Below are 57,671 nucleotides of genomic sequence, written 5' to 3'. Positions count from 1 at the left end.
CCCTCCTGTCCGGCTCGGTCGCGGAGATCGCCGCCCGCCTGCACGCCCACCGCGCACGCTACGGTTTCAGCTACTTCACGATCCTGGAGCCGTACATGGAGGAGTTCGCCCCGGTGCTGGAGCACCTGCGCGCCTGACCGGCCGGACACCCCCCTGTCTCCGCGCGGGTGATGACAAACCTCACTTCCGCCCGCGCGTACAGCGCGGGATGCTCGGAAGCGTGGAAGCCCGGGCGGCCTCCGGCCCGGCCCCGGCTCCCCACGGATCCCACCCGCGTGCCACAGGAAAGGGGAAGCCCTGTGCCGGAAGCGTCCGGGAAGCCCGGCATCCACCGCCCGTCGAAAACCGACACCGCGCGGACCCTCGCCACCTCGCTCGTCCGCTGGGCGACGCGGCGACCGCTCCCGGAACAGGCCGAGGACGCACGCCGGTTCGCCCACTCGTCGGACGCGCGCCAGACCGTGACGCTGCTCGTCGTGCTGGAGACGGTCACGGCCCTCTGCACGTCCGCGATGCTGCCCCCGGCGTTCAGGGCCTGCCACGCGGCCTTCGAGGCCCTGCTCGTCCTCGCCGGCTTCGGGGCCGTCGCCGCGATGGCACGGAGCCCGCACCTCGTCTCCCCGTCCCGGCTGGTCCTGCGCACGGGCTGCTTCGGCAGCCTGACGGTGCCCGGCGCTTCGGTCGCGTCCGTCACGCGTGTCACCCGGACCGTCACCGGCCTGGGCGTACGCCGGGTCCCCGGCGAACCCAGGGCCGTCGCCTGCTCGGCCGGCGGCGCGGTGGACCTGTGCCTCCGACTCGACCCGCCGGCCGCCCTCGACCTCGGCAAGTCGGGGGTGACGACGGAGGTGGACACCGTCTACATCTCGGCGGACGCTCCGCGCGCCTTCGCCCAAGCCGTACGGGAGGCCGCCGCCCTCCGGCACTGAACGCGGGCGCAGCATCCGGATTCCGTCCGCCGCCTGCGCACCACGGCGTCAGAACGACGTCCGGCCGTTGATTCAATGTCGTGGGTAGCTGGGTGCGGTGTGCCGAACGCGGGCGGTCCGGCGCACCCGTCCTGACGGCTCGGCCTGCGGGGGAGACCCGACGGCGAGCCGCAGGGCTGCGTTCCGGCGTACAGGACTTCATTCCGGCGCATAGGACCTGAGTATGACATCACATCTGGCGCCCAGGTCCGACGACGGCGAGCCGTGTGGGGCGGGAGAGTGGGGACATCAGCCGAACGAGGGTGAGGAGCCCGACCGATGTCCGCGATCCGCCGTACCGTCCGTACCACCGCCCGCGCCTTCCTGGCGCTCCCGGCCGGGTGGGCGGCGGTGGCCCTGACCCTGGCCGGCCGCCCGCGTCAGGCGGCCCGGCTGTACGGCCGGATCGCCGGCGGCGAAGGGTGGACCGGCGGCCGGGTGGTGGGCCGGGCCGTCCTCGGACTGCCCCTGGACCTGGCGGCCTTCGGCCTGATCGGCTTCGCGCTGTTCAACTCCGTACGGAACTTCGGCTACCCGGTCTGGTACCTGGACACCGACTACCACCACGCCTGGGGCGGCCCGACCCTCGCGGGCGTCTGGGCCGTCCATGCGGGCGGATGGCTGCTGTGCCTGGCGCTGCTCCTGCACTGGCCCGTGCGGTGGCTCGCGAACGGGCAGCGGGCGGTGGCCCGCCGGGTGGCGGGCGGCCGGACGCCGTCGGCGCCGGAGCCGGCCGTGGCGCGGTGCGCGTAGCGGGCGTTGCCGGAGCGGGTCGCGGCGCGGTGCGCGTAGCGGGCGCCCGCCGGGGCTCAGCGCGTGCCGTGGGCGGTCCGGGCCGTGCCGGGCGGCCGGCGTGACGTGCTGTGGAAGGCCCGGCGGTAGGCGCTGGGAGTGGTGCCCAGGGCGCTGAGGAAGCGCCTGCGGAGGTTGGTCGCGGAGGAGAGTCCGGTACGGCGGGCGACGGCGTCCACCGCCAGGTCGGAGGTCTCCAGCAGCTCGCGGGCCGCGGCGATCCGCCGGGCGAGCAGCCACTGCCCCGGGCTGACGCCGAGCTGCTCGGTGAAGCGGCGGGCCAGGGTACGCGTGGAGCAGCCGGCCCGGGCCGCCAGCCGGTCGAGCGTCAGCGGCTCGTGGAGCCGGCCGGCGGCCCAGTCCAGCAGCGGCGCGAGCGAGCTGTCGATCTGCGCGGGGCGGGGCGGGGCCGCGTACTGCAACTGCCCGCCCTCCCGGTGCGGCGGCATCACCATGTTCCGGGCGACCCGCGCGGCGTAACCGGCGCCGTGGTCGGAACGCACCAGGTGCAGGCACAGGTCGATCCCGGCCCCTGAGCCCGCGCTGGTCGCGATGTCGCCGTGGTCCACGTACAGCACGTCCGGTTCGAGGCGCACGGCCGGGAACAGCGCGGCGAACTGCTCGGCCTGCGCCCAGTGGGTGGTCGCCGAGCGGCCGTCCAGGAGTCCCGCGTACGCCAGGGTGAAGGCGCCGGAACAGATGCTGACCACCCGCGCGCCCCGCGCGTGCGCCCGGCGCAGCGCCCGTACGACGGCGTCCGAAGGGGGCTCGGCGATGGGCAGCCAGCCGGGGACGACCACGGTGTCGGCCCGGTCGAGGGCGTCGAGCCCTTCGGTGACGACCATGTCGTACCCGGCGAGCGTGGCGACCGCACCGGGCCGCTCGGCGCAGACGGTGAAGCGGTAGCGAGCGGGCAGGCCGCGCCGTGTGACGCCGAACACGTCGGCCGCGCAGGCGAGTTCGAAGGTCGACTGAGGTGCGTGGACGAGTGCCGCTACACGGTGCATGGCAGGAAAGTACCTCAGGACGTCAAACAAGACACTGGGCGGGGTGCCGGAGACCGGCGAGGCTTGCCCCATGACGAACACGACACCCCAGACCACGGACGGCACACCCACCACAGCGTCGACGGGCGGTCAGGTGCCCGGCTACGTATGGGCCGCCGCACAGGACGTTCCGGCCCGCACCCTCTTCCCCGGCATCCGGCTGCGCTCGCTGTGGAGCGGCGAGAACGGCGCGACGGCGCACGTGCTGGAGATGGACCCCGGCGCGCACTGGGAGGGCATCGACGTCCACGAACCGGGCCCGGAGGAGGTGTTCGTGGTCTCCGGCGTCTTCAACGACGGCGAACGCGACTACCCCGCGGGCACCTTCCTCCACGCCCCCGCCGGCTCCTCCCACATCCCGCAGACGACGACGGGCTGCACCCTCTTCGTCTTCTACCCGGAAGGCTGAGACACCCGGCCGGGCACCGGCTCAGGGGGCACCGGCTCGGGAGCACTGGCTCAGGAGCGCCGATTCGGGAGCGCCGGCTCAGGAGGACCGGCTCAGGAGGGCCCGTCCTCCGCCTCCCGGTGGACCGCTCCCCGCAACTCCTGCGAGAGGTCGATCAGTTCGCCCGCGAACAGGTCCACGGCGCGGTTCCGGAACTCCTCCGGCGTCAGCCGCACCGGCACGTCCCCGCCGACCCGGCCGACGATGACCCCGGCCGGCGACTCCGCCTTCGCCTCGTCCTCCGCGTCGGTGCCGTCGAGAGCGCGCGCGAGCGCGCCGGCGACCGAGGACCGGGCCGACTTGGCCACGCTCAGGTCGTCCAGGGCGAGGCCGATATAGGCGGCGATCAGGGCACCGGACTCGTCGACGACGCGGATGCCCTTCGGGATCGCGTTGCCCCCGCGCGCCGTGAGCGTGGCGACGCCCGACGCGGCCCCGGACAGGGACAACTCGGCCCGTGTCGTCCGGGGGTTGGCGAACCGGTCGTCGGGCTCCTTCCCCGCGAGGCGCTCCGCCTCCAGCCGGCCCTCGGCCGAACCCTCCGCCCGCCGCCGCTCCTCCTCCGCGTCGTGGCCTCCGGCAGACCGCTCGTTCACCGCCATGGCGACCCCTCCCCGCCCGCTCGCCGGTGTCCTCTTCCCACCGTCTTCCCCTCGCACCGGCCGGCGATGCGTACGGGCGGGGGGCGGTCGGCGCGGGCCGGAGGGCGATCGGCGCGGGTAGGGGGGGGGCGGGCGGCGCGGCCCGCCGTCATGGGCCGCGGACCCGTGACGGTAGCCTCACGCGAGGAACGGCGGGCGCACGGGCACCCGCACGAACGAACCACCCCAGGAGGACCAGCGATGGCGCTCGAGCACGACCGGGCCGCCCAGCGCGGCGAGGAGATCCTCGCCGTTTTCGACACCGCGTTCGCACAGCTGCTGGCGGCCGACCCGGCCGCCTTCCGGGTCAAGTTCCGGAAGATGGCCGCCTCCGCCTTCGCCTTCTACCGGGGCACGGCCTGCCTCTTCTACCACGACCTGGCCCACGAACGGGACGCCGGCCCCTACCTGGACGACCGCACGTCCCGGGTGTGGATCCACGGCGACCTGCACGCCGAGAACTTCGGCACCTACATGGACGCGGGCGGCCGGCTCGTCTTCAACGTCAACGACTTCGACGAGGCGTACGTCGGCCCCTTCCTCTGGGACCTCAAGCGCTTCGCCGCCTCCGTCGCCCTCCTCGGCCACGCCAAGGCGCTCAGCGACGACACCATCACCGAGCTGGTGCGGATCTACGCCGCCGCCTACCGGGAGCGCATCCACGCCCTCGCCGCGGGCGCGGAGGACGGTACGCCCGGCGGTCTCCCGCCCTTCACCCTCGACACCGCCCAGGGCCCGCTCCTCGACGCCCTGCGCGAGGCCCGCGCCCGCACCCGGTTCGGCCTCCTCTCGACCATGACCGAGATCCGCGGGCACGACCGGCGCTTCCTCGACGGCGGCGGCTCGATACCGCTGGACGCCCCCACGCGCGCCAAGGTCCTCGAAGCCTTCGACGGCTACCTGAAGACCCTCCCCGACAGCAGCCGCGTCCGCCCCGACTCCCACCGCGTCAAGGACGTCGTCGGCCGCCGCGGCATCGGCATCGGCAGCGCCGGCCTGCCCTCGTACAACATCCTCCTGGAGGGCAACAGCGACGCCCTGGAGAACGACGTCGTCATCTACATGAAGCAGGCGCAGACCCCCGCGGTCTCCCGGCACGTCACCGACCCGGCCGTCCGCGCCTACTTCACCCACGAGGGCCACCGCACGGTGATCTCCCAGCGCGCCCTCCAGGCGCACGCCGACCCGTGGCTGGGCTGGACCGAACTCGACGGCGCCGGGCAGCTGGTCGCGGAGGTCTCGCCGTACGCCGTCGACCTCGACTGGTCCGACATCGACGACCCCGGGCAGATCGCCGCCGTCGTCGCCGACCTCGGCCGCGCCACCGCCACCATGCACGCCGCCGCCGACGACACCAGCGGCCACTCCCTGGTGCCGTTCTCCACCGAGCACGCCATCGACGCCGCGATCGCCGCCGACGAGACCGGCTTCGCCGAGCTGCTCACCGACTTCGCCCACACCTACGGCGCCCGGGCCCGCGAGGACCACCAGATCTTCGTCGACCTCTTCCGCAACGGCCGGATCCCGGGCCTGTAGCCGGGCGTGTAGCCGCAGCGCCGCCCGCCCCCGCCCCCGCTCCGGTGGTATCGACGCCCCGGAGCGTCAGTGTCCTGCGGCGGCCGCCGTCCAGCAGAGGCGGCGCCGGTGGGCCCGCCGCGGGCTACGGGGGACACGACGGCGGTCCGGGGGCCCGACAGTCCCGGGCCGACCGCACGGCATGAGCCCGGTCGCCTGGCGCGGCCGGGCCGGCGGTGGTCCGGAACCGTCGCGACGGCGAGCGGTCACCGCGCAAGACCCCGGGCGCGCCCCGTCGCGTCCGGCCTCCGGCCGGCCCGCGCCAGCCGGCCGCGGAGAGCCGGCCGGAGAGCGGCGCCGTCTCCCTTGCCGGCACGTCCGGTTGGCGGGTTCCCGCCCGTCGGTGATCGGTGTCGTTGACCGGGCGGACCGCCGCCGGTTGGCTCTCCCTGGCCGAAGAGACGGCGCCGGAGACGGGCCGGCCCGACCACAGGGGAGGACGGATCACCATGAGACGGACGAACAGTGGCAGGGCGAGACGGCCGCTGGCGCGTGGGGGCCTGGTCCTCGCGGCCGCGGCCCTGATGGCGGGGGCGGCGCTTCCCGCCCACGCGGGCCCGCGAGCGGGGGACACCGTCCAAGTGGACATCGGACTCGACGGCGCCCAGCCCGACAACTGGTCGGAAGCGCGCGGGATGAGCGCGGACGGCCGGTACGCCGTCTTCACCTCCATGGCGTCGAACCTCGTCCAGGGCGACACCAACCGCCTGTACGACATCTTCGTCCGAGACCTGCGCGCCGGGCGGACCGAGCGGGTCAGCCTCGCCGACGACGGCGGGCAGCTGAACGGGTCCACCAGCCAGGCGGCCATCAGCGGCGACGGCCGGTACGTGGCGTTCGCGTCCGACGCGGCCGACGTCCTGCCCGGGCTGCCGGCGAACGGCGGCTACCGGGTCTTCGTCCGGGACCGCCGGACCGGGCACACCGAGCTCGTCAGCGTCGACGGGAGCGCCGAGAGCCCCGCCATCAGCGCGGACGGCCGGTACGTCGCGTACACCCTCAACGGGCGCGACATCCACGTCACCGACCGCTGGAAGGGAACCACCCGGCTGGTCACGGCCGGCGCGGACGGCTCCCGGGCCGACAACTCCTCCGCCGACCCGGTGATCAGCGCGGACGGCGCCACCATCGGCTTCCGCTCCCGGGCCACCAACCTGCTGCCCCGTGACCGGAGCGGCGCCACCGCCGCCCCCACCGGTTCCAAGCCGCCACGGCCGCGCCCCACGTTCCCGTTCTACGTGTACGACGCGCGCACCGGCCGCATCCAGGGCGCCTCCGTCGACCCGGCGGGCGTGCTGCGCGACGCGCACCCGTACGCCAACCTGAGCCCCGACGGGCGGTACGCCACGTTCCGCGTCTTCGAGGCCAACGGGACGGACGAGGAGGGTTCGCACGTCGAGCTGTACGTCCGCGACCTGCGGCACGGCACCACCACGAAGGCCGCCCCACCGCTGCCCGGCACCCGGACCGTGCACGACGCCTACCGCGGCAGCGTGACGGCCGACGGCCGTCGGCTGATCTTCGCCTCGGGCGCCGACAACCTGGTGCCCGGTGACACCAACCAGTCTGTGGACGTCTTCCGGCGCGACCTGCGGACCGGCGAGATCGAGCGGATCAGCACGACCGGCGGCGCCACGGACATCTCCTGGGCGCCCAACTCCCTCTCCCTGGACGGCGCCGGCACCACCGCCCTCCTCGACGGTGGCGGCAAGGCGTACGCGCGCCGACTCCCGTCCGCCTGACCTGGCGGAACGCAGACGGCCGTGGCGGAGCGGGCCGGGGCGGGAAGGGCGCGGTGCCGGTACGGCCGCAACCCTTCCCGCCCCCCGGCCGGCCTGTTCGCGCCCGCGAGCCGACGCCGACCGCGCCCCAATGCTTGCCTGCTGGTTGGCTGGCTGGCTGGCTGGCTGGCTGGCACCGGCACCGGCACCGGCGGTACGGGACGGTCAGACGCCGTTGCGTCACGGCATCAACTGCCGCACGATGTCAGGCCACCGCCCACCCTGCCGCGCCACGCGACCCCTTTCATGCCACACGCGCGACGTGGAGCCGGCACCGACCGCGCCCCCATGTCTGCCGGCCGGCACCGGCGGTATGCGACGGTCAGGCGCCGCCGCCATCACGGCATCCGCTGCCGAACGAATCGCGGGCCACCGCCAACCCCGCCGCGCCATGCGACCGGCTCATGCCGCACGGACGGCGCGGGAGTGTCGGGCACCGCCGTCCCGGCGCGTAACTCCCGGACGGTTCCGGGCTACCGCCAGCCCACGCCAGACCCTCCGCGACCCCTCTCACGTCTCACGCCACACGTGCGACGTGGCGGCATGCCGGGGAGCCCCGGCCGTTCTGCCGCAGGCAAGGGCGATGCGGCAGAACGGCGCTCCGCCACGCCGCTCCGCTGCCCCGCTGTGTCGCCGGTCGGAGCGCCCCCCGTCCCGTCCGGGCCGTATCAGGTGACGTGAAGTCGGCCTCGCTTCCCGGTCCTGGCCCCGGCGGCTCAGTGCTCCGTGAAGGGCGGGGCCGCCCGGCCGAGTTCCCGCTCCGACGCCGCCGGGCCGTGCCGTACGGTCCCGAGAAGGCCGTTCCGTCCATAGGCCGGCCCGGGCTCGGCTGCCGCACGTCGATATGCCGCCACCGCCCGCCGCAGGGTCTGCTTTCGGCCCCCCGGGGCGCCGAGCGGCGCCGACCGCTCCGGCCGGCGCTTCTTCCTGATCAACCGCCGGTAACGCCCGGCCCTTCCACCCTCTTGACACACCGGCCCCACCTGTCTCGCTGCCTCTCAAGACGACTCAAAACATCAGTTTGTAGGGCAATAGGCACGGGGAGTTATGCGTTCGCTTCCAAGATCCTTCACGGGGGAGCCGCCCGTGAAACGGCGCTTTCCCGCCCACACCGCAGAGGAGCCCTCATGCTGCCCGCCATGCCGCACGACGCCCGTGAACAATTCCTCGCAGCCCCGCACATCGGCATCCTGGGCGTCACCGACCCCCGGGACGGTGACCGAGCGCCCCTGGTGGTGCCCGTCTGGTACGCGTACGAGCCGGGCGGCGAAGTCGTCGTCGAGACGGGCCGGGAGACGGTCAAGGCCCGACTGCTGCGCGCCGCCGGGCGGTTCAGCCTCTGCGTGCAGGACGAGCGGCGGCCGTACCGCTACGTCAGCGTCGAGGGGCCCGTCACCGCGGTGGAGGACCCCATCGACCCGGCCGTGCGCGAGGCCCTCGCCCACCGCTACCTCGACCCCGACGAGGCCCGCGACTACCTGGCGGCCACGGCGGCGCAGCTGACGGACGACGTCGTCTTCCGCATGCGCCCGCAGCGCTGGCGCACCGCCGACTTCGCCGCTTTCGCGGCCGACTTCGCCGGCGCTTCGGAGGACGAGTCGGCCGCCGCCGGCTGACCACCGCCGCGCACGCGGAACGCCGCACCCGGGAGCGCGAACCCGGGAGCACGAGTCCGGGAGCACGGACCCCGAACCGCGCGAGCGACCACGGAAATCACGCACCGCACAGAGCCGACGCACCGCGCTCCTGTGCGCCGCAACCGACCCACCGCACACCCGCACATCGCACACCGCACACACCCGAGCCGGAAGGACACCCCACCCGCACATGACCGACACAGACGTCTCCTTACGCCCCCACGCGCAGCCCCGGCCCACCGCGGACACTTCGAACACCTCGGACTCCGCACCCCCGGCCGGCTACCCGCGGGACCGGCTCGTAGCCGAGCTGTTCGCGGCGCAGGCGGCCGCCCGCCCGGACGCCCTCGCGGCCCGGCACGGGGAGCGCACCCTGACCTACGGCCGGCTCGACGCCCGCTCCGACGCCCTGGCGGCGCGCCTGCGCTCGCGCGGCGTCGAACCGGGCGACCTGGTGGGCGTGTGCGGCAGCCGTTCCCTCGAAGCGCTGGTGGCGCTGCTCGGCATCCTCAAGGCCGGCTGCGCGTACGTCCCGCTGGACGAGGACCTGCCGCCGGCCCGGCTGCGGGCCATGGCGGAGGACGCGGGGCTGCGCGCCGCGGTCACCCTGCCCGGCGGTGAACGCCCGGTGCGCGGCTTACGCGTGAGCATCGGCCTCGACGATGTCGAGGAGACGACCGCGGCCACCCCGGAAAGCCCCACCCGTACCGCGTCCCCGACCGACCCCGCCTACGTGGCCTTCACCTCCGGCACCACCGGCCGCCCCAAACCGGTGGCGATACCGCACCGCGGCGTCGTCCGCCTCGTGCTCTCCGACCCCGAACTGCCGCCGCCCGGACCGGGCGACCGGGTCCTGCACGCCTACGGGCTCTCCTCCGACGCCTCGACGATAGAGATCTGGAGCGCGCTGCTCACGGGGGCGTGCCTGGTCATCGCCGACCGCGCCGAACTCCTCTCGCCCGCCGCCCTGGAGGACCTGCTGCGCACCCGGCGGGTCACGGTCGCGTACCTGACGACGAGCGTGTTCCACCTCCTCGCCCGGACCCGGCCGGAGGCCCTGTCGGGGCTGCGGTTCGTGTCGGCCGGCGGCGAGGCGATGGACCCGCGCCTGGCCAACGCCGTCCTGGCGGCCTGCCCCGGCACCACCGTCGTCAACTTCTACGGCCCGACCGAGAACGCGGTCGTCTCCACCGCCCATGTGCTGCGCCCGCTGCCCGACGACGCCGGGCACGTGCCCCTCGGCCGCCCCTTCGGCGCCTCCACCTGCCACGTCCTGCGCCCGGACGGCACGCCGGCGGCGCCCGGCGAGGAGGGCGAGCTGTACGTCGGCGGGGACGGGCTGGCCCTCGGCTACCTCGGCGACGCGGCGCTGACCGCCGAGCGGTTCGTCACCCTGCCCGCCGTGGAGCCGGACGGGCCGCTGTACCGGACCGGCGACCGGGCGGTCCTGACGGCCGACGGCCTGCTGGAGTACCACGGCCGGCTGGACCGGCAGGTGAAGCTGCGCGGCGTACGGGTCGAACTCGACGAGGTCGAGGCCCGGTTGCGGGCCCATCCGGCGGTAGGCGAGGCCGCCGTCGAGGCCGAGGAGGGCGCGCTGACCGCGTACGTCACCCCCGCCGAGGCCGGCCGGCCCCTGTTCGTACCGGATCTGCGCGCGTACTGCGCGCGGTGGCTGCCCGCGCAGGCCGTTCCGGCGCTCGTGCCGCTGGACCGGTTCCCGGTGACCAGCGGCGGCAAGGTGGACCGCGCCCGGCTGAAAGCCGCGGCCCCCGCCCCTGCCCCGGAGCCGGCGGGGGCGGCCCGTCCTACGGAGGGCAGTCATACGGAGGGCAGTCCGACGGAGGGCCGTCCGGCGCAGGACCTCCCGGCCGAGGACGGCCTGCTCGGCGTCCTCGCGGAGGTGTGGCAGCAGGTCCTGCGCGTCCGGCCCGCTGCCCAGGACCGGTTCTTCGACCTCGGCGGCGACTCCCTGCTCGCCTCCGAGACCGTCACCCGCACGCTCGCCGTCCTGGGCCTGGACGCCGCCCACGGTTCGGGCCTCGTCCGGGCGCTGCTGGCCGCCCCCACCCTGGAGGGGTTCGCCGCGGCCGTCCGCGAGGCGCGCCACGGCACCGCCGGAACGGCCGCGCCGCCCGCCGACTTCGTCAAGGAGACCGAGCTCGGCTTCGACCTGCCGCCCGCCGCCGGCCCCGCCCCGCGCCCCCACGATCCGCGGCACGTGCTGCTCACCGGCGCCTCCGGGTACGTCGGCGCCTTCCTCCTCGACCGGCTGCTGCGCTCCACGCGGGCGCGCGTCCACTGCCCGGTACGGGCGACGTCTCCGGCGCACGCCGAACGGCGGGTGCGCACCGCGCTCGCCCGCTACGGGCTGCACCCGGACGAGGCCGCGTGGCAGCGCGTCGCGTGCTTCCCCGGCGACCTGACCGAGCCCGCCCTCGGCCTGCCCGACGCGCACACGGCCGACCTCTCCCGCACCCTGGACCTCGTCGTCCACAACGGCGCCCACGTCAACTTCCTCTACCCATACGAGGAGTTGCGCGCCGCGAACGTCGACGGCACCCGGGAGATCGTCCGCCTCGCCGCGCCCCGCCGCGTCCCCGTGCACTTCGTCTCCACCGTCGCCGTCGTCGCCGGTTTCGGCGCGGCCGGGGTGCGCGAGGTGGACGAGGACCTGCCGCTGGACCACGCCGACGCCCTGACCATGGGCTACGCCGAGAGCAAATGGGTCGCCGAGGGCGTGCTGCGGCAGGCCGCCGAACAGGGCCTGCCGGTGGCCGTCCACCGGCCGTACGAGGTGACGGGCGACACGGCGCACGGCGTGTGCAACACCGAGACGGCCATCTGCTCGCTGCTGAAGATGATCGCCGACACGGGACTGGCCCCGGACATCGCGCTGCCCATGGACTTCGTCCCGGTGGACCACCTCGCCGCGGCCCTCGTCCACATCGCCACCCACGAGCCGGCCGACGGCCGCGTCTACCACCTCACCAACCCGCGCCCGGCGATGCTCTCGGACGTCCTGGACCGGATGCGCGCCGCCGGCCACACCCTGCGGACGCTGCCCTACGAGGAGTGGGTCGCCGCCCTCGTCCGCCATGTCGCCGCGCATCCCACGGCCGCCACGGCCCCGTTCGTGTCGCTGTGCGTCGACCGCGGCCGCACGACGGACCGGTCCGTCAAGGAGATGTACCTCCAGGACACCTTCCCCGTGCTGGGGCGGCGCAACGCCGAGGCGGCCCTGGCCGGCAGCGGGCTCGACTGCCCGCCGGTCGACGCCACCCTGCTCGACCGCTACCTGGAGTACTTCCACACCTCCGGCTACCTCACCCGCCCCGCGACCAGCCCTTCGGAGGGGACCGCATGAGCGACACCGAAGCCGTGGACACCGTCGAGACCGTCATCAAGGTTCCCGCCCCCGAGCCCGGCAGCGCCGGATCGCCGTGCGCCTACGCCCGGCTGCGCGCCGAACAACCCGTCGTCAAGGCCGAGTTGCCCAACGGCGAGACGGGCTGGCTCCTCAGCCGCTACGAGGACGTGCGCGCCGCCTTCGCCGACCCCCGGCTCGTCCGGCCGCTGCTGTCGGCCTGGCCGCCCCGCGAGGGCGCCGACGCCCCACCGCCGTGCCTGCCCACCTTCCTGGAGATGACCGGCGAGCACCACGAGCGCGTCCGCCGCACCGTCCTCCCGCTGTTCGGGCGCCGCAGGCTGGAGTTCATGGTCCCGCGGGTCCGGGCCATCGCAGCGGAGCTCCTCGACGCGATGCTGGCCGGGGCGCCGGACGGTACGGCGGACCTCGTCCCCGCGTACGTCGAACCGCTCCCGCTGCGGGTGCTGTGCGAGACCGTCGGACTGCCGTACGAGGACCGCGACGTCTTCCTGCCGCACACCCTCGCCCTGCTCGGCGCCTCCGGGCTGACGATGGAGGAGGTGCTGGCCGCGCTGTACGCGCTCCAGGACTACGCGTCCGACCTCATCGCACGCAGGGAGCGGGCGGGGGAGGGTGAGGACTACCTCGGGATACTGCTGGCGGAGAGCCGCCGGGCGGGCGGCACCCTGACGCGCGACGACGTCGTCAGCTTCGTCGTCACCATGCTCATGGCCGGCTACAAGACCAACATCCAGCACACCGGCAATGCCCTCCTCGTGCTGCTCGGCCACCCCGACGAGCTGCGGAGGCTGCGGGAGGAGCCCGCGCGGATCCCCGCCGCCGTGGAGGAACTGCTGCGCTACGTACCGCTGATGAACGCGATCAACATCCTCGTCGCCCGGGAGGACTTCACCCTGCACGGGCAGCGCATCCGGGCGGGCGACGCGGTCGTGCCCGTCCCGGCGTCGGCCAACCGCGACCCCGCGGCGTTCACCGACCCCGACCGCTTCGACCCGGCCCGCTCGCCCAACGCGCACGTGGCGTTCGGGCACGGCCCGCACGCCTGCACCGGCGGCCACCTCACCCGGCTCCAGCTCGCCACCGCCGTCGAGGTGCTGCTGGAGCGGCTCCCCGGCATCGAACTGGCCGAGCCGGCCGCCTCGCTCCCCTGGGACGAGACGACCCCGCTGCGCGCACCGGCCCGGCTGCCGGTGCGCTGGTGACGCCCGTACCGCCCCCACGCCGACGAGAGAGGCCCCCACCCCCGTGACCACACCGCACACCGACCTCAGCGGACCGCGCGAAGAGCCGCTGCCGCGCTACCCGTTCAGCACCAAGGGCGACCGCCTCGCCCCCGAGCTCACCGAACTGCGCGGCCGCTGCCCGGTGGCCCGCGTCGGCACCAACTCCGGCGGCGAGGCGTGGCTCGTCACCGGCTACGACCTCACCCGCCACGTGCTGCGCGACCGGGCCTTCGCCCGCTCCGTCCTCGGCGAGGCCGACAGCCCGGCCCAGGACGCCCCCATCCTGGCGCCCGAACTGCTGGACGCCATGAACCACCTCCGGAACGCCGGGCTGCGCGACGAGGTGCTCAAGGCCCTCGGCCGCGACCAGCCCGACCTGCCCGACGTGTGGGTCGCCGAGGCCACCCGCGAGGGCCTGGACGCCATGGTGCGCGAGGGCGCGCCGGGCGACCTCCAGCAGCACTTCGCCGAACGGGTCGCCGCCCGCTGCATGCTGCGCCTGCTCGGGCTGTCCTTCGAGGACCGCGCGTACCTGGCCCCCCGCGCCGACGTCGACCTGACGATGGTCACGTACTCGGACGAGGAACTCGCCGGCAACTGGGAGGAGATCCGCCGGCACATGCACGCGCACATGGCCGCCCGCCGCCCGGGCGAGCCACGCGGCCTGGCGGACCGCCTCGCCGACCTCAACGCCCGCCACCAGGGCCTGACCGACCGGCAGTTGTCGAACATCGTCGCCGTCCTCTTCGTCAGCGGCTACGAGGACTTCGCCAGCTTCCTGGGCGTGGCGGTATTCAACCTCCTCCAGAGGCCCGAAGCGCTCAGGACGCTGAGGGAGCACCCGGAGACGGCACCCCAGTGCGTGGAGGAACTGCTGCGCTACAGCGTCGTGCTGGGCAACGCGATCCCGCGCTACGTCACCCGGGACACCGAACTCGGCGCGGCGTCCCTCAAACAAGGCGACCTCGTCCTGCTCTCCCTGGACGCCGTCAACTACGACCCGGCCGCCTTCCCCGCCCCGGAGACCTTCGACCCGTCCCGCTCGCCCAACCCGCACCTCCGCTTCGGCTACGGCCGCCACCACTGCCCCGGCGCCCACCTGGTCCGCCGCCACTCCGCCACGGCGTTCCGCGTCCTCGTCGACCACCTCCCGGACCTCCGCCCGGCGGTCCCGGCCGCCGAGGTGCCCTGGCACCCCCACCGCATGGCGATCATGCCGGCGGAGATCCTCGTCACCTGGTAGGGAGCGGCGCCGGGCCCCCGGACGCCCGCTGTCCGCCCGTCGAAACCGGTTCCGGCGGGCGGACAGCGGGTCAGCCCAGGTCGAACACGTTGGGCCGGCCGGCCTCGTACCGGGCCCGGTCCTGCCGGTGGAACGGTTCCAGCTCCGGGGGGCGGTACAGCGGCCAGACGCGGCAGGGCGGCGCCGGGGAGCCGTCCGCCTCCAGCAGGGCGTTGACCGCGCGGCGCGCCGACTCGTTCGCGCCCTCCATCGTGGCCAGGTCGACGTCCGTGGCCACGTAGTCGCCGGCCAGGAAGAAGTTCGGCACCGCCGTCCGGCTCGGCGGGCGGTCGAACCAGGTGCCCACCGGGTGGATGAAGAGCTGCTCGCGGTTGACCGGCGAGGGGCCGCCCAGACCGGTGACGGCCGGGTCGATGAACCAGGTGTGGACGTCCGCGTCGTCCAGGACCCGCCGGCCGGTGTCGTTCAGACCGGACTTGAGCTGCGCCCACACCTCGCGCGCGACCTCCTCGCGGGTGCAGCGGATCGCCGGCTTCCCGTACAGGATCCCCGGCTTGCGCCACTCCGAGACGCACACGGACAGGCAGTCGGCCACCCGGCCGTCGCCGTAGTCGGCGCGGAAGTCGCGGCCGGGCCAGAACTGGGCCTGGCTGATGGTCGTGAGGGCCCAGGGCGAGTCGATGTGGTCGGTGTGCCCGTGGACGATGGGCGTACGGGTGCGCAGGAAGTACTGCACACCGACCATCCAGTCCGTTTGGAGCCGGTCGCAGCGCGCGAGCCGCCCGTCCGCCGCGCGCAACTCCCGTCCCCAGGTGGCGCGGGCGTGCTCGACGGGCATAGCGCTGAGGTAGTGGTCGGCGGTGACGCGGCGGTCGGCGCCGCCGAGCGGGGAGCCCAGCCGGACACCGGTGACCCGCCCGTCCCCGTACAGCACCTCCCGGACCTCACCGCCCAGGACGAATCGGACGCCGAGGGAGCGCAGATGGCGCACCCACGGGGTGATCCACGCCTCGTCGGTCGGCGCGTTGAGGACGCGGTCGGGCTCCCCGTCGTTGCCCCGGGACACGATGTCGCAGAGGAACGCCTGGATGATGCGGGCCACGGTCCGGGTGCTGGCCACCTCGGCCTTGATGGCGACGAGATTGCGGGTCATGCCGGTGCCGAGGAGATGGCGGTAGTCCCGCGACATCCGGTCGGCCCGGATGAAGTCCCACCAGGGCACCCGCTCCCACTGCCCGAAGCGGCGCTGGTCACAGCTGGTGAGGTGGACCAGCAGCCGGTTGGCGAAGTAGGCGACCTCCGTGGGCGGCAGGTGCAGGACGGTGTCCAGCGACGCGGTCAGATTGCGCAGCAGCGCGTCCGGCAGCAGCGTCGCCGGGTCCGGCGGGGCGAGGAGGGTACGGAAGGGGACCGTCAGGTCGGGGCGGCCTCCCGTGCGCACCACCAGGCCGTCGGTCGCGTTCATCAGGTTGTCGTGGACCGATCCGCCGCCGTCCGGCAGCGGGATGCGCCGCATGGTGTCGGGGAGGTTGCGGTAGAAGCCGGGGAAGAAGCGGAAGCCGTGCTCGCCCGGGAGCGGGCGGCGGCCTCCGGTGCCGCTCCCCGGTACGTACTTGCTGCGTGCCTTGCCGCCCAGCGCGGTCTCGCGTTCGTAGACGGTGACCAGGTAGCCGCGTTCGGCGAGTTCCTGAGCCGCGCTGAGCCCGGCGACGCCGCCGCCGAGGACGGCCACGCTGCGGCCGGGACCCGCCCGGCCGCCGGCGCCGGCCCGGCCCGCCCCCACGAGCACCGCCCCGCCCGCCCCGGCCGCCGCGCCCAGGAACTCCCGCCGCGTCCGTCTTCCCGCTTCCGCCGCGTTCCCCGTGCGCCCCGCCAAAGCGTGCCCCGCCGCCATGCGCCCCGCCGACATGTGCCCCATCGAACGCTCCCCACCGATGCTCCCCGCCGAACGGCCCATGCCCGGGACAACGACGGGGCCGCCCGCAGGTCATGGGGGCGGGAGGACGACGGACCGGCGGACGGGCCTCAGGGTTCCGTCGGGGCCGCCAGGACGAGCGCCCGCCGGGCCAGCCAGAGATCGTGGCGGGCGGTCGGCGGACGGAGGAGCGAGCGCTGCAGGACCGCTTCGGCGCGTACCAGGCGCTTGCGGACGGCGGTGACCGACAGGGACAGGGCCGCGGCCGTGGCGTCGACGCGGGCGTCGTGGTCGAGCCACGTCTCCAGCGTCCGGACCAGTTCGCCCGACGGGTCCCCGGCGGTGAGCGGCCGGAGCTGGACACGGGCCCAGCGGGTGACGGCGGGGTGAGCGAGCAGGTCGTCGAGCCGGTCGTCCAGCCGGTGGACCGCCGTCTCGCCTCGCGGTGCCGGACCGGGCGCCGTACTACCGGGCGCCGTACCGGCCGGGTGGGCCGTGGTGAGGACGCGCAGGGCGAGAGCGAGAGCGGACTGGTCGGCCAGCCGGTCGAGGTCCGTGTCCAGCCGCCGTGCGATGTGCTTGAGCCGCGCCGACAGGGTGTTGCGGTGGATCTTGAGGTGTTCCGTCGCCCGCGACGAGAAGCGGAGCCACGACGCGGCGGTGGCGAGCAGTTCGGCGCTCCCGGGATCCTGCGGCCGCCGGGCGCCGTGTTCCCGCAGCGGGGCGAGGAACCGCTCGGCCCAGGCGGTCGCGGCGGGGCCGAGGGCCAGCGGCAGGTCCGGGCCGCACGCGAAGGACGCGCGGCGGTCGGCGCGGTGGCGGGCGGCGGCCAGCGCGTGGAACGCCTGCGCGTACCCCGTGACCGTGTCCGCGAGCGGTACGGCGTCGCTCATCCCCGCCCAGCAGGGGCCCAGCGCCGACCGGAGGTACGCCGGGGGATGCTCCGGGGGCTGGACGCCCGCGGCGGTGGCGCCGTCGGCCGCCGGGGCGAGGACGATCAGATGGGCTTCGTACACCGGGCAGGGCACGATCCACGCCTCGGGGGCGCTGCCCCTCAGGTGGGCGGCGATCTCACCGCGCGCGGCGGGCGGGCCTTCGACGACGCAGACCCGGATCGTGTCGGGCAGCCCGGGCCCGAGGGCCCCCGCGACCTGGCGGGCGGCCACGACATGACCGTTCATCAGCAGGTGCAGCACGACTTCCCGCGTGCGATGGTCGGCGGCTTCGAGCCGGGAGCGCAGCCCCTCGGTGCGCTCGGCCCTCCAGCACAGGCCCAGGATCGTCGCGGCGTCCGCGAGCAGCGGTGCCGCCCCGCCGGCGTCCGGACGCGGCGCGACCGCCGCGAGCACGGGCGCGGCGGGATCACCCTGGCCGTCCAGGGGATACAGGAAGACGGTGTGCCCCGGTACGTCGATGGCCATGGACCGCGCCCGTCTTCGGGCGAGTTCGCCCACTCCGCACCGGATCGCCCGCCAGACCGCTTCGCCTGCCGCGTGGCGTGGCGGCCGGCCCGAGGACAGCAGCGCCCCGGAGGGGCCCACCAACAGCACGTCCGCGCGGCTGCGTTCGGCGAGCCGGCCGAGTACCGCCCGGGACCCCCCCTTTCGGGCCGCCCGCTGCAGGGCCAGAACGTCGTCGGCCCTTTGCGCCGGCCCCCCTGCGCCCGTCGTGTCCGCCGCCCGGCCGGTGACGACACCGGGCACCCCCGTCCCGCTGGCCATCCTCGAACCCCCAGATGAAAGAAGAGCTCGCCCGGGGCCCCGCCACCCCCGGGCGGCCGCACCGCTCCGGCCGGGCTCGCGTACACGTACCGGGTCAGCGTACTGATCCGGCCGTAGGGAGATCACTCGCGAGTTTCGCACCCGTCTCCCCGGCGACGACGCGGCCCGCTGTGCACGGCGGCACCGGAACCCCGCCCTCACCGTGCGGGACGACACCCGGCGCCGGGAGGCCCTGGGCTACTTTTTCGCCCGGCGCGACCCGCGAGCGGGCGGCATTCCGGCACCCGGGAAAACCCGTCCCGGAGTGCGGGACGGCACCCGTCGCCGGCCCCGCGGCGCACAACCCCGAGAGGAAGAGAACCATGTCCAAGTCACGTGCGGCCAGATCCGTGTTCCTGGCGGCCGCCATACCCATGGCCCTGCTCGCCGCGTCCGGCGCGGCGTCGGCGCAGGACGCCGACGTCACCTGGAGGAACCAGGGCACCTACGACTGCCTGCGCTTCAGCACCTCCCGCAACGCGGTGTGGACCAACCCGCAGGGCAAGGACTACGCCTGCCGGACGCTGGGCGGGGGCCTGGGGGAGATCCAGTGGCATGACGACAACAGCAACCTGGAGAACCCCGACGGAGCCTGGGCCGAGAAGACCCCGGGATCCGACGGCAAGTGCCTGACGGCCTACGAGCGGTCGGTCTACCTGGAGCCCTGCTCCGGCCCGGTCAACTACTACGAGCAGTGGTACGAGGAGTGGGACGGCAACTACAAGGCGTTCCGCCTGAAGAACCGCCAGTCCCGGCTGTACCTCACCGCCGACAACGACGGCAACGTCAGCATGACGGGCTGGGCCAACGACCGGCACCAGCTCTGGAAGTAGCCGCCGGTACACGGTGACCGGCGCCCGGACGAGGGCGCGGACCCGGCTGGGGCCACGGCGGCCGCCCCAGCCGGGCCGCTCTCGCTTCCCCGGGAGGCGGGGGGCTGGGTATTCCCATGCCCCCGCAGCGCCATGTCCGGATGTGACAGAACCACGTCATTGCGGCCACGGTGCCGGAGCCCGGACGATGGGGACATGCACCAGACGCACCACCGCGTGGTCATCGCGGTCTTCCCCGATGTCGACCTCCTCGACGTCACCGGCCCGGCCGAGGTGTTCGCCCTGGCCAACCGGGAGAGCCGCGGCCGCGCCGGATACGAGGTACGGCTGGCCGGCCCCGGCCCGGCCGGGGAGGCCGTGGCGACGTCGGCGGGGGTGCGCCTGGTGACCGACCTGGGCATGGGCGAGGTCGGGGCGGCGGTGGACACCCTGCTCGTCCCCGGAGCGGTCGACCCCGGCCCCGAGGGCCCGCGGGCCAGGATCGACGACGGCCTCGTGGAATGGATCAAGGCCACCGCACCCCACGCGCGGCGCGTCGCCTCAGTGTGCGTGGGCGCGCACCTGCTGGCCGCGGCGGGGATGCTGGACGGCCGGAGAGCGACCACACACTGGTCGACCGCCGCGCAACTCGCCGCGGACCACCCGCGGGTGGACGTCGACGCGGACCCGATCTTCGTCCGCTCGGGGCGGGTCTGGACCGGGGCGGGCATCAGCGCCTGCCTCGACCTGGCCCTCGCCCTGGTCGCCGAGGACCACGGCGAGGACCTGGCGCTGGCCGTGGCCCGCCAGCTGGTCGTCTACCTCAAACGCCCCGGCGGCCAGAGCCAGTTCAGCGTGCCGATCAGCCGCCCGGCGTCGTCCCGCAGGGACGTCGACGAGCTGCGCCGGTACATCGGCGAACACCTCGACGAGGACCTTTCGGCGGCCGCCCTGGCGGCACGGATGTGCCTGAGCGAACGGCACTTCTCCCGTGTGTTCGCCCAGGAGACCGGTGCCACTCCGGCCGGCTACGTCGAAGCCGCCCGGGTGGAGGCCGCCCGGCGTCTGCTGGAGACCACCGACCGACCCCTGGAGGACGTCGCCCGGGCCTGCGGCCTGCGGTCGCTGGAGACCCTGCACCGGGCGTTCCGCCGGCAGATCGGCACCACCCCGGCCGCGTACCGCCGCCGCTTCCGCACCGCCTGACCCCTTCACTCCCAGGTCACCACACGGCCCCCGCGCACCCAACTACGCCCTTTTCGCAACGCCTTGAGAGGAAGTATTCCCATGTCTACTTCGACGACCCTGCGTGACGTCATCGGCCTGGACGACCGGCTGCCGCAGCTGAAGGACACCACGGTGGTCATGATCGACTTCCAGAACACCTACCGCACCGGCGTCATGGCCCTCGACGGCGCCGAGGCCGCCTTGGCCGCCGGCGCCCGCCTGCTGACCGCCGCCCGCTCCGCGGGCGCCCCGGTGGTGCACGTCGTCAACGACGGCGGCGCCGGCACCGCGTACGACATCCGGGCCGACATCGGCGCGATCAGCGACGAGGTCGCCCCCCTGGAAGGGGAACCGGTGGTCGTCAAGCAGTTCCCCGACGCCTTCCACGCCACCGGCCTGGAGGCGGCCCTGCGCACCCTGGACGCCGGACCCGACCTGGTGCTGGCCGGCTTTATGACCCACATGTGCGTCAGCCACACCGCACAGGGCGCCTTCGCCCTCGGCTACCGCCCCACCGTCGTCGCCGAGGCCACCGCCACCCGCTCCCTGACGGCCCCCGACGGCACCACCGTCCCGGCCGCCACCCTCCACACCGCGGCCCTGACGGCCATCCGGGACCTCTTCGGCCCCGTCGCCCTCCGGGTGGAGGACCTCACGCCCTGAGGCAGGAGCGGCCCGCGCCCCGGCGAACGTGCGGGCGCGGCCCGCCGCATGCCGCATGCCGCACGCCGTACGGCGGCCGGACGAAGGGCGCTCCGCCGTACGGGGGAGCGGTCCCGTCCCGTGGCATGACGAGCCGCCGGGCCGGGCGGGCCAGAGTCGTGTCCATGCCTGATCACTCCGAACGCCGAGCCCGCCGGCGCCGGCTCCTCGCCCGGTTCGCCGTCGCCGCCTGCCTGCCGTATCTGACACTGAAGCTGCTGTGGGTCGCCGGGGCCGACGCCGGGGTACGGGACCTCGGCAGCCTCTCGCGGGGACAGTGGATCGCCGCCAACGCCGTGACGTTCGGGATGGACGCGATCGCGGCGCTGATCGCCCACGTCCTGACCCGGCCCGGCGGGCGGCACGTCCGCGCGTGGCTGATCCTCTTCCCGATGTGGGTCGCGACGGGCATGCTCGTCTCGCTGATGATCGCCCTGCCGGTCGGCCAGGGCGTCATCGCGGCGACCGGCGCGAAGAACCCGGCCATGTCCAACGACATGCTCAGCCCCTGGGTGTTCGGCGTCGTCTACGGCGGGCTCTGCGCCGAAGGGCTGGTCCTGCTCGCGGCGTTCACGCTGTACGTCGACGAGCGCTGGGGCGTCCTCCTGCGCACCCGCGTCCGGGACCTGACCGATCCGGCCGGCACCCAGGGCACGCAGCGCGTGCTCACCGGGCTCGCCCTCGGGTTCCTCGTCTGCTCGGGAGTGCTCCGCCTGCTGTGGGGACTGGGATCGGACGCCGGCATGAACGCGGAGTGGATCGCCCGCCGGAACGCCATCGGCCGCACCCGCGACCTGGTGCACGGCCTGGGGGCACTGGCCGGGGCGGCCGGCCTGTACGCACTGGTGTTCCGCCGGTGGCGACGGGCACGGGTGGGCGTGCCGCTGGCGATGGCCTGGGCGGGGGTCGGTGTCGCCTTCGCGGCCGGCGACTGGATGGACGTCGGGCGTTCGCCGGCCACCTCGGCCCTGCTGGGCGTGAGCGACACCGCCGACCTGATCGCCGGCCTGCTCACCCTGTGCGTCGGCTGCTTCGCACTGACCGAACTGACGTCCGGCGAGGGCGGGTTGACCCTCTCGCCCGCCACTCCCGACGCCCGGCACCTCGCCGCCACCGGGTCCCACCCGGCTCCCGGCCCGAACCGGTGAGCACCCGCGGGCCGGCGCTGCCGGCCCGGCCTCCCTTTGCCCGGCCCCGCGCGGCCCCTCGCCGCGAGTGACGTGGCTCCTGACGTTCCTCTCGGCAACGGCGGCCCGTCCTGCCCCCGCCCTCGCCCCCCGTGCCCGACGCCCACCGCCTCGCCGCCACCGGGTACGGTCCGGCTCCCCGTCCGCACCGGCGAGCGCCCGTCGGCCGATGACGCCGGCCTCCCGCCACTCCCTCCAGCCCGCGCGCCCCGGCCCGTTCTCTTCCCGCCCCCGGGGAACGGGGCGGCGTAGGCGGTGCAGGCTCGGACCGGCGACCGGCGACCGGCGACCGGCGACCGGCGACCAGAGCCGGGTCACGACCGCGCGGTCAGGCGGCGTCGTCCACACCCGGCGCGTCGCGGGACACGGGTCAAGCCGTCGGCCCTCGGCCGGGCCGCGCGTCAGCGGCCCAGCGCCTCCAGATGGCGCAGAACGGCCACGACCCGCCGGTCCACTTCCTCGTCCGGCGGCAGACCGAGCTTCGCGAAGATCTTCCGGATGTGCTTCTGCACGGCGTTGTCGCTGACGCCGAGGCGGCGGGCGAGGGCCGTGTTGCCCAGCCCCTGTGCCATGAGGGCCAGGACCTCGCGTTCGCGTGCGGTCAGGCCCGCGACGGCGTCCACGGCCTGCCGGCGCGCGAGCAGCCGGGAGACCACCTCCGGGTCGATGGCGGTGCCGCCGTCGGCCACGCGGCGCAGCGCGTCGACGAACTCCCGCACCCGGCCGACCCGTTCCTTCAGCAGGTAGCCGATCCCCGCCGCGCCGGCCGCCAGCAGTTCGGTGGCGAAGGACTGCTCGGCGTGCGCGGAGAGGATGAGCACAGCGGGCGGGTGCGCGAACCGCCGGACGCGGACGGCGGCGCGGATGCCCTCGTCGGTGTGCGTGGGCGGCATCCGGACGTCGACGACGGCGACGTCGGGCCGGTGGGCGGCCACCGCGGCCGCCAGGTCGTCCGGGTGCGCCACCGCTGCCGCGACGTCGCAGCCCTCGGCCGTCAGCAGCGCGGCCAGCCCCTCCCGGATCAGGGTGTCGTCGTCGGCGATCACCACGCGCACGGCAGTTCCACCTCCACGACCGTCGGCCCGCCGGCCGGGCTGGTGAGCACCAGTCTCCCGTCCAGGACCTCGACACGGTGCCGCACCCCCGCCAGGCCGGTGCCACCCGCCCGTCCCGTTCCCTCGGGCGCCCGCTCCCGGGCGCCGCCGCGGCCGTCGTCGCCGACCCGGACGCGCAGGAGGTCACCCGTGCGCCGGATCGTCACCTCCGCCCTGGTGGCCCCGCTGTGCCGGGCGACGTTGGCCAGCGCCTCGGCGACGACGTGGTACGCCGTCGCCGAGGCGGAGGCGGACGGCTGCCCGAGCGGGCCGACGTCGACCCGGCAGGGCACCGCGCACTCGGCCGCCAGTCCGGTGACGGCCCCCTCCAGCCCCCGCTCCTCCAGGACGGAGGGGTAGACGCCGCGCCCGACCGCGCGCAGTTCGGCCAGCGCCTCCTCGACGGCCGTCTGGGCGCGTTCCAGCTGTCCGTCCGCCCGGGCGGTGTCCTGGAGGCCGGCCCGCCGGGCGGTCCCGATCAACAGGGCCGCTCCCACCAGCCGGTTCTGCACCGTGTCGTGCAACGCCCGCTCGATTCGGCGGAGTTCGGCGGCGTGTGCGCGCAGGGCGGCGGCCCTGCTCGCGGTGACCTCGGCGATCCGCCGCGTCAGGTCGACGCTCGGATGGGGACCGAGCAGCCGGGCCGCCGTCCGCTCCTGCGACCGGGCGAGCCGGGGCAGCAGCAGGGCCGTCACGACGCACCAGCCGAGCCCCTCCACGCCCACGGCCACCGCCACCGGCCAGCCCTCGGCCCGGAACCCGAGCCCGGACGCCGCCATGGACCGGGGCAGCAGCGACCAGTAGAGCGGGTAGGCGGTCTCCCGCACGATCAGGATCGGCAGCAGCAGGCCGAGGAGGCCGGCCGGCAGCCCCGACGCGCCGTGCCGCAGCGCCCACCGGGCGTCCCGGCCCGTCGCGGGATCCGCCAGCACGGCCCGGAACCGGGCTACCGGGCCGAGCCCCGGCGCGGGCGTCGCGTACGGGTCGATGATCGTCCGCCCCCGCCGGGTCAGCCGCCGGCGCTCGCGCCCGGCGGCGGCGCGCAGCGCGCGCGGCACGGTCGGCAGCAGCGCCACCCCCACGCCGACGGGACAGAGGAGGACGACCAGCATCGCCCAGGACAGGGCGGCGAGCGCGCCCAGCGCGGTCCCCAGGCCACCCGCGAGCCGGCCGATCACGGCGGCTGCCGCCGCGGTCCCGTCGCGTATCCCGTCGAACGCCAAAGGCCGCCCGAACCAAGCCGATTGACTGATCATCCGTGCACTGTAGGTCCGGACGGCCCATCGCCGACAGGGCGGGGGAGGCGTGGTGCGCCGGAGGCACCGCCGAGCCGTGCGGCGCGGCCGCACCCGGTACCGCTGGCGGTACCCGGTACCCGGGTGGCCGCCCGAGCGCGCCCGAGTGCTCCCGCGGCACAGACTGCCGGGACGAACGTTCCCCCGGGTGCGCGGAGAAGACCGTTCGTACGGTCACGCGCGCCCACGACGAAAGGACCAGCCATGTCTTGTGACGGTGATCCGGATCCCCGCCGGATGCCACGAACCCGGACGCCGCAGACCGGGGCGCCACGGACCGGGATGTCATGGACCCGGACGCCACGGACCCGGAGGGCGCTGTGGGCCGCCGGCGTCCTGGGCACGGTGGCACTCACACTGGCCGGAGGGCTGCCCGCGGGCGCCGTCCCCACCGTGAACACGGGCGGTCGGCACACCGCGCCGGCCTGGCGGGACTGCGGGACCAAGGACGGGATGCCGGCCCAGTGCGCCGAACTCCCCGTACCCGTCGACCACGCCCGGCCGGACGGCCCGCGCATCCAGCTGAGACTGGAGAAGATCCCCGCCGCCCGCCCGTCGGCCCGGCGGGAACCCCCGATCCTCCTCATCCCCGGCGGCCCCGGCCTGGGCATCGCGTACCTGCGGGAGATCGGCCCGCTGATGAAGCTGCAGCGGTGGCGGGAGAACCGCGACGTGGTGCTGTTCGACCCGCGCGGGGTCGGCGGCAGCAGCGCGATGCGCTGCGACCGGCCCGCGCCGGACCGGCCGGCGGTGATCACGTCCCAGGAGCGGCTCGACGCGACCGCCGCCGCCAACCGCGCGTTCGGCGAGAGCTGCCTGCGCCGGACCGGCGACCTGGCGAGGCACCTGTCCGCCGACGACACCGCCCAGGACGTCGAGGCCGTCCGCACGGCCATCGGACAGCGGGACGGCCTCGTGGCCTACGCCGGGTCCTACGGCACCGTCTACGCCGCCGCCTACCTCGACCGCTACCGGCAGCGCCCGCCGCGGGCGCTGGTCCTCGACGGCCTGGTCGACCACTCGGTGGACCTCCCGGAGTTCGCCGCCCGCAACGCGGCCGGCGTGGAGAACGCCTTCACCCGGTTCACCCGCTGGTGCGCGGAGGACAGTGCCTGCGCCCTGCACGGCCGGGACGCCGGAGCCGTCTTCGACCGGCTGGCCGCCGCCCCCTCCCTGCCCGCCCCCGGGGCCGGCCGGCGGGTCACCGGCGACGAGGTGAGGAAGGCGGCGGCGCGCCACATGAGCGGCGGACGGCTGGAGGAGTACGGCTGGCCCCGCCTCGCCCGCTCGCTGCGCGCCGCGGCCGACGGCGACGCCTCGGACTTCGCGCACCCGCTCGGCGGGGAGAAGGACGCGGGGACGGAAGGGCTGACTAGGGCCGTCCTGTGCTCGGACTTCCCCATGCCGTCCCGGTACAGCGCCCTGACCGGGCACACCGACCGCCTGCGCCACACGGCGCCCCGCTTCGGCGCCACGGTGTTCTGGGACATCGCCGGGAACTGCGCCGGACACCCCACACCCGTCACCGACCCGCCGCGCGTACCCCGGGTCTCCCCGCGCGCCGGAATCCTCCTCGCCAGCAACCTCCACGACCCGGCCACCCCGCTGACCAACGCCCTCGCCGTCCTGCGCCGGCTCCCGGCCACGACCCGGGTCCTGCTCGCCGACGCCGACGGCCACGGCGCCGCGTACACCTCACGGTGCGCGAGCGAGGCGTTCCGGCACTACCTGGACGACCCGGCCGGGCAGCCGCCGTACACCCTGTGCTCCACGTCGGGGTGACGGGGAACGGGGAACAGGGGAACGGGGAACAGGGGAACGGAGGGACGGCCCGGCCAGGTACCCGACGGCCGCCCCTCCCGCGCCTCCCTACGGGGTCACTCCTCGCCGAGCGGCCGGACGAACTCCAGGGTCCAGGTCTCCTGGAACTCCGGCTTCGGCGGCGTGAGTTCGAGCTGCGCGCCGCGGTGGCCGGCGCGCAAAGCGAGGCCCTTGTCGGAGAGGATCTTCACGCCGCCGATGACGCGCTCGAACGTGAACTTCGCCCATTCCGGGCGGGGAACGGAGTTCACCCACAGCTTGTCCTCGTGGATCACGAGGCCGGCCGCCTCGTGGTACGCGAGGTGGATCACATAGGGTGCGCCCGGCACCGGCTCGGCGGGCTCGACGGCCCACTCCTGCTCGATCGGGAGCGGGTTCAGCCGGTCGGTGATGACGGGAGCGCCGTGCTTGACGGCGTACTCGGTGGCGGTCAGCAGGGACGTCGGGCCGATGATGTGGGCGTGGACCTTGTAGATTCCGGGCTTCACCGGGATGGGAGCCATGGCGGGGTTCCTCTCTCGCGGTCCGTGCGCCGGCGGCCGGTCGCCGCCGGGCGCGTTCCCTCCATCTCAGAGGGTCCGCGCGGCCGGCACAGGACCGGATGCGGCCAAGCCGAAAACGCACGAAACCGATCGATCACCCTTGCGAACGCCGCCCCCGCGAGCCCGGACCGCGGACGGAAGGGTGCCCGTATCCGTCACCCGGTGGCCGACACGCTGTCGACGACCGCTCGACGACCGACAGCACCGACGGCGTGGGCACCACCGGGACAGACGCGGACCGGCCGCTTCGAAGAGCGCCCGGAAGTCCACCTCCCCCGTGCGTTCCCTGCCCCCGTCAGCGGGGCCGTCATCCCGTACGCTCGCCCCCATGCCGCGCCACCCGAACAAACCGCGCCGACTGGTCGTCGACGGGCGGGCGTACCTCTGGACGCTCCGCCACAGCCACCGCACGCAGGAAGGCGGCCGGCCGGTGGGCCGCTGCCAGACCCTCACGCTGTACCCGCAGCCGGCCGGTACCGGCGGTGTGCTGCGGGTCGTCTTCGGCGAGGGGCCGGGCCGGTACGTCCCGGGCGGTTTCCCGCTGGGCTCAGGGGACGTGGGGTACGTCCGGGGCGCCTCCCTGAACCTGCACGAACCGGGCGCCGTGCGGGCCCTGTTGGACGTGGCGGCGGCCCGCGGGTGGCGGCCGGAGGAGCGGCGGGCGGCGGAGGCCGACGGCTGGTCGCTGCTGGACGCGGCGGTCGCCGGGCGGGGAGCGGGGAACGGGTTGTCAGTGGCGACGAGTACGGTGGGTGGTGCCATAGAGATCACCTCACCAGGGGGGAGCCATGACCGCGGAACCGAACGTGCCGTCCCCGGGAACCACGGGCGGTGAAGCGCCCGTCCGTACGCCCGCCGAGGACCCGGCCGCGATCCTCGCGGAGCAGCGGGCGCTCCAGGCCGAGGCCGACGAGGTCGTCGCCGACCTGGAGTTGGCCGGACCGCTGGCGGAGCGCGGCGAGGCCGTGCGCGTGGGCAGTTCGGCGCTGGGGCTGATGGTGCGCCGGGACATCGACATCACCGTGGTCTGCCCGGACCTGGGGGACGGCGTCAAGAAGGCCGTCGCGGACATAGGCGCCGCCCTGGCGGTGCACGACCGGGTCCGGCAGGTCCGCTTCCGCGACGACACCGGGCACTGGAACACCGACCCGATGTACCCGGACGGCCTCTACCTGGGGGTGGAGTACCGCTCGGAGGCCGGACGGGAGTGGACGCTCGACATCTGGTTCGTCGACGAGCCCGACCGCCAGCCCGACCTCGCGCACGTGCGCGCCCTGCCGCCACGGCTGACCGACGCGCACCGCGTCCGCATCCTCCGGATCAAGCGGGCGCTCGCCGCGCGGCCCGACGACAGCACCCCCGGTTACGACGTCTACCGCGCGGTGCTCGACCACGGGGCCACGACGCCCGAGGAGTTCGACGTCTGGCGCGCCGGTTCGGGGGAGTGACGCGCCGGTACGCAGGAGTGACGCGCCGGTACGGGCGGGTGAACGGCGTGGAGGCGAACGGCGGGAGGAGGCGTACGGGCCCACGCCCCCTCCCGCGCGCTCACGCCGAGGCGCCGGGCCGGGTCAGACGGCGGGGGCGACCGGCGTGTAGTCCAGGCGCGGGAAGTAGTCCTCCCGCCCGCCCTCCCGGTGCACGTCCCAGGTCGCGCAGTGCAGCGACCCGCCGTACTCGAAGACGTCCCGGAACGGCACCGGCAGCACCTCGAAGCCCAGCTTGTCCAGCAGATCGTGCAGCGGCTTCTCCCGCTCCTCGCAGATGACCGTGCTCGGGGAGACGCTGAGCACGTTCATCGACAGCCACTTGGAGGACTGGCAGTAGCGCGGCATCTCGTCGTTCGCGGACGTCGGCTGCGGCGCCTCGATCAGCTCCCATCCGTTGTCGTGGAACATCCGCTCCTCGCCCTCCCGCAGCGGCCGCTCCGGATTGGTGAGCACCAGCCCCGGACGCAGCGGCACGAAGGTGCAGTCGATGTGGGAGGGGAAGAAGTCGAGGGGGAAGTGCACCGGGTGCACCCGGAAGCCCCGCGGCTCCAGATGGCGCTTGAGCCAGTGGATGCCGGCCCGGTTGGTGGTCATCGACTCCTGCACCAGGATGTCGCGGCCGAAGCGGCTCATGTCGGCCGCGTCGAAGACCACTTCGTCCTGGGTGACGCAGAACTCCGAGTTGTGCATCTCGGCGTGGCGCTTCTCCAGCGGCCACTCCCAGAAGTCCTCCCGGTACATGGCGTCGGCCATGGACGGCTTGGGCGCGACGGTCCACGTGACGCGGGGATCGGCGTTCCAGTAGGAGTAGACCAGCTTCCGGTACGCCTGGTACTCGAAGTAGCGGGCCCGCCGCGACATGGTGGCCTCGACGATCTCGTTGCCCAACGTGATCATCACGTCGCGCGGGCATACCACGCAGTACTGGTTGGCCACTTCGAACGTCGGCGTCTTCACGGAGCGCGTGAGGTCGACGGCGTCCGGGCGGCGCACCGTGACGCCCTGCGCCTGGAGCACCCGCACCAGGCCGTCCAGCTGCTCGTTGGCCCGGTCGACCATCTCGGCCGGCTTCGGGCCGGTCGGGAAGGGCTCGTCCGAGTCGCGCAGGGCCGGCCGGTAGCCGGGTTCGGACGGCTCGAAGCAGGCGCTGTCGGCGACACCGACGATGATCTCCCGCAACGGGTCCCATTCGTTCCACGAGTTGACCAGGGGAGTGGAGTGGTTCATGCCGTACACCTTTCGTCGTTCGGTTCACACGGCGGGGGAGTGAGAGGGGAGGGAAGCCCGAGGGGGAAGGCGCGCAGGCCCGGTTCGCCCAGGCGGGCCGCCGCACGCGCGCACGCCGGCCCGGCCCGGTGGTCCGGGCCGACGGGCGCGGCCTCGACGCGCGCCGCGCCCACCGCCAGGGACGCCGACGGCGCGGCCGCCACCAACTCCCGCACCAGCCGCTCCAGATCGGCACAGGTGACCGTGTCGAAACCCGGCAGGCGCTCCTGCGCCGCCCGGTGGTAGAGGTAGAGCGGAAAGTCCGGCAGGGCGGCCCGCAGCCCGAGGCCCGACGCGTGCCGGGGATTGAGCTCGGTGGCCGTGAAGCCGTCCGGGGTGAGCAGCCCGTCCACGCTGAACAGACCCCGGTAACCGGTGGTCCGGACGAGCTCCGCGCCCGCGCGGCGCGCCGCCCCCCGGATGTCGTCCTCGGCCGCCGCGCCCGGCCGCCAGAACGTGGAAGAGCCGCAGAACAGCAGCCGCCCGGTGGCCGGGTCGCCGAGGGTGACGATCTCGATGGGCGAGAACACCGCCACCCCGTCCGCCAGAGCCATGCCCAGCACACTGCACGGCACACCGTCCTCGAAACGGGCGACGCGCACCCGCTCCGCGCGGCCGGCGAACTCCCGGACGGCGGCCGGGAGGCGGCCCGGATCGGGCACCCAGCGCAGCCCGAGCGCGTCCCCGACGTGGCCACGCGAGGAATCGGCCGCCACCACGGCCCCGGCGGGCCCGGCGACCCGGCCCAGACCGGCCGGAGACCGCGACAACTCGTCCACCGCGGCCACCAGGTGCGGCGGAGAAGCCACGCCGGCCGCCTCCCACAGCCGGTCGATCGTGGTCTTGTCCTCGACGGCGGCCCACTCCGGCCGCCGCCACCCGTGCACCGGACGCCCGCAGAACTCCGCCACCCCGGTACGAGGGGTCCCCAGCGCCACCCACGCGCGCGCCGGATCCAGGGCGTCCAGCCAGTCCCGTACCCCCGCGGACGGCTCCCGCAGCCACGCCTCGAACTCCGGACGCGTCAACTCCCCTGCCCTGTCTCCGTCGGCCGAGCAATACCGGCCCGGTCCGACGCGCGGTGCCCCGGGCCCCGGCCCGGTACGGGCGACGACGGCACCCACCTCCGCCCCGCACATCCGCAGCTCGTCGACCAGCGAACGGGCCCGGTGATCGAAGTCGTCGAGCAGCAGCACCGCCCGGCGCCCGCCCCAGAACCTCCGCAGCGCCCGGGTGACCGTCCCGGTGAACTCGGTGGGATTCATGCCTCTCCCTTCCGGCCGGCAGCGGCGAGGCGCGCCGCGCGCGCCGCCGTCCTGTCCAGCCCGCGGTACACGACGGCGGCCGCCAGCAGCGCACAGGCCATCACCAGCCACGGCGTGCCGCCGGACACCGAGAACAACAGGGTGTGCACGGCCGGGCCCAGCGCCCCGGACACCCCCCAGATCAACTGGTAGAAGGCGCTGTAGCGGCCGGCGTCCGCCGCCGACGCGAAGGACAGCACGATGGTCATGGCCACCGCCCCGAACAGCGCCTCCCCCAGGCTGAACAGCAGGACCAGTACGGCCACCAGCGCCGTCGCCCCCGCCGTGCCGAAACGCCCGGCCGCCACCAGCCCGCCCAGCCCCGCCGCGATCAGCAGCGCCGCCAGCGCCATCAGCCGCATCGGGGGCCGCTCCCGCCCCAGCCGCAACGCCAGCGGCTGGAACGCCGGAATGGCCACGCACGAGAGCACATAGGCCGCCGGCGGCGTCCACACCGGCATCTCCAGCCACCGCAGATACACCGGCAGGATCGAGTCGAAGGCGACGCTGGAGAGCGTGATGGCGAGCGTCGCGCCGGTGAAGGCGAGGAAGCGGCGGTCGGCGAGCACCGTCCGGTACGAGGCCGCGGGCACGTCGCCCCCGTGCGGGACCGGCACGGGCGGCACCCGACGCCCGGTCACCCGGAACCGCACCCCCGCGACGGCGAAACTCACCGCGTTGACCAGCGGAATGCTGTGCCACAGCACCGCCCCGCCACCGTCCTCGAAGGACGCCCCCAGCGCCACCCCCAGCGCACCCACCCCCAGACCCACATTGCGCAGGCTGTTCAGCAGGGCGAACATTCCGCGCCGCGCCTCCTCGGCCGAGGTGACGGCGGCCACCAGCCCGCCGTGCGCCGCCCAGTACAGGCGGTCGCCGAAGCTCACCGCGAAGGCGACGGCGGCCACGGCGGCCGGCCGGTCGGCGGCCAGATAGCAGGGGAACGCGGCGGCGCGGAGCGCGCAACTGAGCGTCGCCGCGCGGAACGGACCCATCCGGTCGGCGAGCGCGCCCACCGCCAGCCCGCCGGCCAGCAGCGCGGCCAGCGACCCGGTACTGAGCGCGGCCCCCGCCGACGTGAGCGCCATCCCCTGCCCGTACGTGAAGTACAGCAGGGAGAAGGTGATCCACACGCCGCTGCCCAGCGCGTCCACGACCATGGCCGTCATGAACCCGCGGGTGCGTATCCCGGTCACTCCCATCGGACCGCCCCGGCCCACCAGTCGTCGACCTCACGCAGCACGTCCTCCAGGGGGCGCGCGTCGTCGACGCGGAAGACCAGTTCGGCGACGCGGTCCGTACTGGACGCCGGCCCCCGGTAGCGCGCGCCCACCCGGCCGCAGGCGGTATAGCGGACGGTGCCGGGGAGCGGACAGGAAGCGGGGAGGCACCGGAGGACACCGGCCCGCGGCGGGAACCAGGCCCAGCCGTGCCGCGGCCGCCCGCCGGCCACCTCGACGCCACTGATCCGCCCGGCCTGACCGCGCAACTGGGCCGCGTACGGCTGGACGCCGGTGGTGAGCTCGTACGCCTGAGGGATGCCGCAGCCACCCGGCCGGCAGGCGATCTCGCACAGCACGATCCCGTCGTCCGGCGTGTGGAAGAACTCGGCGTGGAACGCCGTCACCTCCACCACCGGAGGCAGCGCGGCGACGGTGTCGGCGGCGGCCGCGCACAGCCGCTTCGCCACCGGCTCGTCCGCGGGCAGCATGCCGCTGACACTCGGGAGGCCGCGCACGGCCGTGTCCAGATTCGAGTGCAGATAACGCGAGGCGACGGCGTGCAGTACCCGCCCGCCGGCCATCAGCCCGTCCACATGGCACACCACCCCGTCGACGAACCGCTCCACGAGCAGCCCCTCTCCGGCCGGCAGGCGGGCCGCCGCCGAGGCGTCGCGCAGCACCCGCACCCCCACCGAACCGCCCCCGTCGGCCGGCTTCACCACCACCGGGAACCCGTGCCGCGCGGCGAAGGACCGTACGCCGTCCGTGTCGCGCACCCGCGCCATCGGCGCCACGGGCACACCGCCCCGCGCCGCCAGGCGCTTCATCCGGTACTTGTCCCGGTACGCCAGGGCGCTCTCCACCGACTGCCCGGGCAGCCCGTGCCGCTCCCGGGCCCGGGCCGCGCGCACGACGTCGATCTCCGCCGTCGTCAGCACCCGTTCGACCCGGTGGTCACGGCAGAGCGCGTCGATGACGCGGTCCACCGCGGCGTCGTCCTCGTAGTCCGGCACGGTCTCGACGTGCCGGAAACCCCCGAGCGGTACCCCCGCCGCCGCCGGGGCCGCCGTGACGACGACCAGCGAGGCGGCGGGCAGCCAGCCCGGCACGTCCGACAGGATGGGCCTGCGGTTGAGCAGCAGCGATGCCATGGACGGCCCTCGTCATCGCAGGGTCATGAGCTGGCGCAGCGCCGTCGTGGCGTAGCTGCCGGAGGGGAGCTGGAAGCTCAGCTCGACGGCCCGGCGGCCGGGGAAGGCGTCGTCCGGGCCGTGCGCGCCGGCCGTCACCAGCGTCTGCACCACCGTCGGCCGCATCACCCGGTGCTCCTCGGGCCCGTCCGCCCATGTGTAGCGGGTGTACGCCAGCTCGGGGCAGCGCGCCTGCAGGGCGGCCGCCGCCCGCGCGCCGGACGGGAAGCGGTAGGGCAGACCGTCCACCGTCACGTCCTCGGCGTCCTCGGCGCCGAGCAGCCCGCGGATCTCCGCGTTCCACCGGTACGACGAGTGCGCGGCCAGGTAGAAGGCGACCGTGCGCGGGTCGAGCGAGCGGAAGAGGTCCTCGTCGGAGCCCGTCCAGTCGCGGGCGGCGGCGCTTTCGGGCGCGCCGAGCCCGGCGAGCTCCTGCCGGGCCCGGTCCCATTCCCCGTCCAGGAGCGCCGCGCCGACGAGATGCGTGCGCTTGGGACCGCCGGGCACGCCGAAGCGCTGGGTGTCGTAGTAGTTGACGAACAGCAGGTTGATCCGCTGCCGCTCGACGAGCCGTCCGGCGGCGCCGTCGTCCAGGTCGCGCAGGACGACGCGGAAGGCGTTGCCGTCGAGCCTGCCGACGGCCAGCGGCTCGTGCCCGTACCCGTAGTGCGCCAGCCGTAACCGCCGCTCGCCGTCCGGGAATTCGGGCAGCCCGCCGGCGAGCGCCCGCGCGGGGACGGACAGCAGCTGCTCGGTCACCCCGTCCTCGTCCTTGAGCCCGGCGTACCGCACCTCCCGGCCGGCGACGCCGATGCGGTCGGCGAGGAGGCGGACGGCCTCCATGGTGGTGTAGCCGCGCTTGTGCAGCAGGACGTAGCGGTGCGCGGCCGAGGCGTCGTCGGTGAGCCGGACGACGAGGTTCTCGCGGACGCGGAAGTCCTCGGGACGGTGCTTGAGTACGAACAACGCTGTCTCCTCGCGGGAAGTGTGGGCCGTCACGCGCCGGGACGGCCCGGCCGAAGGGGTACGGGAACGGTGGCTCAGCCGCCGAGGGCCGCGACGCGTTCCCCCACCGCGATGGCCGCCAGGTTCGTGTTGACGCGCAACGGCACAGGGATCACCGACGCGTCCGCCACCCGCAGCCCCTCCACCCCGTGCACCCGGCAGCGCGCGTCCACCACGGCCCCGGCCTCGTTACCGGACCCCATACGTGCCGTCCCCATCGGGTGGTGCGCCGTGCGCGCCGCCCGCCGCACGAAGTCGTCCAGCGCCGTCCGCGACCGGATCGTGTCCGCGTCCATGTCGATGATCTCCTTGGTGAGCGCCGCGAACGCGGGCTGCCGCAGCAGCTCCCAGCAGAGCCGGACCCCCTCGCGCTGGCGCCGCAGGTCCTCCGGGTCCCGCGCGTAGTCGACGGCGATCCGCGGTGGTACGGCCGGGTCGCGCGACACGGCGGTGACCGTCCCCCGGCCGCGCGGGGCCATCAGGTTCGAGGTCATCATGAACGCCCGCCCGTCGGGCACCCGCCCGGCCACCTGCGGGGCGTACACGTCGAGTTCGACGTGGTTGAGGGCGTACAGCTGCATGTCGTCGGCCGTGTCCGAGCCCGGCGCGGTGTAGCGCAGCACCACCTGGGCGCAGGGGTCGCGCGGGTCGCAGAGCCCGCCCGGCCGGGGGATGACGCCGATGGCGACCTGCGAGTGGTCGACGAGGCCGGCCCCGACGCCGGGCAGGTCCGCGACGATGCCGACACCCAGCTCCCGCAGGACGGGGGCCGGGCCGACGCCGGAGCGGTGCAGGATCGCGGGGGTGCCGTACGCGCCCGCGCAGAGGGTCACCCGCGCCCCGCGCACCTCTACCGCGTGAGCGCCGTCCGCCCGCGACAGCGCGACGCCCGTCGCCCGTGTCCCCTCGAACAGCACCCGGTCCACCAGGCACCCCGCCAGGACCGTCAGGTTGGCGCGCCGCCGTGCGGGATCGAGGTAGGCGCCGGCCGTGGAGACGCGCACACCGCCGTCGGCGAGGTTGAGCGGCAGCGGCCCGGCCCCGGTGGCCCCGGGCGCGTTGTGGTCCTCGGCGTACGGGTGCCCGGCCGCCGTCGCGGTGTCCACCAGCGCCGTGGACAGGGGTGTCCAGGAGGCGCGCGGGGCGCGGCGGACCGGCAGCGGGCCGTCCGTCCCGTGGCGGGGACCGCGGAAATCGGCGTCGGCCTCCAGGCGGTTGAGATACGGCAGGATCTCCGGCCACGACCAGCCGTCGCCGCCCGCCGCGCGCGCCCACAGGGCGAAGTCGTCCGGGACGGGCCGCAGGGCGAGGCAGGTGTTGACCGCCGAGCAGCCGCCGACCACCTTGCCGCGCGGCAGGGGCAGCGGCGTGCCGTCGTCGCGGACGGCCGTCAGCGCCCAGTCGTGGGCGACCATCGACGGCGTACACCCGTTGCGCAGGTCCTCCGGCAGCCGGGAGCCGGCCGGGTAGTCGGGGCCGGCCTCGACCAGCAGGACCCGCCGGCCGGAATCCTCGGACAGCCGGGCGGCGAGCACCGCGCCGGCCGAACCCGCGCCGACCACGATCTCGTCGAACTCCCCCAGCTCCTGTGTCTCTTCACGCACGTGCGACGCTCCTCTCGTGGCCCTGCCGGATCAGCCAGCGCGCCAACTCCGCGGGGCGGGTGAACCGCAGCACGCATGGCCCGTCCCCGCGGCCGGCGGCGGCCAGCGCCCGCAGCTCGTCGCGCGTGCCGTGCCGGGTGGCCCAGCCGTAGCGCAGAATGTTCTCGGGGTCGGTGAACACCGTGCGCAGCGGCGCCTCCTGGTTGCCGCTCCACAGCACCTCGCGGTGCAGGGAGCGCTGCAGCGTCCGCAGCAGCAGGCTCGTCATGGTGAGACCCGTGGGGTAGTCGAGCCAGACGAGCAGATCGGCGCGGTCCGCCAGCACCCCGTTCACCTCGGGATAGTGCCATTCGGTGACCCAACGGGGCTGCCGCGTCGCCCGCTCGACGTCCTCGGCGAACCCGGGCCGTACGGTCCAGCCGGGCCCGTAGTAGAGCGCGTCCAGCTCGATGCGGGGCAGGCCGAACAGGGCCGCGAGCTTGCCGGCCACGGTGGTCTTGCCCGCCCCGCTGCCGCCCGCGACGAGGACGCGGTCCGGCGGGTGGGGCAGGGGGCGCGCCGGGTCGATGACGTGCAGGGGCACCGTCGATTCCTCTCCACCGGTTCGGGGCCTGCGGACCGCAGCCATGATCACCGCAACTCCGGTGACAGGGACCCTCACAGGTGTACGGGTGTGCCGGGACAGCGGTTCGCTGCATGATCCTCTGCATGTCGACCGCGAACGCACCGACCGCCAACGCACCGAACGGCAGCGCACCGAGCCTCAGCGCACCGGCCGTGGACGTGGACGCAAGCGCGGAGGTGAACGAAAGCGTGGATGTGGACGAGGCGACGGCGCGCGAGCGCGACCACCGCTTCGTGTGGCACCCGTGGTCACCCGTGAGGAAGGACCCCGGCGACGGCCCGATCCTGCTCTCCGGCACCGGCTACCGCGTGCGCGACGCCTCCGGGCGGGAGTACCTGGACGCGATGGCGTCGGCCATGAACTCCAGCTGCGGATACGCCCATCCGGACCTGATCGCCGCCGCCGCACGGCAGCTCGCCCGGCTGCCGCACTTCGACCTGAGCGTCGGCACCCACCTCCCGGTCGGCGGGGTGGCCGAACGGCTCGCCGGGCTGCTGCCAGGGGAGCTGGGCCGGACGCTGTTCGTCAACAGCGGCTCCGAGGCGACCGAGGCGGCGGTGCGCGTCGCCCACGGCTACTGGCGCAACCTCGGCCGGCCCCGGAACCGGATTGTCACCCTCGCGGCCGGCTACCACGGCACCACGCTGGTCGCCCAGCACCTCTCCGGCCTCCCCACCAACGCCACCCACGCCGAGGCACCCTTCCCGGTGACCCGGGTGGAGTTCCCGGTCGAACCCCGCCGGCTGCGCGCCCCCGAGTCGCTGGCGCCGCTGGTGGCCGCCTTCGAACGGGCCGTGCTCGACGGGGAGCCGCCGGCGGCCGTCTTCGTCGAGGCGTTCGTCAACGTCGGCGGCGGTGTGGTGCTGCCCGCCGGCTTCCTGCGGGCGCTGCGCGAGCTGTGCGACCGCACCGGCGCCCTGCTCGTCCTCGACGAGGTGTTCTGCGGCTTCGGCCGCACGGGCCGGATGTTCGGCTTCGACCACGAGGGGATCACACCCGACCTGGTCACCATGAGCAAGGGCCTGAGCGGCGGTTACGTCCCGTTCGCGGCCCTGAGCACCACGGAGGCCGTCTACCGCACCTTCGCCGACGACCCGCTCATCGGCGGCCTGCGCTACGGGCACACCACCGGCGGACACGCGGTGGCCTGCGCGGTCGCGCTGGCCGTCCTCGACGTCATCGAGCGGGAGGACCTCGTGACCGCGTCCGCCGCGCGCGGGCGGCGACTGCTCGACGGTCTGCTCCCGCTGGACGAGCACCCCGAGGTCGCCGACGTCCGCGGACTGGGGCTGGTCGCCACGGTCGAGTGCCACCGCGAGGAGTTCGCCGCCGGCACCGTCGCACGGGCCCGCGAACGCGGCGTACTGCTGCGCCGGCAGGGGCGCGCCGTAATGGCCATCCCGCCGCTGGTCATCGACGAGGCCGGGGTGAACGAACTGGCCGACGCGGTGGGGCAGGCCGTTGCGGGCGGTTGAGCCGCTGCGGGAGCAGGCCCAGGTGGCGCTCGTCCACCAGGCCGGAACGCAGCGCCATCGCCACCACCGCCTCGCGCTTCCAGTAGGAGCGCTTGCCGTCGGCGGCCCCCGCCCACTCGGTCACCTGGAGCTTCTCCGTGGCCAGATAGTTGATGTGGTGGTTGACGGCGGCGCGGCTCATCGGGGGAGTACGGGAACCGCCGCGCAGCCGGTCGATGACCTCGGCGGTGGTGGGCACCGCACCGGGCGGATAACCGCGGAGCTGGGGTTCGCACAGGGCCACCAGGACGCGGAAGTAGGCCGACCGCTCGTCCAGCCGGGGCCAGTTGGACGCCGTGTCGGAAGCGGCGGCCGCGGCCAGATAGCTGGGCTCCGGCCCGTACACGTTCACCACGCCGATACGGCGGGCCACCGGAAGGACGAGCCGGGCCAGCTCGAAGGGAATGGGGAAGTCTCTCCGCCGTGGGGGGACTTTGACGAACTCGCCGCCGCGTTCCATGTTTTCGACGAAGTAGGTGTCCTCGGCGTGCAGATTGGTGACGGACCAGTGCCCCGGATGGCCGGCCACCACGGCGGCGGAACCCGGCTGCCCAGGCCGCCGGTCGACGGGGAGGGCGGATAACGCGAGGACGGATAACGCGTCGGTCTTCCGGTCGTATCGGATCAATGCACGGTCGTCTTCCCCGATTTCACGTCTTTCATGCGTCGCGGGGCGGTCCGGTTCGTCTTCGGCGTACCAGCCCGCGAACTGAAGAATCAGATTCCCCACAGCGGTGCAATCCCTTGGATCGAACGACTTTGCCGGGTCTTGACACTGAACTCACGATAACCAGCGAGGTCGTCCGGGAGCAAGGGAGGGGATATCCACGAGAACGTGCACACGAGAGCGAAGGCGGCTGAAAACAGACTGAGTTGACCGACCAATGGCCATACCAACGACTGTACCGATGGCATCCGTATACCCGCGCCGACTTGCTGAGGACTAGCCATGTCGATTTCCCTGTCGCTGAACTCCGAGTTGCGGCCGGCCACCACCAGTGGCGAGCAGGCGGTCGCGGCGGTGGCGAAACTCCACGACTTCCTCGCCGAACAGGCCCGGATCACCGACCAGGAGGGACGCTTCGCGCGCGACAGCGTCGAGGCGCTCGCCGAGGCCGGCGTCTTCGCGGCGACCGTCCCGGTGGAACTGGGCGGCCTCGGCGTCGAGCGGCTGCACGACCTGACGATGATCACCGCCCGGATCGCCCGCGCCGACGCCTCGGTGGCCGTCGCCTACTACATGCACATCGCGCTCGCCTGGTACTTCGCCCGCGTGGTGCGCTTCGGCGCCGACACCGAACCCGGCTACCTGCCCCGCCGCGAATGGCTGGAAGCCATCGGCGAGCGCCGGATGCTGCTGTGCTCCGCCGTCGCCGAACGCGGCGCCGACTACTGGAACCTCGCCACCACCGCGACCGCCTCCTACAACGGCTGGGCCGTCAACGGCCGCAAGATCCTCGCCTCACTGTCACCGGCGGCCACCCACTTCTACTGCCGCCTCAAGGCCGAACGCGGCGACGGAGCCCACCTCGCCAGCGCCATGATCCCCGCCGACACCCCCGGTGTCCACGTCGAGGACGACTGGGACGGCCTGGGCCTGCGGGGCTCCGGCAGCGGCAGCGTCGTCTTCAGCGACTGCGTCGTCCCGGAGGAGGCACTGCTGGTCCGCGGCCCCTGGGGCAAGCGCGACGCCGGCATGCTGGAAGGCCGCGCGGTCAGCGGCATGGGCCTCAACGGCGTCTACCTCGGCCTGGCCGAAGCCGCCCGCGACCAGGCCCTGGAAAGCCTGTCCAGGCCGGCGTCGAGCCGCCCCCGCACCACCACCTCCTCCAGCGTCCGCACCGCCGTCGCCGAGATGGAGATCGCCCTCACCGCCGCCCGCGGCACCCTGGCCACCGCCCTCCAGGACTTCGACTCGTACCTGCTGCTCAACAAGCCGCAGGTGGTCACCGACGACATGAGCCGCGCCATGATGAAGGAGTGCCAGGCCGTCAGCCTGGTCGTCGAACGCGCCGCCGTCGCCGTCATCGACCACGCCATGCGCCTCACCGGCGGCGCCAGCTACCACGCCCGCCACCCCCTCGCCCGCGCCTACCGCGACGTCCGGGCCGCCGCCTTCATGCCCCCCTACTCCCCGCCGGAGGAAGCGGCCGACTTCCTGGCGGAGACCTCCCTGACCGCCCTGGGCGACTGACCCACCCAAGACTTCCGCGGCCTGCCACCGCGGACACCTCTAGGCGACCGCCGACCCGAGATGTCACCGAGAATCCGGTCCGACCAAGGGGTGCCACGGCGACGCGGCGACGCGTCACCGGGCAATAGCGGCCCGGCCCGCCCACCCGGGCGGCCGGGCCGCAGTACGAGCACGGCGAACACGGACGGATGAGCGCGTGCGAGGATCGCGCTGTGCAAAGCCCGCATTCCGCATTCCGCCGACGTCTGCTGCTCGACTCGCTGACCCTGCTGGCGGCGGACGCCCCGGCCCAGGCCGCCTGGCTGGACGAGTACGAGGTGACGCCGGACGAGATCGCCCTGAACTTCGACGACGCCTTCAGCCTGGTGGAGACGCTGGTGGGGGAGGGGCGGCTCGGCCGCGGCGCCCTGCCTGATCTACGGGAGATCGACGCCGCCCTCCACGAGATGAGCGGTCCTGAGAACACCGCCGACTGGACGAGGGAGGCGCTCACCACCGGCGAAGGCTGGCATCGGGCCCGCCGGGCGGCACGCCGGGTCCTCGTCGCGGAACTGGGGACATGGCAACGGCCGCTGCCGCACGTCACGGTCATCCGCTGACGTACGTGCCCCAACGCGGTCGCGTCGGGGCGGGCTTGGAGACCGCCGGCAGCCGCCGAAGACCGGAAGCCTGCCCACTGAGCAGCCGTACGGGGGCATCACGGCATGGACGCCGCCGGCGGTGGAACTACCGCCATGCGCCTGCGACCCGGCCGGTGAACGCTACTGGATGTTGAGCCTGATGGGGTGGGACGGGTCCGCCCGGCAGGTGAAGACGCGGAGCTCGCCGTGGCGCCCCACGCTGACGTCCGGGCCGTCGTGGCTGCTGTCCACGGTCAGGAGCAACCGCATGCGGACGCCACAGGTGCAGTCGATGGGCATGAGGTCGGTGAGGTGCCAGCTGGGCCAGCCGCCGGCCTTCCAGCCGGGACGGCAGGCCAGCGCGTGGTGGTACTCGGCACCACGCGCCTCCGCCCAGCGCTCGCCCTCGGCGTGGAGGGCGTCGGGAATCTCGTCCTGGTCGGGCAGGTCGATGACCTCCACGGGGTCGAGGACACAGGGCCGGGGCAGGTAGCACTCGTCGGCCCGGTCCGGTCGCGGCGGGTCGAGCACCGCCCCCACCTCGGACGACGACCGGTACCGCAGCGCGACCATGGGTCCCCAGTAGTGCGGCTGGCCCGGCGGGTCACTGTGCTCGGTCGGGCACCACAGCATCTGCAGGACGTCCGCGCCGTCCGGCCAGGGGACGGCCGCGGGGGCGTCCCGCGCGTACAACTGCAGGACGGGCACCATCGGCACGCCCGGGCCGGAGGTGTCCTGCACCCAGCGCATCCGCTCCCAGGCGACCGTATCGAGCACCGAGGCGCCCGCCATGATCCGCTGCTGGATCAGGACCTCTTCCTCGGTGACCTCGAATATCCGGCCGGGATTCAGGTGCCGCCGCTCCTTCATGGCCCGGTCGATCCGCTGCCAGCTCTCGCGCTCCTCGTCCGTCAACTTCTCGCGCACCTGCACCGCGTGCGGCGCCCGGCACACGGGCCACGGCTCGTCGGCGGGCCAGAGCAGGGGCCCACCGACGGAGCTGTCCCGCACGCCGGGAGCGCCCTCGGAGGGCCTCAGCAGCGTCGCCGTACGGGCGTGGGCCGCGAAGGCGGGCACCTCGGCTATCAGGGACTCGGCGGACGCGGGCAAGACGTACCCCTCTCATGAAACTCCGGACAAGCCCCGATCATGCCGCAAGGCACTGACACCCGAGCACTCGGCAACCTCGGCTCCCGGGGCCGGCGCCCGGTTCCTTCGGACCTGCCACCGTACGGAGCTGCTCGTCGGCCGGATTTCTCTCAGAGAAGCCATGAGTCGGTATCGCTCCGGCCGGTGTTGTCCAGCCAGGTCCGCAGGCTGTGGTCGGTCAGGTCGGGCGGGAGATGACCATGATGTATTCGCAGGGCGCGCTCGTCCGGTTGGCGAAGCCATGGTCCGCGTCGGCTTGGAGAAACAGGGAGTCGCCGGCGTGGAGGGTTTCGTTGATCCCGCCGATCGCGACGGTGAGGGTGCCTCGGAGCACCAGGAGTTGTTTCTCCGTACCCGGGGGATAGGCGGGCAGCAGCCCGGTGGAGATCTGCGCGGGGAGGTGGTGGAGAACCATCTCGGCTCGTCCCGCGCCCGGGGCCGCTGACACGATGTGCCGTTCGAAGCCGGTTTCCGGGTCGCGGAAAACGGGGCGTTCGTTCTCGCGCATGGCGACGGCCACACCGGACGCGGCGGCGGCCGGCGCGCCGATCAGGTCCGAGAGCGACGCGTCGAGCGCGTGGGCGATCCTGGACGCGACGCCGATCGTCGGGCTCTTCTCACCGCGTTCGACCTTGGAGAGCATCGCCCGGCTGACCGAGGACCGCGTGGACAACTGCTCCAGCGTCAGGCCCGCCTCCTCGCGGCGTCGCCGCACGTTGCCGCCGAACGCGCCGGCCAGGTCGTCACCGTGCTGTGGTTCGGCCGTGTCGCCGTCTCGCTCGACCACCGTGCTCCTCGATCGATAGGTATCCCGCTGCCCACAGTGTGGGGTCTCTCCTAAAGGAGACACGCTCTTCTATCGAAGATGCGCGGTGTGCGCCCGACATGACGGAGGGGTTCCATGCGTTTGGTCTCGAGTGGCCGGCACCATGCCACGTTCGAATTCGGTGATCTCCAGGTGGTCTCGTTGCGAGACGGGTACATCGACATGCCGCCGACACGGCTCCGCGACGAGGACGGGTGCGTGCTCGGTGAGCTGCCGGCCACCGTTCCGCTGGCCGACGGCAACTTGCGGCTGTCGGTCAACGCCTTCTTCGTCACCGACGGCACGCGGTCGGTTCTCATCGACACCGGCGCGTCCGATGTCTGGCACGACCCCACCATGGGATTGATCTACGACGCGCTCGACGAAGCGGGAATCGACCGCGCGCGTGTCACCGACGTGGCCATCACCCACCGACACGAGGACCACGTGAGCGGCCTGATCACGCCGGACGGTTCGGAGGCGTTCGCCAAGCTTGAGCGCGTGTGGATCGGCGCGGGCGACACCTCGGTGTTCACGGGACGGCTCGAGCCGATCCGCGACCGGGTCGTACCCGTGTCGGAGAAGACCGCGATCAACGACTGGACCACCGCGCTCCCGGCACCGGGCCATACGCCCGGTCACACCGTCTACGAGATCAGGAGCGGCGCCGGCCGTCTTCTCGTCTGGGGCGACACCGTTCACGTACCGACGCTCCAGTTCGATCGGCCGAACGTGACCTGGGAGTTCGACGGCGACCAGTCCCAGGCCCGCACCGCGCGAGCGGAGCTCCTCCAACAGCTGTCCCAGCCGCAGCACTTCGTGGCCGGCGCCCACCTCGACTCGCCCGGCATCGCCCGCGTAACCCCCTCCGGCGACGGTTACGCGCTGGAATACCTCGCACCGCCGATCGGCTGATCGGGCCTGCCGGCTCCGGGGCGCGTTCTCGCGCTCCGGAGGCGGGGGCGGAGGCGGAGGCGGGGGAGTGGCGGGGCTCCGACCGGTACGGGTACGGGTGGGAGCGGCAGGCGCCGTCGGATCGGCACGCGCTGGTACGCTTCCGCCCCTTCGACGGGGACGGAGCAGACGATGCCGGCGGGCTCGGCCATGCCTCTCCCCCTCACGGTGGCGTGCGCCCAGAGGGTCACTGACCCCTCGTGGAACCACGTCCCGGTGGGGGTCTTCCGGCGGCGCACGATGCGACCGCGGGATGGTGCATCCGATGCCCCATCCGCGACGTCGATCCGAAGAAGCCTGACCTCGCGGGCAACACGCCGAGGACGAGAAGTGGCTTGGTGAGATCGAGCGCGAAGAAGCTCTCCGGATCAGCCGCATCGCATCAGCGCGTCCGGGCATGCCCCCATCCCCCGCCGGAGCGAAGCCTGATCACATCAGGTCACACTCGGGAGACCGCGACCCTACTCGACCACCTGCCAGGTCGGCGTCACACAGCCCTCTTCGTAGTGCCACCGGCCAAGCTCTTCTCCTCCTACGAGAAGCCTCTTGACCCGCGGGATGTCGGCGCTGGCAGGTACGTTCAAGGCGACCAGCCCGAACTGGCCGAGCCCTTCACCGTCCACACCCAGCGGAGCGAACGCGTCAAGAACCGCCTGGCGCTTCTCCGCCAGATGACCTCCTTCGGCGGGGATCACCCGGACCGTGCAGTTGTCGGAGTACTCCACGGCCTCCTTCACCTGCAGCACACCGTCGGCGTCCGCCGCGAAGCGCACGACATCACCCAACGCGAAGCCTCGGACGAAGAACGGGATGTTGTCCAGCCGGGCCCTGTCCTCGCTGACGCGGACCGCCCACAGCCGTTCCGTGCGCGCTGGCGGCCACCCATCCGAGCCCTGCGGCAGCTCGAAGACCACCCGGACCCGCTCGACATCTCGATCCACATCGTTCTCGGTCACACGGACAGGATGCCAGCACGCCACTCGTCGATCCGTGGCAGGTACAGAGAGGCAGCAGAGCGAACGCGACGAAGTGCGCCGGCTACCCGTCCGCCCTTCCCGGTCCGCACCGGCGCCGCGCCGCCCGAGCCGGCCCTGCGGCCGCTCGAAGAAGGTGTGATCGGTGATCGGCTGGAGGAGGATGGGATCCAGAGCCTGATTGCCCCTGTGTCTCTGGCAAAGGCGCCGAGGACTTCACCGACCGCCGGATGCAGACGGTAGCGGGCGGCGCGGTCGAATGGCGCCTAGACCACCGGAGCGTCAGCCTGGGCGTCTTGCGCCGTACCGGCCACGGCGCGTCGGGCGTCTGGCCCTACCACGAGTTGATCGCCGGCGGCGCGAACCGTCGAGGTCCGCGCCGGCTGCGCCAAGACCCGCAGGATCGCCGCCGGAAGACTCCCTGCGGATCGGCTGTGGTGACGGCACCCTCACCACCTGTGCCACCAAGGTTGCGAACACGAGTCCTTCACACGATGCTCGACGCGGAGGCCGCGGCCGCGACCGGTGGCCTGGACATGGCCCACGACCAGCTCGTCGTCGCGATCCGCGACATCTACCTGCCGGAGAAGGAAGCCCCTGGCGTCTTCGCGGTACATCTGATCGCCAGCTCGGCAGGATTCGGCGGGTAGGCGCTCAACTCCTCGATTGAGCGGCATCATTCGTGTATCGCGTGCTAGGTTCCGCACGTCCTCGACCGGCGATGCTCCGTGAAGGGCGGAACCGATGACCTACACGCTCCCGCTCTGGCCCGTCTCCGTCAAAGCCGTCGCCCTCGGCAGTCGGCAGCGCGTGCTGCTGCTCCGCAACGAACGGGACGAGTGGGAGCTGCCCGGGGGCCGCCTGGAGCCGGGCGATCACAGCCCGGAGGCGACCGTCGAGCGCGAGCTGTGGGAGGAGGCCCGCTGGCAGGTGGCTGCCGGCCCGCTCATCGACGGCGGCGTGTGGATCTACGAACCGTTGCCCGGCCGCCGTGTCGTGATCATCACCTACGGCTGTACCGTGCTCACCCCGTACGAGAAGCCGGTCCTCAGCCATGAGCACAGGGATGTCGGCCTGTTCACGGCCGACGAGGTGCCGGGGCTGAACATGCCCGACGGCTACAAGAGGTCCATCGCCACCTGGTACGGGCAGCGATCCCGCTGACGAGGGAGACCACCTTGACGACGCACCCCTCCTGGTCACAGACGTCCCGAACCACCATCCTCGATCGTGGGGGACTACGCGTCCACGAGGACGCCGTCATCCAGCCCGACGGCGCCCGCGGCACCTTCCGCGTCGTCGAGGTGCCCGACGGGGCCGCCACCATCGCCGAAGACGACCAAGGCCGTATCGCGCTCGTCCGCCAGCCCACTTACGTCCACGGCACCGTGCTGACCATCCCCGCCGGCGCCATCGAGCACGGTGAAGCCCCCGAGGCCGCCGCCCGCCGCGAGCTCGCCGAGGAGGCCGGCGTCACCGCCACTACCTGGCGGCCCTTCGCCGAGCTCGCACTGATGACGAACAACGTGGCCCGCCTCCACCTCTACACGGCCACCGGCCTCACCCTCGGCGCCCAAACGCTCTCAGCGACGGAGACGGGACTGACCGTGGAGTGGTGGCCCCTCGACGAAGCGGTCGACGCCGCGACGGACGGGCGCATCGTCTACGGAGCCACCATCGCCGCCATCCTGATGTACGCCCGCCGCAGGACCCGCGCCACCCGACCGGCACACGACGGATAGCCTCGACAACACGACGGATAACCTCGACAAGGTGACAAGCCCGCCCTTTGCGTTCGCCCACAACCTCGCCGGCACCGCCGACACTCGGCTGATCGTCTTGCGCGGCAACTCCGCCTCCGGCAAGACGACGGTGGCCGCCGAACTGCGCGAGCGGTACGGCCGGGGCATAGCCCTGGTCGGCCAGGACAACCTCCGCCGTGTGGTGCTCCGCGAACGCGACACCCCCGACGGTGCCAACATCGGACTGATCAACCTCACTGCCCGCTACGCCCTGGACCAAGGGTTCCACGTCGTCCTCGAAGGCATCCTCTACACCGCACACTACGGGCCGATGATCGAAGCGCTCTGCCGCGACCACCGAGGCCACAACCACCTGTACTACCTCAATGTGCCCTTCGAGGAGACACTGCGCCGGCACGCCACCAAGCCGCAGGCCAACGAGTACGGTGAGACCGAGATGCGGGACTGGTACCGGCCTCTGGATCTGCTTCCCGGCGGCGTCGAGACGGTGATTCCCGCCGACAGCTCCCTCGCCGAAACCACGGATCGCGTGATGCGCGAATCCGGACTGGAGGTCCTGAAGAGAAGAGACACTCCCGGCGACAAGGCGACAAGCTGATCGGCGGCGCGCACGGCGAGCGGCAGCCCCCGTAGCCTTGGCCGGCGACGACAAGCCTGAGCAGGGCGGCGCGGGCCGCGCCCGCAACCTCGCCCATGGAGCGGGCCAGGGAGAGCTACGTCGCCTTCCTCGACTCCGACGACCTGTGCCTGCCGGAGAAGCTGGAGCGGCAGCTCGCCTTCGCGAAGGCCGACGATGCGCCGCCGACGTACACGTCCTACTACAAGGTGGACGCCGACTACGGTGGTGAGGCCGCCGACTTCGTACCCAACGGCCGGGTGGTGCCGGCCCGGCCGCGCGTGGACTACCCCACACTGCTGCGCCGCGACTACATCGGCGCCTTGACGGCCATGTACGACCGCACGGTCCTCGGCACACGGCTCATGCCGGAAATGCCGAACTGCCAGGACTGTGCACTGTGGCTGAGCATCCTGCGGGACGGCTTCGAGGCCCGCGGGTTGACCGAGCCGCTGGCGGTGTACCGGGCACACCGGCCAGGGTCGCTGTCGTCCAACAAGGTCTCGCTCGTCCGCTACAGCGGAGCCATCACTACACCGCCGCGTTCGGTATCCGAGGGGGGCCGCTGCACCCCCGTGGCAGCGGCCCACCCGCTCAGCGCAGTCGAGCCGTGGCGTATACCTCGATGGCTTCCCGCTGGTACGCGGCCAGACCCGGTGCGATCGACTCGTACACCGCCCGCCAGTGCTCGTCTTCCACGCAGCAACGCCCGATCGCGCGGTACTCCTCAGCGGTGGCTGCCCGGCTCCGGGCCAGCGTCCGGTACTGGGCGTCCACCGAGACCTGCACCGCATCGGCGTCAGCGGGCAGGCCGACGGCCAGCAGCTCCGCCAGCCGGATCATCTGCGCCGTGCGCTCGTGCTCGTCGGCCTCGATCTAGGCCCCGCTCAACGCCGCGGTGCGCCGTTCGACGGCCCCGACCAGCTCGGGGAAACCGTGCAGGATTTTCATGCAGCGGGCAGGCCGGATGCCCTCGAACAGGTTCTCCGGCCGGCTGATGCCGATCATGTCTGTGCCGTCCTTCCTGGACTGCTTCAGTTCGGTGATCGTGCGGGCGACGGTACCGGCCAGGGCATCGAGCCGGTCGCGTTCGGCGAGCAGCCGGCGGTGATGGCGCCGCAGGGCGTCCACTTCGTCGACGTGGGCGGCCAGAATCCGGCCGATCTCGGACAGTCCCAGCCCCAGGGGCCGCAGCACGAGTATCTGCTGCAGCCGCAGCAGTTGGCGTTCCTCGTAGTAGCGGTGACCGTTGGCTCCGATCCAGGCGGGCGGCAACAGATCGATATCGTCGTAGTGCCGCAGGGTCCGGGCCGTCACCCCCGACATCCGGGCGACTTCCGCGATCGGCCAGGCCATCGCCGCCTCCCCATACATGCCTCATCGGGCCGAAATCCCCAGCCCTGTCCGCAACGGTAGAGGCTTCCGCTGCGCAGCCTCAACCCCGATGTCCGGCTTCTGAGGCACCGATACCGCGGCGACTGCGCGAACGGTGATCACGACCGGCCGGCCTGCACAACTCGCCACTTCCGCAACCCGTGCACACCCCCGCCCGGCCCAAAATACCCTGATACCTCACCACCCAATATCGAGGCTCTGACGTTCCTCATGAACCATGGACGAACGAAGCCATACACACCCGAGGCACCACCCACCGCCCACCCGGAAGGACATCGAGACCCCCAACGACTGGGCCGACACCGTTGAATCACCGAACGCACCATGCCCTGGCCCGACGATGGCCGCCAACCCCGACGCTATAAACGCAAAGCCGCCCCCTCGCCTCCACCAGCACCCTCATCCGCTACCGCAGACCCTCCCCACCCGCGGCAGCACGACTCAGGAATTCGCGGCGCCATAGCACAGGACGTCACCTTGCGGCAGCAAGTACCCGATGCCCCGGCTCTGAGGCAGTTTCCCCGCCAGTGTCGACGCGTCGGTACATCCGGAGACTTCGAAACCGATGACCCCCAGGCTGAAGCGTGCGTTCCGGAAGACTCTGGCCCCGATGGCAGCCAGCCAGTCGTCCAGCATGTCGGACCTGAAGTACGGCCGGCCTTCCCAGTAGTTGAGCCCCGCATGATCCAGCGCCCCCAAAGGCACAAAGAAGTCGAGCCAATCGCCGCTGTCCTCATCGGAGCGGATCGCCACGCAACCGCATACCACCCGTTGGCCCGTCGGCAGACGGACCTGACCATAAAGACGGCCGAACTCGTCGAGAGACCCAACCGTGCACGGAACGGGTTCCTGCTCCTCGGGTTCACGGTCCTTCTGCCCAAAACACCCGTGAACGTCTGCGGCGGACCACAGAGCACTCAGTACGGCCTGAAGACGGGCGTCGTCTCTTGCCCCGACCTCGATAGCCAGCTCGTAATAGCCGTTGGACCAGTTGGATTCATCCAGGAACGCGGCAGGATTCGTCATGAAGTGATCATGCGACACAACGCAGCCCGCTGTCATCCGCGTTCAGCACACAGCCGGACCACTCGAGACATCGCCTCAGCGGCGGCGGCCGATTCCCAAAGTCTGGAAGGGAATGACTCACTGCCTGATGATGCATCAGCTCTGTCCACTTTCTCCGACGACGGTCGGATTGTTGCCCGCGCCAATTCGAGATCGGTGAGGACGGCCCGGGCATGGAGCCGGGGAAGAGCCGCAGGTCGGGAAGTGAGGCGGGACGTGGCAACGGCCTTGCGTGGCTTGGTGAAGGCGTTGGCCCGGTCGTGGATGCCTGTGGTGTCGTCGGTGGTGCGTTTGTTTGGGTGTGTGGGGTGCGTGCCTGGGTCTGGGGGTCGAGCGGGGCGGGTGCGGTATGGGGGCGGGGGGCGGTGGGTGAAGGTGTTGTGGCGGGTGCTGGCCGTCTGGCGTGGGCCCGGGATTTTGGTGGCCAGGCGGTGGTCCTCGATGTTCAGGGCTTGGGGTGCGGTGTCCGGATGGCTGAGGGCGATCCTGTCTCCGGGACGGACGACCCGCAGCACCTCTTCCAGGGTGTGGTCGGGTTCCTCGGCGTGTTGCAGGACGCGGTTTGTCCAGGCTCCGTCGAACAGCGTGCTCTTGAAGGGCTGGGGGTGGTTGTTGTGGTTTTGGTGTTGGTGGTGGGTTTGGGTGTGCTGGGGGTCTGTGGTCCCGGGGGGGGGGTTGGGGTTGTCTGGTTGTGTTTCGTTCCTTTTTTCGGGTTTTCGCTGGGGGTGCTGGCGGAGTTCGTGTTTCTTGCTGGGAGGGTTTTTGTCGGATGGCCGTCAGGGGGGGGTCGTGTTGTCTTGTTGCTTTTGCTTGTGTGTTGGTTGTTGGTTGTTCAGCTGTGGTGGGGTGGGTTGTGAGTGTTTGTCCGGGATGTCTGCTCGAGGCTGGTTGGGTGCGGGAATCGCCGGAGCGTATGGGGCTGCGGACTGTTGGTCCATGCGGGGACGGGGCAGGTGTGGATGTTGCCGGGTGCGGGGCGGGCTGGTCTGAGGGGGTGGTGGGCGAGATCGGGGGAGAGGTCGTCGGTGGGGGGGGTGCCTCTATGTCCTTCGTCAAGTGAGGCGTGGGGCTCGGGGTTCGTAGAAGGTGCCGTCGCGGAGCATCGCGAACAGCACGCTGATGCGGTGGCGGGCGAGGCGGAGGAGAGCCTGGGTGTGGGTCTTTCCGCGGGCTCGGCATTTGTCGTAGTAGGTGCGGGAGGCTGGGTCGTGCAGGGCAGCGAACGCGGAGAGGAACATCGCGCGTTTGAGCTGGCGGTTTCCGCCCCGGGGTGCGTGTTCGCCGTGGATCGAGGTGCCGGACGACTTGGTGGCCGGGGCGAGGCCGGCGTAGGAGGCGAGGTGAGCGGCGGTGGGGAAGCTGGTTCCGTCGCCGACGGTGACCAGCAGGACGGCGGCGGTCCTGACCGCGACCCCGGGCATCGAGGTCAGGACCTTGGCAAGAGGGTGGGCCTCCAGCAGGGTCTGGATCTGTGCTTCCAGAGCACGTCGTTGCTCGTGGACGGCGGCCAGGGAACGGGCCAGAGACGGGATCACGATGTCGAGCGTGCCCGTGCCCGGGACCACGACGGTCTGCTCGTCGAGCGCGTCGAAGACCTCGTCGATCAGCCGCTGGGCCATGCGCGGGGCCTTCGGCCGCACCAGCTCGACGAGCCTGCGGCGTCCGGCTTTGCGCAGGGCGGCCGGGGAGCCGTGGCGTTCGAGCAGCCAGGTGACGGCCTGGTGGTCGAGCCGGGGGCCGAGCACGCGCTCCAGCGAGGGGTGGAACTGGGTGAGCAGGCCGCGGATGCGGTTGGAGGTGCGGGTGGCCTCGGAGGCAAGGTCCTGGTCGAAGCCGGCCAGCACGGTCAGCTCGGCGGTGATCTCGTCGGTCAGCTCCAGCGACCGCAGGGTGTGCGGCATGGTGCGGGCGGCGTCCGCGATGACGGCGGCGTCCTTCGCGTCGGTCTTGGCCTCGCCCGGGTAGAGGTCGGCGATCCGCCGCATCGCCAGTCCGGGCAGGTAGGCGACCTTGCAGCCCGCGTCGCGGGCGACCGTCAGGGGCAGGGCGCCGATCGAGGCGGGCTGGTCCACCACGACGAGCACGGTCCCGAACTTCGCGGCCAGCTTGTCGAACACGGCTCGCAGTTTCGGCTCGCTGTTGGGCAGGGGCTTGTCGAAGACCTTCTTGCCGGCCGGGGTCAGCCCGTGGCCGTGGTGAGCGGTCTTTCCGACGTCCAGGCCGAGGAAGACACCCACGCCGTCGCTGTCGTGCAACCCATCCTCCCGAACGGGGGCTCGTGCCGTGCCGGCCTTGACGTCGGCGCCGTACTCGCGCATCCACGTTATGCAGACCTGCCGCCCGCGAACGGCTCAGCGTTGCACCGGGCCAGGCGGTGGTCGGACCTCTCATCAGCGTCTTCGACGGCACCCCTCGGGCCCGGTGACACCACCCCCCAGGTCATCCGTTCGACAGGGGGGAACAGTCATGCCGGGCCCGGAGGCCAGCGGCCCTCTTGCAGGACCGCGAAGAACATAACGAGTTGTGGCGGTGGAGCGCGCGGTTGTCTGTTGTTCCGAGAGGTTCCGAAGGTGTTTGCCGTGGGAGTGAGCCGTTCGTTCCAGGGAGATGCTGTGTTCGGCCGTGCCTTTGCCGGACGGTGCGGTGGTTTCGGCCTGGCGCGGCCTTTGGCTTTGACCTGGCCGGAGCCGGGTGTGTGCGTGGGGTGGGTGTTGGTGAGGTGGCGGCTCGTAGTCCTGCGGCGCCGGATAGAGGGCTGCTGGGCAAGCCGTTAGGGGCGGGTTTGCGTCGGGGCGGGGGCGGTGTGCGACAGTGGGTCCTTCGGTTCGCCCGGTGCTCGCCCTGTGCGCGGCGGTCGTCGGGACTTCTCACATTTCCCATCCCCTCAACGGCGGTTACGGCTTTGCCCTGTGCTGATCCGGATCCCCGACCGCCTTTTCGCCCCCTTGGCAGAGGAATGCTTTCCCCGAGAACGATGCGGGTGACGACCTTCCCTTCCCGGAGTGTGGACTTGTTCACGCAGGGCCTTCAGCTGCGGAGTGGCTCGGCCCTGCTGCGTTTGGGTGCGGCGCGCCCGCGCCCGGCCGAGAGGATCGGCTGGTGTGGCGATGGTGCGGTGGCCTGGCTTGACGAGCCGCGCGGCCACCTGTGGAGCGTCGGCGAACCGACTGCCGCAGCGGGCTTGACCCTCCGCGCTGTCCATCAACTCCCCGAAAGTGTGCGAGAGTTCACTGGCCCGCGGGGCGGTGATGCGTTGCTCGGCCGTCATCTCGCAGTGGTCGATCCCGTCGCGCCTGGGCTTTCCGCTGGACGGTCGACGAACCGTCGCTCCATCCGGGGGAGGAGCGGGTGGCCGAGCTCGATGAGACGCACCACGGCCGGCTGCTCGCTTTCCTCAGCGCACACAGCCCGGCCCGCTCCACCGGACCCGGTTCCTCGGACGTCAGCCTCTGGGTGGGAATCCATGAGGCAGACGGGCGGCTGGTGGCGTGCGGCGCCATCAGCGCTCTGCCGGGCAGCGGCGCGCCGTTGATGGTGTCCGTCGCGACGGATGCGGCCCTGCGCGGCCAGGGGCTCGGCGCGGCAGTCACCTCCTGGCTGACCCGGTACGCCGTTCGCCGGTACGGCTTGTGCACCTTGTGGCAGCTGGCCGGTAACACCCCCGCGGGCCGGCTCTGCACCCGTCTTGGCTACCGCGACGAGGACCCCTGCGTAGCCGCGCGCATCGACGCCTGCTGACTGGTGGCCGCGGGCCGGATCACACCGGGTGGTCTGTCGCGGTCCGCGGTAGGCGGGTGTAGTGGTCTGGCTGTTGTCGCGCGCGGTGGCCAGGCAGGGGCAAGGCAGTGGCGGCGGGGGCCGGTCGGGGGCCGGTCGCGGGGTGTGGGTGATGAGGGGCCGGCTCACGTGTCCTCGTGGCAGCCGCCTGGAGTCCTGTCACGGCTTTTCGGCGGTCTCGCTGCACGACGTCGCCTCAAGGCGCCGAGAGGGACGCCGTCATGCTGCCTGGTGCTACGGCCCGCGGTGAGCAGGCGGGCGTAGCTCCGGCGGCCGCCGCGACGGCCGCCGGAGCTACGCCCCTACAGCCGTCGTGGCGGCCGCCCGTGCCTTTTCGCGCGGTTGCCGAGTCCAAAGCGGCGTACGGACACCCACCAGCCCACGGGCTGCGGATGCCATGGAGTCCGCCTGCCTGCCGGCTCCTGTCCTCCCGCCGGCTGGTCGACGCCGCCGGCACAGTGGCCAGGGCATCTCACAGCGATCCGTCACGCCGGGGGACGCGAAGGGCTCGCACCACCCGTGCGGCGATCGCCGGCCTGGGGCCCGCGCCCCGCAGCCGACCGCCAAAGCGCGTGCGGCGACGAAAAACAGAACGCACACCCCCGCACCCGAACGGGTAGCGGCCCCCACCAACGTATACCCCGAGAACCCTGCCCGACCCACGCAAGGCGGCGATCGCCGCCTTGCGTGCCCGCCCGCGTCCTGGGCGTTTCACGGGGTGGTTGAGGGCCTGGTTGGCTGTGCCGGGCGCTGCGGCACCTGCCGGTCCTTGCTGTGTTGTCCGGTGGCCCATCGCGCACGCGGCAGGCGATTTCCCGGCCCACTCGCCATGGTTGGTGGCGTCGTGCGGAGCCATCGGGCGCGTACGAGGTCGGCCCTCTCCCGTGCCTGCCTGCGGTGCGAAGGTCCGGTGGGGTCTCCCGGCCCGGAATCCCAGGCTGGCACGACTGATTTTCGAAGGCGCCGCCGCGCCTTGGCGTCTGTGTTTCCAAGGTGAATCGGCGGTATTCCCTTTCTTTTATGTCGGGGTGGGGGTGCTGGCATCGCTTGGTCCTTCCGGCTTAGGCGTATACTCCGTGTTATAGAAGCGACGAGAGCGCCGCTCACCAACAGGGAGCTACCCAACCAACGAGACGTCGAGCACCCCTTCGCGCGGGCGGATGCTCCGATCAGCGAGCCGGACCACTCGCGACAGACAGTGACTTTCGGAGTGGATGGGGGGGCCTGCCGATCCAGCGCGCGAGTCCCGGTACGCGCGGGACCCCCGGCTACCCGCCTCGGGCGCCCGCCTCGTTAACGCGCCCCTGACAGTCGATCCCACACAACAAGCAGCTCGAGGACGGCGACGCTATCGCGAACGGAGCGCGGCCTCAGCTGTCTCGAAAGAGCCCTGGACCTGCCCTTCGAAACAGAACTACCACTACGGCCCGCGCCTCGCTCAGCGCGCGCGAGACAACTGCGTCTGAGTCTCTCGACTGATCGTAAGCCCTCGGAGTGCCCCACACCCACATCTAAGCACTATACTATGAAAAAGTACCCCGAGCCTCAGAATTATACGCGCGCATCAAAGTCTAACAAATCTCGCGCGGGTACATAGGGCGTGAGCGACGGTCACAGCGCATCGGAGATTCCGAATCTGGAGTAGAGTCGTCTAATGATGCGCGGCGTTTGACGCGTAGCGGCGGCGTTGGATGCAGAGGCGACAGGTCGAGATCATTGCGTCTAGCGTGAATGCTCGCTACAAGCGAGTCGACCTCTGAGCGGCTCTGAACGCAGCGGCATGCCCCTAACCGCATACTCGCGTCGCATCCGGGGCCACCTCCTGGCGTGCGGGCGACGATGTTGACCTAGGGTTCTGCTGGCCGTTACTACGAGGTCGCCGCGCTGGATTTGCTGGCGGGTCCGACCCGGGCGTGCGAGATGCTGCCCGCCGCCCGGCGCCGTGGTGCACGCGCTGCCGAGAGGGGAGTGGACAGGTGAACAAAGACTACCCGAATTGCGGACTCTCCTGCACTATAGATTCGAGCTGTCTCTCTCCTGCCAGAGCGTAGCCCGGAAGCCGAACTCGATATCCTCCCAAAATATATACAAGACCTCTCCCTCTCCCACACCAACGCGCTCCCCCCCACAGCGACGAGTGCGTCTCCGGTAGTCGAGGCACACATCGCGGGCCCCGGTGTGCGCGTCAAGGTGGCGAAAGAGACGAGCGCGCATCTGGGGTGAGATCTCCAGCGTCTACGGTCGAGCCGCATGGGAGAGCGACCGGGACCGGCCTGGCGAAATAACCTCGCACTTCCACAAGATACCGCGATATACTCTGCTGCTGCGAGGACGGGCTCGGCCAGCCAAGAGCAGCCAGAAGCACACACCGGCACCGGCACACTTCGCACCACCATCACTGGCACACGGTGCACCGGTTGCCAGCCGGCGCTGGCACCCGCACCGTGCCATCCGGCACTTCGGCACCAGTCCGCGCGCGCTGGCAACCGCCCACCGAGGGGCGCTGGCCACCAGGCGCCTCTAGAGCGCTTGGCACCGCACTGCGCAGCTGGCAACCGCGCTCTGAGATGCACTTCCCTTAGGGCCTCGCTGAGCTACTGAGGCACTGGCGCTGGACAAAAGCCGCGGACCATCATACGGGTCCGTCTGGCAAACTGGCGCTGAGCACCTGCAATAGTAGAAGCACCTACCGAGGAGCGTCGGCGCTGGACGAACATCACACTGGCTACGGTGCCGGTGCCCTTCTGGCGTCTGAAGCCGTGACGTCTAGGCCCCAGATTCCTGGTCAGAACTAGCCGCATGGAGTTTTCCTCGAGTAACGTTCCATGTCCGCGGCAACCCAAGTCCACACGGGTCGAGCGGTAGTCCGAGAAAGGAACAGGCGCGTCGTGATAGAGGGTGACGAGGTTGGAGGTCGCGGTGCCTGAGCCGTTGGTGTGTTGTGGTCTGTGCGGGTTATCCGGCAGGGATACGGGTGGCGGGTTTTCGCCAAGAAACCTTTCCCGGCGACTTTGCCAGGCCGCTATGGCTGCGCCGGACAGTGGCCCTACCGCTTTTGGCCGCCTGCCCTGGACTTCACAGCACCTGCCCGCCTGTCCACAGGCGCCCGCCGGCCTGTCACCTACGGTCACTGCGCGTCGCGGGTCTGAAGCCGCTTCGGTCGGGCAGCCGCCGTCTCGCGCGCGCACCCGCGCCCGGAGCGGCGCGTCCCTCGGAGCGTCCCCGAGCGGCGCCGTCCCGTCGCGCTTGCAGGAGCCAGTCTGCTCCGTCGATCTGATCGGTCCAGGGCGTAGAAGGCCGGTGCTCGTCGAGCATCACGGTGGCGTAAGGCATGAGCGGCGCCGGCCGTACTGGTGAAGGGCGGCGATCCCGGATGCGTTGCGGCTGGCTGGACGAGACCCGTAAGGCGCCCGTTACGACATCATCGCTCACCCGTGGTCCCGGATCATCTCTCAAGTAAGCAGTCCTCCCTTGGTGTGGTGGCGCGGACTCAGATCTGGGACCTCGACGATATGGACCGGCCACTTCTGCCGCCCGGGGATGAGAGGTGTCGGCGCTCGGGATGTCAACGGGCGCCTACCTCTCCGCCTCTCGCAGAACCCACCTGCCCTGGCCGGTCTCGAGGCACGTTTTGTGTCGCCGGCCTCCCGCACGACCGCCGCCGCGCGGCGTCTACCTGATCACCTCCGTCCCGGCCTGGGAACATGAGGCGTCTTTGCCGGAACCCGATCGCAACGCTGACTGAGCGGGACGCTGTGGGTGACCGAGCCGACCCTGCGGCCTGCTGCTGTGCTGCCTTCGGCCCTAAACACGGGCTGTGGGGCGCGACACGGCCGGGAGATCCACGAGTCCGTACACCTCCGGGGCGACCGAGATCCTGCTGGATGAAGTTTCCGTATCGCTTTTGAAGGACGCTCGTGACAACGCGATCGCGAGGGCGGACGAGGTCACTGTGGAGTATGTGAGCGATGTTACTCAAGTTCGTCTCGACGATGGGGGAGTCGATACTATATACGGGAGCGACGTACTAACCCGTCC

Annotated in this window: 47 protein-coding genes and 3 pseudogenes (1 of these 50 running past the window's edge); 28 read left to right on the top strand and 22 right to left on the bottom strand. The window is 72.7% G+C overall.

Annotated features, from left to right (window positions below; genetic code table 11):
• The 3 genes from K7I03_RS00255 to K7I03_RS00245 all read left to right on the top strand — a co-directional run.
• A protein-coding gene (locus tag K7I03_RS00255; RefSeq protein ID WP_185945914.1) for a TIGR03621 family F420-dependent LLM class oxidoreductase crosses the window boundary here: on the top strand, positions 1 to 137 show its end. 760 nt of this gene lie to the left of the window's left edge; the window shows 137 of its 897 coding nt (coding positions 761–897); its start codon lies beyond the left edge, outside the window; the stop codon is at positions 135 to 137.
• Between the two features lie 162 nt (positions 138 to 299).
• Complete coding sequence (locus K7I03_RS00250) at positions 300 to 929, top strand: hypothetical protein (RefSeq protein WP_185945915.1); 630 nt, start codon at positions 300 to 302, stop codon at positions 927 to 929.
• Positions 930 to 1,247: 318 nt separating this feature from the next.
• Positions 1,248 to 1,721: a hypothetical protein gene (locus K7I03_RS00245; RefSeq protein WP_185945916.1), complete on the top strand. Its 474-nt coding sequence runs from the start codon at positions 1,248 to 1,250 to the stop codon at positions 1,719 to 1,721.
• A 56-nt stretch (positions 1,722 to 1,777) separates the two neighbouring features.
• Here K7I03_RS00245 and K7I03_RS00240 read toward each other — a convergent pair whose 3' ends face one another.
• Positions 1,778 to 2,767: a helix-turn-helix domain-containing protein gene (locus K7I03_RS00240; RefSeq protein ID WP_185945917.1), complete on the bottom strand. Its 990-nt coding sequence runs from the start codon at positions 2,765 to 2,767 to the stop codon at positions 1,778 to 1,780.
• Between the two features lie 70 nt (positions 2,768 to 2,837).
• Here K7I03_RS00240 and K7I03_RS00235 point away from each other — a divergent pair, with 70 nt between their 5' ends.
• Positions 2,838 to 3,215, top strand: coding sequence for a cupin domain-containing protein (locus K7I03_RS00235; protein WP_221903657.1), 378 nt, complete (start codon positions 2,838 to 2,840; stop codon positions 3,213 to 3,215).
• Between the two features lie 92 nt (positions 3,216 to 3,307).
• On the opposite strand, the gene K7I03_RS00230 is transcribed toward K7I03_RS00235, so the two are convergent.
• A complete protein-coding gene (locus K7I03_RS00230) occupies positions 3,308 to 3,856 on the bottom strand; it encodes a hypothetical protein (RefSeq protein ID WP_185945918.1) in 549 nt (182 codons plus the stop codon).
• A gap of 240 nt (positions 3,857 to 4,096) precedes the next feature.
• Between K7I03_RS00230 and K7I03_RS00225 the strand changes: the two genes are divergently transcribed.
• From K7I03_RS00225 to K7I03_RS00200, 6 genes are all read left to right on the top strand, one after another.
• Positions 4,097 to 5,431, top strand: coding sequence for a DUF2252 domain-containing protein (locus K7I03_RS00225; protein WP_185945919.1), 1,335 nt, complete (start codon positions 4,097 to 4,099; stop codon positions 5,429 to 5,431).
• Between the two features lie 488 nt (positions 5,432 to 5,919).
• Complete coding sequence (locus K7I03_RS00220) at positions 5,920 to 7,212, top strand: TolB family protein (RefSeq protein ID WP_185945920.1); 1,293 nt, start codon at positions 5,920 to 5,922, stop codon at positions 7,210 to 7,212.
• A 1,166-nt stretch (positions 7,213 to 8,378) separates the two neighbouring features.
• Positions 8,379 to 8,867 carry a pyridoxamine 5'-phosphate oxidase family protein gene (locus tag K7I03_RS00215; protein WP_185945921.1) on the top strand — a complete coding sequence of 163 codons (489 nt, stop codon included), beginning with the start codon at positions 8,379 to 8,381 and terminating at the stop codon, positions 8,865 to 8,867.
• Positions 8,868 to 9,078: 211 nt separating this feature from the next.
• A complete protein-coding gene (locus K7I03_RS00210; RefSeq protein WP_185945922.1) occupies positions 9,079 to 12,255 on the top strand; it encodes an amino acid adenylation domain-containing protein in 3,177 nt (1,058 codons plus the stop codon).
• Positions 12,252 to 13,481 (top strand): cytochrome P450 family protein, encoded by a 1,230-nt coding sequence (locus tag K7I03_RS00205; RefSeq protein WP_185945923.1) that lies wholly within the window; start codon positions 12,252 to 12,254, stop codon positions 13,479 to 13,481. Before K7I03_RS00210 ends, K7I03_RS00205 begins: the two co-directional genes overlap by 4 nt.
• Before the next feature lie 43 nt (positions 13,482 to 13,524).
• Complete coding sequence (locus K7I03_RS00200) at positions 13,525 to 14,745, top strand: cytochrome P450 (protein WP_185945924.1); 1,221 nt, start codon at positions 13,525 to 13,527, stop codon at positions 14,743 to 14,745.
• A 70-nt stretch (positions 14,746 to 14,815) separates the two neighbouring features.
• Here K7I03_RS00200 and K7I03_RS00195 read toward each other — a convergent pair whose 3' ends face one another.
• Both K7I03_RS00195 and K7I03_RS00190 read right to left on the bottom strand, forming a co-directional pair.
• Positions 14,816 to 16,639: a hydroxysqualene dehydroxylase gene (locus K7I03_RS00195; protein ID WP_185945948.1), complete on the bottom strand. Its 1,824-nt coding sequence runs from the start codon at positions 16,637 to 16,639 to the stop codon at positions 14,816 to 14,818.
• A gap of 131 nt (positions 16,640 to 16,770) precedes the next feature.
• Positions 16,771 to 18,381 (bottom strand): helix-turn-helix domain-containing protein, encoded by a 1,611-nt coding sequence (locus K7I03_RS00190; protein WP_224346783.1) that lies wholly within the window; start codon positions 18,379 to 18,381, stop codon positions 16,771 to 16,773.
• A 362-nt stretch (positions 18,382 to 18,743) separates the two neighbouring features.
• Here K7I03_RS00190 and K7I03_RS00185 point away from each other — a divergent pair, with 362 nt between their 5' ends.
• From K7I03_RS00185 to K7I03_RS00170, 4 genes are all read left to right on the top strand, one after another.
• On the top strand, positions 18,744 to 19,253 hold the full coding sequence (locus tag K7I03_RS00185) for a hypothetical protein (protein ID WP_185945925.1): 510 nt from the start codon (positions 18,744 to 18,746) through the stop codon (positions 19,251 to 19,253).
• A 195-nt stretch (positions 19,254 to 19,448) separates the two neighbouring features.
• Positions 19,449 to 20,438 carry a GlxA family transcriptional regulator gene (locus tag K7I03_RS00180; RefSeq protein WP_185945926.1) on the top strand — a complete coding sequence of 330 codons (990 nt, stop codon included), beginning with the start codon at positions 19,449 to 19,451 and terminating at the stop codon, positions 20,436 to 20,438.
• Positions 20,439 to 20,519: 81 nt separating this feature from the next.
• Complete coding sequence (locus tag K7I03_RS00175; protein ID WP_185945927.1) at positions 20,520 to 21,122, top strand: isochorismatase family protein; 603 nt, start codon at positions 20,520 to 20,522, stop codon at positions 21,120 to 21,122.
• 164 nt (positions 21,123 to 21,286) lie between these two features.
• Positions 21,287 to 22,309 (top strand): hypothetical protein, encoded by a 1,023-nt coding sequence (locus K7I03_RS00170; RefSeq protein WP_185945928.1) that lies wholly within the window; start codon positions 21,287 to 21,289, stop codon positions 22,307 to 22,309.
• A gap of 440 nt (positions 22,310 to 22,749) precedes the next feature.
• On the opposite strand, the gene K7I03_RS00165 is transcribed toward K7I03_RS00170, so the two are convergent.
• Both K7I03_RS00165 and K7I03_RS00160 read right to left on the bottom strand, forming a co-directional pair.
• The gene (locus K7I03_RS00165; protein ID WP_185945929.1) at positions 22,750 to 23,403 is read right to left on the bottom strand and encodes a response regulator transcription factor; all 654 of its coding nucleotides are present in this window, start codon (positions 23,401 to 23,403) and stop codon (positions 22,750 to 22,752) included.
• Positions 23,391 to 24,698 (bottom strand): sensor histidine kinase, encoded by a 1,308-nt coding sequence (locus K7I03_RS00160; protein WP_224346782.1) that lies wholly within the window; start codon positions 24,696 to 24,698, stop codon positions 23,391 to 23,393. The genes K7I03_RS00165 and K7I03_RS00160 overlap by 13 nt, the downstream gene beginning before the upstream one ends.
• A 384-nt stretch (positions 24,699 to 25,082) precedes the next feature.
• On the opposite strand from K7I03_RS00160, the gene K7I03_RS00155 reads away from it, so the two are divergent.
• Positions 25,083 to 26,519, top strand: a complete 1,437-nt coding sequence (locus tag K7I03_RS00155; protein WP_185945930.1) for an alpha/beta fold hydrolase — start codon at positions 25,083 to 25,085, stop codon at positions 26,517 to 26,519.
• Between the two features lie 95 nt (positions 26,520 to 26,614).
• On the opposite strand, the gene K7I03_RS00150 is transcribed toward K7I03_RS00155, so the two are convergent.
• Complete coding sequence (locus K7I03_RS00150; RefSeq protein ID WP_185945931.1) at positions 26,615 to 27,061, bottom strand: hypothetical protein; 447 nt, start codon at positions 27,059 to 27,061, stop codon at positions 26,615 to 26,617.
• A 367-nt stretch (positions 27,062 to 27,428) separates the two neighbouring features.
• On the opposite strand from K7I03_RS00150, the gene K7I03_RS00145 reads away from it, so the two are divergent.
• Positions 27,429 to 27,935 carry a hypothetical protein gene (locus K7I03_RS00145; RefSeq protein ID WP_398856265.1) on the top strand — a complete coding sequence of 169 codons (507 nt, stop codon included), beginning with the start codon at positions 27,429 to 27,431 and terminating at the stop codon, positions 27,933 to 27,935.
• Positions 27,889 to 28,548, top strand: coding sequence for a hypothetical protein (locus tag K7I03_RS00140; protein WP_185945932.1), 660 nt, complete (start codon positions 27,889 to 27,891; stop codon positions 28,546 to 28,548). Before K7I03_RS00145 ends, K7I03_RS00140 begins: the two co-directional genes overlap by 47 nt.
• A 123-nt stretch (positions 28,549 to 28,671) precedes the next feature.
• Here K7I03_RS00140 and K7I03_RS00135 read toward each other — a convergent pair whose 3' ends face one another.
• The 7 genes from K7I03_RS00135 to K7I03_RS00105 all read right to left on the bottom strand — a co-directional run bounded on the left by K7I03_RS00135 (position 28,672) and on the right by K7I03_RS00105 (position 36,765).
• Positions 28,672 to 29,817, bottom strand: a complete 1,146-nt coding sequence (locus tag K7I03_RS00135) for a glycine amidinotransferase (protein ID WP_185945933.1) — start codon at positions 29,815 to 29,817, stop codon at positions 28,672 to 28,674.
• Positions 29,814 to 31,121, bottom strand: a complete 1,308-nt coding sequence (locus K7I03_RS00130; RefSeq protein WP_224346781.1) for a hypothetical protein — start codon at positions 31,119 to 31,121, stop codon at positions 29,814 to 29,816. Before K7I03_RS00130 ends, K7I03_RS00135 begins: the two co-directional genes overlap by 4 nt.
• Positions 31,118 to 32,329, bottom strand: a complete 1,212-nt coding sequence (locus tag K7I03_RS00125) for an MFS transporter (RefSeq protein WP_224346780.1) — start codon at positions 32,327 to 32,329, stop codon at positions 31,118 to 31,120. Before K7I03_RS00125 ends, K7I03_RS00130 begins: the two co-directional genes overlap by 4 nt.
• A gap of 23 nt (positions 32,330 to 32,352) precedes the next feature.
• Positions 32,353 to 33,534 carry an ATP-grasp domain-containing protein gene (locus K7I03_RS00120; protein ID WP_185945935.1) on the bottom strand — a complete coding sequence of 394 codons (1,182 nt, stop codon included), beginning with the start codon at positions 33,532 to 33,534 and terminating at the stop codon, positions 32,353 to 32,355.
• Between the two features lie 12 nt (positions 33,535 to 33,546).
• Entirely contained in the window at positions 33,547 to 34,539 is a 993-nt protein-coding gene (gene truD, locus K7I03_RS00115) for a tRNA pseudouridine(13) synthase TruD (protein ID WP_185945936.1), read from the bottom strand.
• 74 nt (positions 34,540 to 34,613) lie between these two features.
• Positions 34,614 to 36,182: a GMC family oxidoreductase gene (locus K7I03_RS00110; protein WP_224346779.1), complete on the bottom strand. Its 1,569-nt coding sequence runs from the start codon at positions 36,180 to 36,182 to the stop codon at positions 34,614 to 34,616.
• Positions 36,175 to 36,765, bottom strand: a complete 591-nt coding sequence (locus tag K7I03_RS00105) for a P-loop NTPase family protein (protein WP_185945937.1) — start codon at positions 36,763 to 36,765, stop codon at positions 36,175 to 36,177. Before K7I03_RS00105 ends, K7I03_RS00110 begins: the two co-directional genes overlap by 8 nt.
• 125 nt (positions 36,766 to 36,890) lie before the next feature.
• On the opposite strand from K7I03_RS00105, the gene K7I03_RS00100 reads away from it, so the two are divergent.
• Positions 36,891 to 38,282 (top strand): aminotransferase family protein, encoded by a 1,392-nt coding sequence (locus K7I03_RS00100; protein ID WP_224346778.1) that lies wholly within the window; start codon positions 36,891 to 36,893, stop codon positions 38,280 to 38,282.
• Here the strand turns inward: K7I03_RS00100 and K7I03_RS00095 are convergent.
• Complete coding sequence (locus K7I03_RS00095) at positions 38,218 to 38,949, bottom strand: hypothetical protein (RefSeq protein WP_224346777.1); 732 nt, start codon at positions 38,947 to 38,949, stop codon at positions 38,218 to 38,220. The two genes, K7I03_RS00100 and K7I03_RS00095, sit on opposite strands and share 65 nt — an antisense overlap.
• A 321-nt stretch (positions 38,950 to 39,270) precedes the next feature.
• Here K7I03_RS00095 and K7I03_RS00090 point away from each other — a divergent pair, with 321 nt between their 5' ends.
• Positions 39,271 to 40,515 carry an acyl-CoA dehydrogenase family protein gene (locus tag K7I03_RS00090; protein WP_185945939.1) on the top strand — a complete coding sequence of 415 codons (1,245 nt, stop codon included), beginning with the start codon at positions 39,271 to 39,273 and terminating at the stop codon, positions 40,513 to 40,515.
• 212 nt (positions 40,516 to 40,727) lie between these two features.
• Positions 40,728 to 41,114, top strand: a complete 387-nt coding sequence (locus tag K7I03_RS00085) for a hypothetical protein (RefSeq protein ID WP_224346776.1) — start codon at positions 40,728 to 40,730, stop codon at positions 41,112 to 41,114.
• A gap of 162 nt (positions 41,115 to 41,276) precedes the next feature.
• On the opposite strand, the gene K7I03_RS00080 is transcribed toward K7I03_RS00085, so the two are convergent.
• Both K7I03_RS00080 and K7I03_RS00075 read right to left on the bottom strand, forming a co-directional pair.
• Entirely contained in the window at positions 41,277 to 42,245 is a 969-nt protein-coding gene (locus tag K7I03_RS00080; RefSeq protein ID WP_185945940.1) for a hypothetical protein, read from the bottom strand.
• 217 nt (positions 42,246 to 42,462) lie between these two features.
• On the bottom strand, positions 42,463 to 43,071 hold the full coding sequence (locus K7I03_RS00075) for a helix-turn-helix domain-containing protein (protein WP_185945941.1): 609 nt from the start codon (positions 43,069 to 43,071) through the stop codon (positions 42,463 to 42,465).
• Positions 43,072 to 43,185: 114 nt separating this feature from the next.
• Between K7I03_RS00075 and K7I03_RS00070 the strand changes: the two genes are divergently transcribed.
• Positions 43,186 to 44,004, top strand: a complete 819-nt coding sequence (locus K7I03_RS00070) for an MBL fold metallo-hydrolase (protein WP_185945942.1) — start codon at positions 43,186 to 43,188, stop codon at positions 44,002 to 44,004.
• A 500-nt stretch (positions 44,005 to 44,504) separates the two neighbouring features.
• On the opposite strand, the gene K7I03_RS00065 is transcribed toward K7I03_RS00070, so the two are convergent.
• On the bottom strand, positions 44,505 to 44,999 hold the full coding sequence (locus K7I03_RS00065; RefSeq protein WP_224346775.1) for a DUF4265 domain-containing protein: 495 nt from the start codon (positions 44,997 to 44,999) through the stop codon (positions 44,505 to 44,507).
• A 512-nt stretch (positions 45,000 to 45,511) separates the two neighbouring features.
• Here K7I03_RS00065 and K7I03_RS00060 point away from each other — a divergent pair.
• The 5 genes and pseudogenes from K7I03_RS00060 to K7I03_RS00040 all read left to right on the top strand — a co-directional run.
• Positions 45,512 to 45,667, top strand: coding sequence for a hypothetical protein (locus K7I03_RS00060; protein ID WP_185945943.1), 156 nt, complete (start codon positions 45,512 to 45,514; stop codon positions 45,665 to 45,667).
• Between the two features lie 94 nt (positions 45,668 to 45,761).
• A complete protein-coding gene (locus K7I03_RS00055) occupies positions 45,762 to 46,181 on the top strand; it encodes an NUDIX hydrolase (protein ID WP_185945944.1) in 420 nt (139 codons plus the stop codon).
• 14 nt (positions 46,182 to 46,195) lie between these two features.
• Positions 46,196 to 46,759: an NUDIX domain-containing protein gene (locus tag K7I03_RS00050; protein ID WP_185945945.1), complete on the top strand. Its 564-nt coding sequence runs from the start codon at positions 46,196 to 46,198 to the stop codon at positions 46,757 to 46,759.
• Between the two features lie 31 nt (positions 46,760 to 46,790).
• Positions 46,791 to 47,378: an AAA family ATPase gene (locus K7I03_RS00045; protein WP_185945946.1), complete on the top strand. Its 588-nt coding sequence runs from the start codon at positions 46,791 to 46,793 to the stop codon at positions 47,376 to 47,378.
• Between the two features lie 55 nt (positions 47,379 to 47,433).
• Positions 47,434 to 47,917 (top strand): annotated as a pseudogene (locus K7I03_RS00040) (glycosyltransferase); the annotation flags it as partial.
• 73 nt (positions 47,918 to 47,990) lie between these two features.
• On the opposite strand, the pseudogene K7I03_RS00035 reads toward K7I03_RS00040, so the two are convergent.
• The 4 genes and pseudogenes from K7I03_RS00035 to K7I03_RS00020 all read right to left on the bottom strand — a co-directional run bounded on the left by K7I03_RS00035 (position 47,991) and on the right by K7I03_RS00020 (position 52,174).
• Positions 47,991 to 48,752 (bottom strand): annotated as a pseudogene (locus tag K7I03_RS00035) (MerR family transcriptional regulator).
• A gap of 480 nt (positions 48,753 to 49,232) precedes the next feature.
• On the bottom strand, positions 49,233 to 49,817 hold the full coding sequence (locus tag K7I03_RS00030; protein ID WP_224346774.1) for a hypothetical protein: 585 nt from the start codon (positions 49,815 to 49,817) through the stop codon (positions 49,233 to 49,235).
• A gap of 32 nt (positions 49,818 to 49,849) precedes the next feature.
• A pseudogene (locus tag K7I03_RS00025) lies at positions 49,850 to 50,452 on the bottom strand (methyltransferase domain-containing protein); the annotation flags it as partial.
• Between the two features lie 456 nt (positions 50,453 to 50,908).
• Positions 50,909 to 52,174, bottom strand: a complete 1,266-nt coding sequence (locus tag K7I03_RS00020) for an IS110 family RNA-guided transposase (RefSeq protein WP_398856255.1) — start codon at positions 52,172 to 52,174, stop codon at positions 50,909 to 50,911.
• Positions 52,175 to 53,204: 1,030 nt separating this feature from the next.
• On the opposite strand from K7I03_RS00020, the gene K7I03_RS34000 reads away from it, so the two are divergent.
• Both K7I03_RS34000 and K7I03_RS00005 read left to right on the top strand, forming a co-directional pair.
• Positions 53,205 to 53,594: a GNAT family N-acetyltransferase gene (locus tag K7I03_RS34000; RefSeq protein WP_317988259.1), complete on the top strand. Its 390-nt coding sequence runs from the start codon at positions 53,205 to 53,207 to the stop codon at positions 53,592 to 53,594.
• 3,856 nt (positions 53,595 to 57,450) lie between these two features.
• On the top strand, positions 57,451 to 57,671 hold a 221-nt coding region (locus tag K7I03_RS00005; RefSeq protein ID WP_224346773.1), incomplete at its 3' end, for a hypothetical protein.

This window comes from Streptomyces mobaraensis, from assembly GCF_020099395.1.
Lineage (GTDB): Bacteria > Actinomycetota > Actinomycetes > Streptomycetales > Streptomycetaceae > Streptomyces.
Note: the sequence above shows the minus strand (reverse complement) of the source record. Positions and strands in the feature narration are given on the sequence as shown.

Coding starts and splice junctions, on each gene's coding strand:
- K7I03_RS00185 (WP_185945925.1), top strand. CDS start 18,744: ATGTCCAAGTCACGTGCGGCCAGATCCGTGTTCCTGGCGGCCGCCATA.
- K7I03_RS00220 (WP_185945920.1), top strand. CDS start 5,920: ATGAGACGGACGAACAGTGGCAGGGCGAGACGGCCGCTGGCGCGTGGG.
- K7I03_RS00060 (WP_185945943.1), top strand. CDS start 45,512: ATGCTCGACGCGGAGGCCGCGGCCGCGACCGGTGGCCTGGACATGGCC.
- K7I03_RS00180 (WP_185945926.1), top strand. CDS start 19,449: ATGCACCAGACGCACCACCGCGTGGTCATCGCGGTCTTCCCCGATGTC.
- K7I03_RS00130 (WP_224346781.1), bottom strand. CDS start 31,121: ATGAATCCCACCGAGTTCACCGGGACGGTCACCCGGGCGCTGCGGAGG.
- K7I03_RS00145 (WP_398856265.1), top strand. CDS start 27,429: ATGCCGCGCCACCCGAACAAACCGCGCCGACTGGTCGTCGACGGGCGG.
- K7I03_RS00055 (WP_185945944.1), top strand. CDS start 45,762: ATGACCTACACGCTCCCGCTCTGGCCCGTCTCCGTCAAAGCCGTCGCC.
- K7I03_RS00020 (WP_398856255.1), bottom strand. CDS start 52,174: ATGCGCGAGTACGGCGCCGACGTCAAGGCCGGCACGGCACGAGCCCCC.
- K7I03_RS00245 (WP_185945916.1), top strand. CDS start 1,248: ATGTCCGCGATCCGCCGTACCGTCCGTACCACCGCCCGCGCCTTCCTG.
- K7I03_RS00120 (WP_185945935.1), bottom strand. CDS start 33,534: ATGGCATCGCTGCTGCTCAACCGCAGGCCCATCCTGTCGGACGTGCCG.
- K7I03_RS00150 (WP_185945931.1), bottom strand. CDS start 27,061: ATGGCTCCCATCCCGGTGAAGCCCGGAATCTACAAGGTCCACGCCCAC.
- K7I03_RS00230 (WP_185945918.1), bottom strand. CDS start 3,856: ATGGCGGTGAACGAGCGGTCTGCCGGAGGCCACGACGCGGAGGAGGAG.
- K7I03_RS00140 (WP_185945932.1), top strand. CDS start 27,889: ATGACCGCGGAACCGAACGTGCCGTCCCCGGGAACCACGGGCGGTGAA.
- K7I03_RS00070 (WP_185945942.1), top strand. CDS start 43,186: ATGCGTTTGGTCTCGAGTGGCCGGCACCATGCCACGTTCGAATTCGGT.
- K7I03_RS00100 (WP_224346778.1), top strand. CDS start 36,891: ATGTCGACCGCGAACGCACCGACCGCCAACGCACCGAACGGCAGCGCA.
- K7I03_RS00160 (WP_224346782.1), bottom strand. CDS start 24,698: ATGATCAGTCAATCGGCTTGGTTCGGGCGGCCTTTGGCGTTCGACGGG.
- K7I03_RS00090 (WP_185945939.1), top strand. CDS start 39,271: ATGTCGATTTCCCTGTCGCTGAACTCCGAGTTGCGGCCGGCCACCACC.
- K7I03_RS00215 (WP_185945921.1), top strand. CDS start 8,379: ATGCTGCCCGCCATGCCGCACGACGCCCGTGAACAATTCCTCGCAGCC.
- K7I03_RS00170 (WP_185945928.1), top strand. CDS start 21,287: ATGCCTGATCACTCCGAACGCCGAGCCCGCCGGCGCCGGCTCCTCGCC.
- K7I03_RS00125 (WP_224346780.1), bottom strand. CDS start 32,329: ATGACGGCCATGGTCGTGGACGCGCTGGGCAGCGGCGTGTGGATCACC.
- K7I03_RS00205 (WP_185945923.1), top strand. CDS start 12,252: ATGAGCGACACCGAAGCCGTGGACACCGTCGAGACCGTCATCAAGGTT.
- K7I03_RS00175 (WP_185945927.1), top strand. CDS start 20,520: ATGTCTACTTCGACGACCCTGCGTGACGTCATCGGCCTGGACGACCGG.
- K7I03_RS00240 (WP_185945917.1), bottom strand. CDS start 2,767: ATGCACCGTGTAGCGGCACTCGTCCACGCACCTCAGTCGACCTTCGAA.
- K7I03_RS00190 (WP_224346783.1), bottom strand. CDS start 18,381: ATGGCCAGCGGGACGGGGGTGCCCGGTGTCGTCACCGGCCGGGCGGCG.
- K7I03_RS00135 (WP_185945933.1), bottom strand. CDS start 29,817: ATGAACCACTCCACTCCCCTGGTCAACTCGTGGAACGAATGGGACCCG.
- K7I03_RS00225 (WP_185945919.1), top strand. CDS start 4,097: ATGGCGCTCGAGCACGACCGGGCCGCCCAGCGCGGCGAGGAGATCCTC.
- K7I03_RS00210 (WP_185945922.1), top strand. CDS start 9,079: ATGACCGACACAGACGTCTCCTTACGCCCCCACGCGCAGCCCCGGCCC.
- K7I03_RS00235 (WP_221903657.1), top strand. CDS start 2,838: ATGACGAACACGACACCCCAGACCACGGACGGCACACCCACCACAGCG.
- K7I03_RS00195 (WP_185945948.1), bottom strand. CDS start 16,639: ATGGCGGCGGGGCACGCTTTGGCGGGGCGCACGGGGAACGCGGCGGAA.
- K7I03_RS00030 (WP_224346774.1), bottom strand. CDS start 49,817: ATGACGAATCCTGCCGCGTTCCTGGATGAATCCAACTGGTCCAACGGC.